This is a genomic window from Corynebacterium sp. H128, assembly GCF_037482625.1.
Lineage (GTDB): Bacteria > Actinomycetota > Actinomycetes > Mycobacteriales > Mycobacteriaceae > Corynebacterium.
Map to the genome: position 1 here is coordinate 114,618 of NZ_JBBHKW010000001.1, position 57,248 is coordinate 171,865.

Annotated in this window: 54 protein-coding genes and 5 tRNA genes (2 of these 59 cut by a window edge); 35 read left to right on the plus strand and 24 right to left on the minus strand. The window is 58.0% G+C overall.

Going from position 1 to position 57,248, the window contains the following annotated elements:
- A protein-coding gene (gene lexA / locus WG915_RS00505; RefSeq protein WP_339563406.1) for a transcriptional repressor LexA crosses the window boundary here: on the minus strand, window positions 1-507 show its 5' portion. It extends 186 nt beyond the left edge of the window; 507 of the gene's 693 nt are visible here — the first part of the coding sequence; its start codon is at window positions 505-507; its stop codon lies beyond the left edge, outside the window.
- A 313-nt stretch (window positions 508-820) separates the two neighbouring features.
- Between lexA and WG915_RS00510 the strand changes: the two genes are divergently transcribed.
- Together WG915_RS00510 and nrdR are read left to right on the plus strand one after the other, a co-directional pair.
- On the plus strand, window positions 821-1,174 hold the full coding sequence (locus WG915_RS00510; RefSeq protein WP_339563407.1) for a hypothetical protein: 354 nt from the start codon (window positions 821-823) through the stop codon (window positions 1,172-1,174).
- Between the two features lie 109 nt (window positions 1,175-1,283).
- Window positions 1,284-1,742, plus strand: a complete 459-nt coding sequence (gene nrdR / locus WG915_RS00515) for a transcriptional regulator NrdR (RefSeq protein WP_339563408.1) — start codon at window positions 1,284-1,286, stop codon at window positions 1,740-1,742.
- 25 nt (window positions 1,743-1,767) lie between these two features.
- Here the strand turns inward: nrdR and hrpA are convergent, their stop codons facing one another.
- The 4 genes from hrpA to WG915_RS00535 all read right to left on the minus strand — a co-directional run bounded on the left by hrpA (window position 1,768) and on the right by WG915_RS00535 (window position 10,507).
- Window positions 1,768-5,697, minus strand: a complete 3,930-nt coding sequence (gene hrpA, locus WG915_RS00520; RefSeq protein ID WP_339563409.1) for an ATP-dependent RNA helicase HrpA — start codon at window positions 5,695-5,697, stop codon at window positions 1,768-1,770.
- Window positions 5,698-5,736: 39 nt separating this feature from the next.
- Complete coding sequence (locus WG915_RS00525) at window positions 5,737-6,666, minus strand: hydrogen peroxide-inducible genes activator (protein ID WP_339563410.1); 930 nt, start codon at window positions 6,664-6,666, stop codon at window positions 5,737-5,739.
- Window positions 6,667-6,969: 303 nt separating this feature from the next.
- Complete coding sequence (locus tag WG915_RS00530; protein ID WP_339563411.1) at window positions 6,970-9,510, minus strand: DEAD/DEAH box helicase; 2,541 nt, start codon at window positions 9,508-9,510, stop codon at window positions 6,970-6,972.
- A gap of 25 nt (window positions 9,511-9,535) precedes the next feature.
- Window positions 9,536-10,507 (minus strand): PAC2 family protein, encoded by a 972-nt coding sequence (locus WG915_RS00535; RefSeq protein ID WP_339563412.1) that lies wholly within the window; start codon window positions 10,505-10,507, stop codon window positions 9,536-9,538.
- Between the two features lie 226 nt (window positions 10,508-10,733).
- Here WG915_RS00535 and WG915_RS00540 point away from each other — a divergent pair, with 226 nt between their 5' ends.
- The gene (locus WG915_RS00540) at window positions 10,734-11,831 is read left to right on the plus strand and encodes a DUF4192 domain-containing protein (protein WP_339563413.1); all 1,098 of its coding nucleotides are present in this window, start codon (window positions 10,734-10,736) and stop codon (window positions 11,829-11,831) included.
- Here WG915_RS00540 and galE read toward each other — a convergent pair.
- From galE to WG915_RS00570, 6 genes are all read right to left on the minus strand, one after another.
- Window positions 11,828-12,811 carry a UDP-glucose 4-epimerase GalE gene (galE, locus tag WG915_RS00545; protein WP_339563414.1) on the minus strand — a complete coding sequence of 328 codons (984 nt, stop codon included), beginning with the start codon at window positions 12,809-12,811 and terminating at the stop codon, window positions 11,828-11,830. The genes WG915_RS00540 and galE overlap by 4 nt on opposite strands.
- Before the next feature lie 14 nt (window positions 12,812-12,825).
- Entirely contained in the window at window positions 12,826-13,503 is a 678-nt protein-coding gene (locus WG915_RS00550; RefSeq protein ID WP_339563657.1) for a metal-dependent transcriptional regulator, read from the minus strand.
- Window positions 13,504-13,745: 242 nt separating this feature from the next.
- A complete protein-coding gene (locus WG915_RS00555) occupies window positions 13,746-14,735 on the minus strand; it encodes a sigma-70 family RNA polymerase sigma factor (protein WP_339563415.1) in 990 nt (329 codons plus the stop codon).
- Window positions 14,736-14,828: 93 nt separating this feature from the next.
- Entirely contained in the window at window positions 14,829-15,263 is a 435-nt protein-coding gene (dtd, locus tag WG915_RS00560; protein ID WP_339563416.1) for a D-aminoacyl-tRNA deacylase, read from the minus strand.
- Window positions 15,264-15,265: 2 nt separating this feature from the next.
- Entirely contained in the window at window positions 15,266-16,759 is a 1,494-nt protein-coding gene (locus tag WG915_RS00565; protein ID WP_339563417.1) for a DUF7782 domain-containing protein, read from the minus strand.
- 32 nt (window positions 16,760-16,791) lie between these two features.
- Window positions 16,792-17,223, minus strand: a complete 432-nt coding sequence (locus WG915_RS00570) for a DUF3099 domain-containing protein (protein WP_339563418.1) — start codon at window positions 17,221-17,223, stop codon at window positions 16,792-16,794.
- A 59-nt stretch (window positions 17,224-17,282) separates the two neighbouring features.
- On the opposite strand from WG915_RS00570, the gene WG915_RS00575 reads away from it, so the two are divergent.
- The 4 genes from WG915_RS00575 (at window position 17,283) to WG915_RS00590 (ending at window position 21,197) form a co-directional block, all read left to right on the plus strand.
- On the plus strand, window positions 17,283-17,522 hold the full coding sequence (locus WG915_RS00575) for a DUF3039 domain-containing protein (RefSeq protein ID WP_339563419.1): 240 nt from the start codon (window positions 17,283-17,285) through the stop codon (window positions 17,520-17,522).
- Window positions 17,519-19,216, plus strand: a complete 1,698-nt coding sequence (locus WG915_RS00580) for a DEAD/DEAH box helicase (RefSeq protein ID WP_339563420.1) — start codon at window positions 17,519-17,521, stop codon at window positions 19,214-19,216. Before WG915_RS00575 ends, WG915_RS00580 begins: the two co-directional genes overlap by 4 nt.
- A gap of 61 nt (window positions 19,217-19,277) precedes the next feature.
- Entirely contained in the window at window positions 19,278-20,636 is a 1,359-nt protein-coding gene (locus WG915_RS00585; protein WP_339563421.1) for a DUF418 domain-containing protein, read from the plus strand.
- Window positions 20,637-20,687: 51 nt separating this feature from the next.
- Window positions 20,688-21,197 (plus strand): hypothetical protein, encoded by a 510-nt coding sequence (locus tag WG915_RS00590; protein ID WP_339563422.1) that lies wholly within the window; start codon window positions 20,688-20,690, stop codon window positions 21,195-21,197.
- Between the two features lie 93 nt (window positions 21,198-21,290).
- On the opposite strand, the gene WG915_RS00595 is transcribed toward WG915_RS00590, so the two are convergent.
- Both WG915_RS00595 and ppgK read right to left on the minus strand, forming a co-directional pair.
- Window positions 21,291-22,853, minus strand: coding sequence for an RNA polymerase sigma factor (locus WG915_RS00595; protein WP_339563423.1), 1,563 nt, complete (start codon window positions 22,851-22,853; stop codon window positions 21,291-21,293).
- A 200-nt stretch (window positions 22,854-23,053) separates the two neighbouring features.
- On the minus strand, window positions 23,054-23,806 hold the full coding sequence (gene ppgK / locus WG915_RS00600; RefSeq protein WP_339563424.1) for a polyphosphate--glucose phosphotransferase: 753 nt from the start codon (window positions 23,804-23,806) through the stop codon (window positions 23,054-23,056).
- Between the two features lie 65 nt (window positions 23,807-23,871).
- Here ppgK and WG915_RS00605 point away from each other — a divergent pair, with 65 nt between their 5' ends.
- Together WG915_RS00605 and WG915_RS00610 are read left to right on the plus strand one after the other, a co-directional pair.
- Window positions 23,872-24,702 carry an inositol monophosphatase family protein gene (locus tag WG915_RS00605; RefSeq protein ID WP_339563425.1) on the plus strand — a complete coding sequence of 277 codons (831 nt, stop codon included), beginning with the start codon at window positions 23,872-23,874 and terminating at the stop codon, window positions 24,700-24,702.
- A gap of 182 nt (window positions 24,703-24,884) precedes the next feature.
- A complete protein-coding gene (locus tag WG915_RS00610) occupies window positions 24,885-25,178 on the plus strand; it encodes a DUF4193 domain-containing protein (protein ID WP_339563426.1) in 294 nt (97 codons plus the stop codon).
- A 73-nt stretch (window positions 25,179-25,251) separates the two neighbouring features.
- Here the strand turns inward: WG915_RS00610 and WG915_RS00615 are convergent, their stop codons facing one another.
- Complete coding sequence (locus WG915_RS00615; RefSeq protein WP_339563427.1) at window positions 25,252-25,740, minus strand: DUF3093 domain-containing protein; 489 nt, start codon at window positions 25,738-25,740, stop codon at window positions 25,252-25,254.
- Between the two features lie 68 nt (window positions 25,741-25,808).
- Between WG915_RS00615 and dut the strand changes: the two genes are divergently transcribed.
- From dut to dxs, 5 genes are all read left to right on the plus strand, one after another.
- Window positions 25,809-26,261 (plus strand): dUTP diphosphatase, encoded by a 453-nt coding sequence (gene dut, locus WG915_RS00620; RefSeq protein ID WP_339563428.1) that lies wholly within the window; start codon window positions 25,809-25,811, stop codon window positions 26,259-26,261.
- Window positions 26,262-26,278: 17 nt separating this feature from the next.
- Window positions 26,279-27,124 carry a DUF3710 domain-containing protein gene (locus WG915_RS00625; RefSeq protein ID WP_339563429.1) on the plus strand — a complete coding sequence of 282 codons (846 nt, stop codon included), beginning with the start codon at window positions 26,279-26,281 and terminating at the stop codon, window positions 27,122-27,124.
- Window positions 27,121-27,774 (plus strand): DUF3159 domain-containing protein, encoded by a 654-nt coding sequence (locus tag WG915_RS00630; protein WP_339563430.1) that lies wholly within the window; start codon window positions 27,121-27,123, stop codon window positions 27,772-27,774. Before WG915_RS00625 ends, WG915_RS00630 begins: the two co-directional genes overlap by 4 nt.
- 11 nt (window positions 27,775-27,785) lie before the next feature.
- Entirely contained in the window at window positions 27,786-29,003 is a 1,218-nt protein-coding gene (locus WG915_RS00635) for a class I SAM-dependent RNA methyltransferase (protein WP_339563431.1), read from the plus strand.
- Between the two features lie 157 nt (window positions 29,004-29,160).
- Entirely contained in the window at window positions 29,161-31,074 is a 1,914-nt protein-coding gene (dxs, locus tag WG915_RS00640) for a 1-deoxy-D-xylulose-5-phosphate synthase (RefSeq protein WP_445227749.1), read from the plus strand.
- Here the strand turns inward: dxs and WG915_RS00645 are convergent.
- Window positions 31,071-32,273 (minus strand): HRDC domain-containing protein, encoded by a 1,203-nt coding sequence (locus tag WG915_RS00645; RefSeq protein ID WP_339563433.1) that lies wholly within the window; start codon window positions 32,271-32,273, stop codon window positions 31,071-31,073. The two genes, dxs and WG915_RS00645, sit on opposite strands and share 4 nt — an antisense overlap.
- Window positions 32,273-32,893, minus strand: a complete 621-nt coding sequence (locus WG915_RS00650) for a DUF3000 domain-containing protein (protein ID WP_339563434.1) — start codon at window positions 32,891-32,893, stop codon at window positions 32,273-32,275. The genes WG915_RS00645 and WG915_RS00650 overlap by 1 nt, the downstream gene beginning before the upstream one ends.
- 152 nt (window positions 32,894-33,045) lie before the next feature.
- On the opposite strand from WG915_RS00650, the gene hemQ reads away from it, so the two are divergent.
- Window positions 33,046-33,750 (plus strand): hydrogen peroxide-dependent heme synthase, encoded by a 705-nt coding sequence (gene hemQ / locus WG915_RS00655; protein ID WP_339563435.1) that lies wholly within the window; start codon window positions 33,046-33,048, stop codon window positions 33,748-33,750.
- Between the two features lie 119 nt (window positions 33,751-33,869).
- Here hemQ and msrB read toward each other — a convergent pair whose 3' ends face one another.
- The 7 genes from msrB to WG915_RS00690 form a co-directional block, all read right to left on the minus strand.
- Complete coding sequence (msrB, locus tag WG915_RS00660) at window positions 33,870-34,274, minus strand: peptide-methionine (R)-S-oxide reductase MsrB (protein WP_339563436.1); 405 nt, start codon at window positions 34,272-34,274, stop codon at window positions 33,870-33,872.
- Window positions 34,252-35,520: a glycosyltransferase family 87 protein gene (locus WG915_RS00665; RefSeq protein ID WP_339563437.1), complete on the minus strand. Its 1,269-nt coding sequence runs from the start codon at window positions 35,518-35,520 to the stop codon at window positions 34,252-34,254. Before WG915_RS00665 ends, msrB begins: the two co-directional genes overlap by 23 nt.
- A 47-nt stretch (window positions 35,521-35,567) precedes the next feature.
- Window positions 35,568-36,224: a pyrimidine reductase family protein gene (locus tag WG915_RS00670; RefSeq protein ID WP_339563438.1), complete on the minus strand. Its 657-nt coding sequence runs from the start codon at window positions 36,222-36,224 to the stop codon at window positions 35,568-35,570.
- Between the two features lie 60 nt (window positions 36,225-36,284).
- Window positions 36,285-36,357, minus strand: a tRNA-Gly gene (locus WG915_RS00675).
- Between the two features lie 21 nt (window positions 36,358-36,378).
- A tRNA-Val gene (locus WG915_RS00680) sits at window positions 36,379-36,450 on the minus strand.
- A 10-nt stretch (window positions 36,451-36,460) separates the two neighbouring features.
- Window positions 36,461-36,531 (minus strand) — tRNA-Cys (locus WG915_RS00685).
- A 45-nt stretch (window positions 36,532-36,576) separates the two neighbouring features.
- Window positions 36,577-36,649, minus strand: a tRNA-Gly gene (locus tag WG915_RS00690).
- Between the two features lie 228 nt (window positions 36,650-36,877).
- On the opposite strand from WG915_RS00690, the gene WG915_RS00695 reads away from it, so the two are divergent.
- The 11 genes from WG915_RS00695 to pdxS all read left to right on the plus strand — a co-directional run bounded on the left by WG915_RS00695 (window position 36,878) and on the right by pdxS (window position 47,098).
- Window positions 36,878-36,949 (plus strand) — tRNA-Val (locus WG915_RS00695).
- A gap of 874 nt (window positions 36,950-37,823) precedes the next feature.
- Window positions 37,824-38,375: a copper resistance CopC family protein gene (locus tag WG915_RS00700; RefSeq protein WP_339563439.1), complete on the plus strand. Its 552-nt coding sequence runs from the start codon at window positions 37,824-37,826 to the stop codon at window positions 38,373-38,375.
- Entirely contained in the window at window positions 38,372-38,995 is a 624-nt protein-coding gene (locus tag WG915_RS00705) for a copper chaperone PCu(A)C (protein WP_339563440.1), read from the plus strand. The genes WG915_RS00700 and WG915_RS00705 overlap by 4 nt, the downstream gene beginning before the upstream one ends.
- Before the next feature lie 5 nt (window positions 38,996-39,000).
- Window positions 39,001-40,212 carry a Dyp-type peroxidase gene (locus tag WG915_RS00710; RefSeq protein WP_339563441.1) on the plus strand — a complete coding sequence of 404 codons (1,212 nt, stop codon included), beginning with the start codon at window positions 39,001-39,003 and terminating at the stop codon, window positions 40,210-40,212.
- Between the two features lie 184 nt (window positions 40,213-40,396).
- On the plus strand, window positions 40,397-42,427 hold the full coding sequence (gene thrS, locus WG915_RS00715) for a threonine--tRNA ligase (RefSeq protein WP_339563658.1): 2,031 nt from the start codon (window positions 40,397-40,399) through the stop codon (window positions 42,425-42,427).
- Complete coding sequence (locus WG915_RS00720) at window positions 42,414-43,013, plus strand: HIT family protein (protein WP_339563442.1); 600 nt, start codon at window positions 42,414-42,416, stop codon at window positions 43,011-43,013. The genes thrS and WG915_RS00720 overlap by 14 nt, the downstream gene beginning before the upstream one ends.
- Window positions 43,014-43,032: 19 nt before the next feature.
- Window positions 43,033-43,683 (plus strand): phosphatidylinositol phosphate synthase, encoded by a 651-nt coding sequence (pgsA, locus tag WG915_RS00725; RefSeq protein WP_339563443.1) that lies wholly within the window; start codon window positions 43,033-43,035, stop codon window positions 43,681-43,683.
- Window positions 43,680-44,567, plus strand: coding sequence for a phosphatidylinositol mannoside acyltransferase (locus WG915_RS00730; RefSeq protein ID WP_339563444.1), 888 nt, complete (start codon window positions 43,680-43,682; stop codon window positions 44,565-44,567). Before pgsA ends, WG915_RS00730 begins: the two co-directional genes overlap by 4 nt.
- Window positions 44,568-44,579: 12 nt before the next feature.
- Window positions 44,580-45,674 carry a glycosyltransferase family 4 protein gene (locus WG915_RS00735; RefSeq protein ID WP_339563445.1) on the plus strand — a complete coding sequence of 365 codons (1,095 nt, stop codon included), beginning with the start codon at window positions 44,580-44,582 and terminating at the stop codon, window positions 45,672-45,674.
- A complete protein-coding gene (locus WG915_RS00740) occupies window positions 45,671-46,111 on the plus strand; it encodes a hypothetical protein (RefSeq protein WP_339563446.1) in 441 nt (146 codons plus the stop codon). The genes WG915_RS00735 and WG915_RS00740 overlap by 4 nt, the downstream gene beginning before the upstream one ends.
- A gap of 90 nt (window positions 46,112-46,201) precedes the next feature.
- Window positions 46,202-47,098, plus strand: a complete 897-nt coding sequence (gene pdxS / locus WG915_RS00745; RefSeq protein ID WP_339563447.1) for a pyridoxal 5'-phosphate synthase lyase subunit PdxS — start codon at window positions 46,202-46,204, stop codon at window positions 47,096-47,098.
- Window positions 47,099-47,181: 83 nt separating this feature from the next.
- Here the strand turns inward: pdxS and WG915_RS00750 are convergent, their stop codons facing one another.
- Window positions 47,182-47,643 carry a DUF3817 domain-containing protein gene (locus WG915_RS00750; RefSeq protein WP_339563448.1) on the minus strand — a complete coding sequence of 154 codons (462 nt, stop codon included), beginning with the start codon at window positions 47,641-47,643 and terminating at the stop codon, window positions 47,182-47,184.
- Between the two features lie 76 nt (window positions 47,644-47,719).
- Between WG915_RS00750 and WG915_RS00755 the strand changes: the two genes are divergently transcribed.
- The 9 genes from WG915_RS00755 to WG915_RS00795 form a co-directional block, all read left to right on the plus strand.
- Window positions 47,720-48,589, plus strand: coding sequence for an acyl-CoA thioesterase (locus tag WG915_RS00755; protein WP_339563449.1), 870 nt, complete (start codon window positions 47,720-47,722; stop codon window positions 48,587-48,589).
- A 4-nt stretch (window positions 48,590-48,593) separates the two neighbouring features.
- Window positions 48,594-49,196: a pyridoxal 5'-phosphate synthase glutaminase subunit PdxT gene (gene pdxT / locus WG915_RS00760; RefSeq protein WP_339563450.1), complete on the plus strand. Its 603-nt coding sequence runs from the start codon at window positions 48,594-48,596 to the stop codon at window positions 49,194-49,196.
- Between the two features lie 83 nt (window positions 49,197-49,279).
- Window positions 49,280-50,032 (plus strand): YebC/PmpR family DNA-binding transcriptional regulator, encoded by a 753-nt coding sequence (locus WG915_RS00765; RefSeq protein WP_339563451.1) that lies wholly within the window; start codon window positions 49,280-49,282, stop codon window positions 50,030-50,032.
- 147 nt (window positions 50,033-50,179) lie between these two features.
- On the plus strand, window positions 50,180-50,809 hold the full coding sequence (ruvC, locus tag WG915_RS00770; protein ID WP_339563659.1) for a crossover junction endodeoxyribonuclease RuvC: 630 nt from the start codon (window positions 50,180-50,182) through the stop codon (window positions 50,807-50,809).
- On the plus strand, window positions 50,806-51,405 hold the full coding sequence (gene ruvA / locus WG915_RS00775) for a Holliday junction branch migration protein RuvA (RefSeq protein ID WP_339563452.1): 600 nt from the start codon (window positions 50,806-50,808) through the stop codon (window positions 51,403-51,405). The genes ruvC and ruvA overlap by 4 nt, the downstream gene beginning before the upstream one ends.
- 6 nt (window positions 51,406-51,411) lie before the next feature.
- Window positions 51,412-52,506, plus strand: coding sequence for a Holliday junction branch migration DNA helicase RuvB (gene ruvB, locus WG915_RS00780; RefSeq protein ID WP_339563453.1), 1,095 nt, complete (start codon window positions 51,412-51,414; stop codon window positions 52,504-52,506).
- A 130-nt stretch (window positions 52,507-52,636) separates the two neighbouring features.
- On the plus strand, window positions 52,637-54,430 hold the full coding sequence (gene secD, locus WG915_RS00785) for a protein translocase subunit SecD (protein WP_445227750.1): 1,794 nt from the start codon (window positions 52,637-52,639) through the stop codon (window positions 54,428-54,430).
- Window positions 54,430-55,557 (plus strand): protein translocase subunit SecF, encoded by a 1,128-nt coding sequence (gene secF / locus WG915_RS00790; protein ID WP_339563454.1) that lies wholly within the window; start codon window positions 54,430-54,432, stop codon window positions 55,555-55,557. Before secD ends, secF begins: the two co-directional genes overlap by 1 nt.
- A 138-nt stretch (window positions 55,558-55,695) precedes the next feature.
- Window positions 55,696-57,248: the 5' portion of an ABC transporter substrate-binding protein gene (locus tag WG915_RS00795; RefSeq protein WP_339563455.1), read on the plus strand. Its footprint extends 100 nt past the window's final position; 1,553 of the gene's 1,653 nt are visible here — the first part of the coding sequence; the start codon lies at window positions 55,696-55,698; its stop codon lies off the right edge, out of view.

Consider the following 57,248-nt stretch of genomic DNA (forward strand, 5'->3'; position numbering starts at 1 on the left):
ACGGACGACCACCCAGTCGCCGTCTAGGATGCCTGCATCCTTCATGGATAGTCCCACTACCTGCAACATGAAAAGCTCGCCGTCCCCGACGATTTCTGCAGGAAGGGGGAAGTAATCCTCGACGTTTTGCTCCGCCAAAATCGGGTTACCGGCGGCGATGCTCCCTACGACAGGAATGAAATGGGCGGGGGAAGCAGACTCTGGCTTGTCGGCCTTAGCTGACTTGGAGCCAGGCTTTGGCCCCGCCTTTGGCTTATCCATGCCCGGCATGATGCGGACATCCACTGCGCGGGGCTTGTTGGGGTCGCGCCGCAAGTAGCCCTTTTCCTCGAGTTGACGCAACTGATAAGCCACGGAAGAAGTCGACTGCAAGTCGACGGCATCGCCAATCTCGCGGATGCTTGGTGGATAGCCGCGCAACACCACTGCATCGCGGATTACTTCAAGGATGCGGCGTTGCCGGTCTGTGAGCTTGGGTTGCGGGGAGTTGCGCTTAGTGGGGGCCATGTCTGTTTAATCTCCTGCGAATCTTTGGGGCGAATAGACGAACGTGTTCGAAAACGTGCGAAATTGCATGCAGCCCCAGTGTTCTAGAGCTAGTTCGATCATAACAAGAAAAGTCCGGGTAGCACAGCTTTCCTGGCGGGAAATACTGAACAATTTCGAAAATATGGGCCAAAGCTAGACATTCGAACATAACCGTGCTAAAAATCGAACATAGCAACTAAATTCGAACATGTGAACGAGGTCTAAGAGTTGCTGTCCGAACCCTTCACTAGCTTTTAGACCACAACACCTCAACTTTTTAAAAGGAACCGCTATGACCATGATCTCAGCACGCACAGCAAATTACTCACCGCAGCGCTCTTTGGGTGGTGGGGTAGTACCGCCAGCAGCAACATGGAACGGAGAGTACTCTCGCCCCGGCGTCCAGGTTCGTACTCGCTACACCGTCCAACACCGGGCGACCTGCGCTTCACATGCTGACCATCCGCGGACGTCACCTCGGGATATGCGACGTGCAAAGAGACAGGAGTCTCTTGCTCAGATTGCTTTGGGGGGAATCTTAGGGTTGGCCGCGGTGATCGGCATGGTTATGGCGGAACCGGCCGTGGAACAGCCCTATACGGAAACTACTGTTGCTACCCAGTTGGCAACTGTCCAGGCCAAGTAGCGCCTCTAAGTTCGAATTCTGAAGAAGTGCTGGCTAGGATTGTTGACGCACGCTTCCGGCTTACTGGCGTGTGAAGCAAAATGATCACCTATCTGGGCTGGAGTGCACTGTGTATTGTCCGTTTTGCCACAACAACAACTCGCGCGTGATTGATTCGCGTGTGATTGACGCCGGGGCTGCTATTCGGAGACGGCGCGAGTGCGCCAATTGCGAGGGACGCTTCACTACAGTGGAAAAGGCCGTCCTTCTGGTGATCAAAAGGAATGGCGTCACAGAACCCTTCAGCCGCGAAAAAGTTATCCTCGGTGTTCGACGTGCCTGCCAGGGGCGCGACGTCTCCGATGACGCGCTGAAGCGACTCGCCCAAGAAGTCGAAGAATCAGTACGTAGCCATGGCAGCAGCCAAATCAACGCAAACGATATCGGATTGGCGATACTGGAACCACTGCGTGAACTCGACGAGGTGGCCTATTTGCGCTTTGCCTCGGTGTACAAATCCTTTGATAGCGCTGACGATTTCGAATCCGAGATCCGGTTGATGCGCCGTAGAGCGCGGCAGGAAGACTAGCGAAGCACAGTCGCACCAGCGCTGCTCAGCGCAACTTCATGATGGCCTTCTCGATGCGTCTTGGGGATACGGGATGAGCGGTTCCCAGTTGTTGAGCGAAGAGGCTCACCCGCAACTCCTGCAGCATCCAAGAGATATCCTTGGCCTCTTTAGTTTTATCGCGACCAATAGGAAGAGCCGCCAGCTTCTTGGCAAGCTGGGCTTCGCACTGCGCGACTTGTTCCTGCAGCATGGCATCCCGATCCGGGTCCCGATCCATGTCATCGAGTCGCTGAAGCATCGCCTTCATGTAGCGTGGCAGATGCTTGAGCCTGGCAACACCATGAACGCTCAGTGCGTTCTGTGGCAAGAGGAAAGCAAGCTGGGCCCGCATGTCATCGATCGCTTCGCCAGTCCATCCTGCGATTTCCTCATCGACGCTGATGAAATCCACGAGTGCAGGCGCTAGTGCGACGATCTGTTGTCGTACCCGGCCCGGAACCTCAGGCTTGATCGTAGCAACCAGTTGCTCGAACTCTTCTGGAGAGCGCACTGGGCCCCCGTGCTCAAACATCAAATCGCGTACCGCGGCTACGCGCGCATCATCAATCAGCCCGGGAAGTTGCCCGTGCGGATAGTTGTCTACAGCCACGCGTTGTTTGAGCGGCAGTCCGTTCGCCATGTTCTTGCCTGGTACCGGAATTTCGCGCAGTAGGAGAGTAAGCGTGGAGGTAATCATTGCCCGTTGCGCGTCTGCCTCGGTTGGCATCGCTTCGATAGCTACGCCCTGCTTAGTTACCACTAGCGCCGGGTAAGCGACGACGTTCTGGCCGTCGATACGCGTCACTACTTGGTCGGCGATTGTGCCGTGTTCGGTGGTGCTCCACTTCGCCGCTGGTGGTGCGACTTGCTGGCCCCGACGCGCTGCTTTACTGACAGAATTGCGGATTTTGCCAGCGCATCGCTGTTTGAGCTCGGAAAGATTCTTGTCTGAATCAATGATCGTGCCGCGCTTATCGACGGCAGCGAACGTCATCCGCAGATGCGCAGGCAATTTCGATTCGCTGAAATCTCCCGGGTTGATACCCACCGCGCCGAAGCCACGGAGAATCTCCGCGAGCTGCGTCGCAATTCTTCCAAAATAGGGTTTGAGTTCAGGCAGCGCCCTAGCCGCGAAGTCTGGTGCCGGGATCACAGTGCGGCGCAGCGGCTTCGGCAGGGAACGAATGAGTTCTGTGAGCAGCTCTAGGCGCAGTCCGGGGACTAGCCAGTCAAAACCCTCCGGGCTGACACCGGCGAGCAGTGGCACCGGGATCTTCACTGTGACGCCGTCGAAGGGATGGCCGGGTTCAAAGTGGTATTCCAGATCGAAGGCAAGTGAGCCCTGTTGCCACGTGTCCGGGAACTGCTCTTCCTGCACTTCAGCGGCACCCGCGGCTAAGAGCTTCTCCGGGTCAAAGTCGAGGAGCGTAGGATCCTGCTGGCGCGCCTTCTTCCACCAGGAATCGAAGTGGCGGGCGGTAGTGATTGATTCTGGTAGTCGGGAGTCGTAGAAGCCGAAGAGTGCCTCCTCGTCGACTAAGAGGTCACGGCGCCGCGTTTTTTCTTCTAGACGGGCAGCCTCGGAGAGTTTTGCCGAGTTGTCGTGGAAGAACTTATGGTGGGTGGACCAATTGCCCTCCACCAGGGCATTGCGAATGAACATTTCGCGGGCAGCGACGGCGTCGACGCGGTGATAGGGCACCAGTTTATCGACGACGATCGTCACACCGAACAGTGTGGACTTTTGGTACACCATTGCTGCGCCGCGTTTGGTGGACCAATGTGGCTCCGAATACTGGTGCTTGAGCAAGTCCGCCGCCAGGGTTTCCACCCAGCGTGGGTCGATCTTCGCCACGTCTCGCGCCCACAGTCGCGAGGTGTCCACAAGTTCAGCAGCCATGACAAACTCAGGCGGCTTCTTCGCAAGTGCTGATCCGGGAAACACCATGAACTTGGCGCCGCGGGCCCCAAAGAACTCCCTGGTATCGCCCTCGCGCTGACCTATGTGGGAAAGCAACCCTGCCAATAGCGATTGGTGCAAGGCATCGTCGTTGCGGGCGGTGACCTCTGTGGTCGCCAGGCCTGCGCTTTTGAATCCGATGTCCTTGCTAATGCCACGTAGTTGGCGGACCAGATCCTGCCACTCCCGGATACGCAGGTAGTGGAGGAATTCCTTCTGGACACGTTTCCTGAATTGGTTCCCTGATAGCTCTTGGCTGAGTTCCTGGAGGTAGTCCCAGAGCTTGAGGTAGCTCAGGAAATCGCTATCGGTGTCTTTGAATCGGGCATGTTGCTGGTCAGCCTGTGCTTGGTGGTCTAGCGGGCGTTCGCGCACATCTTGAATGGTCAGCGCTGCAACCACGATGATGGCAGCGTCGAGGCAACCGTTGCGGTGTGCCTCCACCAGCATGCGGGCCATACGCGGATCAACCGGAATTTGGGCGATTTGCTTGCCGATGTCGCTGAGCTGGGGTGCCCCATTTTCCTCACCTTGACTGATAGCACCCAGCTCATGGAGTAGCATCAGCCCATCGCGAATCGCCTTGTGGTCGGGATGCTGTACGAAGGGGAAGTCTGCTATGTCACCCAAGCGCAGTGCGGCCATGCGCAAGATGACGCTAGCAAGGTTAGTGCGCAGGATCTCGGGATCCGTAAATTCGGGGCGGGAGAGGAAGTCTTCCTCCGAATACAGGCGGATCGCGATGCCATCAGCTACACGCCCACAACGGCCGGAACGCTGGTTGGCGCTGGCCTGTGAGATGGGTTCAATGGGCAGCCGCTGCACCTTGGTTCTGGTGGAGTAACGGGAAATGCGCGCCAGGCCAGTATCGATGACGTAATGGATACCGGGAACAGTCAGCGAGGTTTCTGCGATGTTCGTCGCAAGGACAATGCGACGCCGAGAATGCGGTGCAAAGACGCGATGTTGCTCTTCGTTGGATAGGCGACCAAAAAGTGGCACCACATCGACGCCCTTGAAGCGACGCTTATCGATCACTTCCATCGCATCGCGAATGTCTCGCTCGCCCGAGAAGAAGCACAAGATGTCGCCGGAACCTTCGGCCATTAGCTCCTCAATGGCAAAAAGGAGGCCGTCTAGGGGATCTATATCCACTGTTTTGTCGGATACCTCGGCAATAAGCGGGCGGTAGCGCACCTCGACGGGATAAGTGCGTCCGGAAACCTCAATGATGGGGGCCGGATCCCCGGCAGCGTCGCAGAAGTGCTCGGCAAAGCGCTCTGGATCGATGGTGGCAGAGGTGATAATGACTTTTAGATCAGGGCGCTGCGGCAGCAAAGTTTTAAGATAGCCGAGCAGGAAGTCAATGTTGAGCGAGCGTTCATGAGCTTCGTCGATGATGATCGTGTCATAGGCGAGTAGCTTGCGGTCGCGCTGCATTTCCGCGAGCAAAATGCCATCAGTCATCAATTTGACGGCCGTCTGGTCACCCACCCGATCGTCGAAACGAATCGCGTAGCCGACGGATTCGCCGATGTCTTGACCCAGCTCGCTGGCGATGCGCTCCGCGACTGTGCGAGCCGCTAAACGACGCGGTTGGGTGTGTCCAATGAGACCGCGCACGCCTCTGCCGAGCTCCAAGCAGATTTTTGGAATCTGGGTGGTTTTACCCGACCCCGTCTCACCGGCGATGATGACGACCTGATGTTGCGCAATGAGTTCCGCAATATCGCCCTTTCGTGCGCTTACCGGCAAGGCCTCCGGATAGGAAACCTCGGGAATGGTGGCGCGCCGTGCCGCCAGACGCACCGCAGCAGCTGCAATATCTGCGCCGATTGCGGTGAGGGCCTTAGGGGAGCGGGCCTTTGCTAGTCGACGTCGGAACGCTGCGCTGTCTTTGATGCTGAGGGAGTCGAGCCGCTGATACAGCTCGCGCTTGCTAGGCGCCGCGGGCGAAGTTTCTGGGGTACTCATAACTACGCACAATCTTAGCCCGAAGGCGCATGATAGCTGCTAAATAGTGCTTGCGAAAGCCTGTGCCACAATCTCACCAAACTGGTTGAACTCTTCAGCGCGGTGCGAGGAGGATCGGAACGCCAATCCGATGGTGCGTTCGGCCTGCACATCATCGGCGAAGTGAGCGATAGCGATGCCCGGGCGGTTACCTTCCCAAGACAGCGCAGACTGTGGAATCAGAGTTGCACCGAGGCCACCAGCGACACACTGCAAGACGGTTGCCAAGCTGGAGGCCTGAGCCACAGCGGAGCGAGTGGTGGTGGGATGGACATCGACGAGCCGGCAGAGATCAACCACCTGGTCGCGCAGGCAATGGCCGTCGTCAAGCAGCAGCAGATTGAGGTCCTTCAGCGCATCCAGGGTGAGACCAGTCTGGCCTGCCAACTCGTGGCCAGCTGGCAATGCGATGACAAAGCGTTCAGTGTAGAGCGGAATCTCTACGATGCCCTGCTTGTTAGACGGAACAGCAATGACGATGACATCGGTGTGGCCGTCGCGGAGCTGGCTGATGAGCTGCTCGGTTTGTGCCTCGACGATTTTTGGTTGCAGATCTTTAAACTCCTTGCTCAGGAGCTTCAAGAAGTTCGGCAGCAAATATGGGGCGATCGTGGGGATCATTCCCACGGTGAGTGGGCCGGCCAAAGAACCGTCCGCTCCCTGCGCGTGGGCGAGGAACTTGTCTGCCGCATCCAAGGTAGCCTTCGCTTCAGCCAAGAGCGACTGGCCAACAGGGGTGACAATCACTCGGCGGGTAGAACGCTCAATCAGCTGGACGTCAAGCCCCGTCTCAAGAGCCACCAAGGCCTGAGACAGTGAAGGCTGTGAAATGCTCAGCTTCGCTGCCGCAGTGCCAAAATGCTTAGTTTCCGCAATTGTCACAAAGGTGCGCAATTGGGCCAAAGTGGGGCGGTAGCCTCTAGATGCCATGTACTTATCCTTAACGGTGCTTAAATATCGGATTCGATCTGCTCTACCCCAAGGGCAGGAGGGACGCGGCGGTCAGTCTGGACTGGCGCGTTGAGGTTGCGAAACATCACAACTTATATCGAATCAATGGACAAACTGTATCAACATTCGGTAACAATTGAGTTACGGCTGAGAACTTGTTTTTAATCACTCCTCATAAAAGAGGTTATCAACAAAAGGGCATTGGTTGGTGACCTGCCGTTATGATGCCAGATTCGGCGGTTGTAGCAGTCTGAATATAGTGAATTAAACTGCGGTTTTAACTTAGCTAAATCTCAGTTCCAAGCTACTGAGCCGCACCTCACCTGCGTTATCCGTGGCATCAAGGTCCACTGTTGCTATGAATGCGAAAGCGTTGTCACCGGCAGGATCTTTCATAATTTGCTCGGCGCGCCACAGTCGCCCTGTCGTCGCGAGGGAGAAATACTGTGGCCCACGCGCTGCAGGTCCAACATCCAGATCGGCATACTCCTCAAAATAAGCGTCCATTGCAGCACCGAAATCCGGTGCTTCATCCAGATAGGCGGTGGCAGCGGCCAATTCTTCCTCACGCTCAAACGCGAAAAGCTCGACCAAGCGGAACATTTGATTGCGGATCATGATCTTCAGCGCCCGCGGATTAGCAGACAGCGCCGTTGGATCTTCCACACCGAAAGCCAACTCTCTAGCCACGGTATCAGCAGACACTGGTGCGTCTGGGTCTGCCAGCAGTGCCCACTCGTCAACCAACGAGGAGTCAACCTGGCGGACCATTTCGCCAAGCCAGACGACAACATCTTCAAGCTCTTCCGTGAGATATTCCTGAGGTACTGAGTGCTGCAATGTTCGCCAGGCGTCAGTCAAGTAGCGCAGTACCACGCCCTCACTACGGCCAACACCGTAGGTGGCAACGACATCCGAGAAGGTCATGGCATGTTCGATCATGTCTCGTACAACGGACTTAGGGGAAATATCGAACTCCCGAATCCACGGGTGGCCCTTGGAATAGGCTTCGTAGGCGCCCTCCAGGAGGTCCTCTAGCGGCTTCGGCCACGTGATGTCTTCCACGATGGACATCCGCTCGGTATAGTCGACGCCCTCCGACTTCAGGGCGGCGATTTCCTCGCCGCGCGCTGCCTTCTGCTGTGCGATCAAGATCTGGCGGGGATCATCAAGAATCGCTTCAAACACGCTGATCACATCGAGAGCATAGGTCTCGGACTCCTTGTCAAGCAGCTCCAGGGTTGCGAGTGCAAAGGGCGCCAGTGGCTGGTTCAAGGCAAAATCCCGTTGCAAGTCCGCAGTCAGGTGGTAAGTGCGCCCCTCGGAATCCGTGCCCTCACTAACCTTTTCCACAATGCCAGCATTGAGCAGTCCGCGGAACAACTCGATCGCGGTGAGGATGTCCTTGTTCTGCTTCGTCCGGGTATCGTGGTTGCCCCTGAGCAGCTGCCGCATGTGCTGGTAGCCGTCCCCAGGCCGGGCAACCACGTTGAGCAGCATCGACGTGGACACGCGGAACTGACTGCTCATCGGCTCCGGATCTGCTGAGATAAGCCGTTCGTAAGTACTGGCGGTCCACGTGACCTCGCCTTTTCGAGCGACCTTCTTCTTGATCTTCTTCAGCTTTGCCGGATCGGTACCGGCCTTTTGCCGGAGTCGGTAATTCTCAATCTCATGCTCCGGAGCCTCGATGACTACGGTGCCGATCGTGTCAAAGCCGGCCCTACCAGCACGACCTGAAATCTGGTGAAATTCCCGGGATTTGAGCATACGCATCTTGCTGCCATCGAACTTGGTGAGCCCAGTAAACAACACGGTGCGTATCGGCACGTTAATACCGACCCCCAGCGTGTCGGTACCGCAGATGACCTTAAGTAGGCCGGTCTGTGCCAGCTTCTCGACGAGGCGTCGATACTTCGGCAGCATGCCCGCATGATGCACACCAATGCCTTTACGCAATAAGCCAGACAGAGTCTTTCCAAAGGTAGTGGTGAAGCGGAAGTCACCGATCTCGGCCACGATCTGCTCTTTTTCCTCCGCAGTGATCACCTTCATGGAGGTCATAGACTGCGCCCGCTCGGTGGCCTCCCGCTGTGTAAAGTGCACCACGTAAATGGGTGACTTCCCGCTGCTGAGCAGTTCCTCGATCGTCTCGTGGACGGGGGAGTACACATAGGAAAACTCTAGGGGGACTGGGCGCTGTACACCGGAGACGACGTTAGTGGTGCGTCCGGTGCGCTGTTGCAGATCGCGCTCCAAGAAGCTGGTGTCTCCGAGTGTGGCCGACATAAGCAGGAACTGTGCCTTAGGTAGCTCCAGAAGCGGGACTTGCCATGCCCAACCCCGATCGGGTTCCGAGTAGTAGTGGAACTCGTCCATCACCACTTGATCGATGTCAGCGTTCACCCCGTCGCGCAAAGCGATGTTTGCCACGATTTCTGCCGTAGCGCAGATGATTGGGGCGCGGCCGTTAACGGTTGCGTCTCCTGTCATCATTCCCACATTTTCGGGGCCGAAGATATCGCACAGACTGAAGAACTTCTCGCTCACCAGTGCCTTGATGGGGGCGGTATAGAAGCTCCGCTGGCCACGAGCCATGGCAATAAAATGCGCCGCAATGGCGACCATGGACTTGCCGGAGCCAGTGGGCGTTGCCAAGATGACGTTGTCACCTGCGAGTACCCCGAGGGATGCTTCTTCTTGAGCAGGGTAGAGGGTGATGTTCTTCTGCTTCGTCCAAGAAAGGAAAGAATCGAAAATGGATTCATCAAAAAGCGACTCGGGTACTTCACTGAGGTCAGGCAACATCTGGCTTAAGTTCACCTGACCCAGCGTACTAGGAGGCTAGCTAACCATGGGGCTGACCGCTTTCGTCCTCATCATCATCTTCTAAATCTGCGAGGAAACGTTCGAACTCGGCGCCGATTTCCTCGCCGGAGGGAATCGAGGACTCTCCGGGCAAGATCTCGTTAAGATGCCGGGAACGGTAGCGCTCCATCTCCTCGTCAAACTGACGTTCCAGCGCATGTACTACCGCTTGGATTTCGCCGGAATCTTGGACCTGTTCCTCAACCTGCACACGGACGCGCTCGGCATCGCCTTCCAAGGCAGCAAGAGGGAACTTGAGATTCGCAGCGGTGGCGAGGGCGTCGAGAAGCCGCACGGTGGCCTCCGGATAGTCTGAGGCAGAAAGATAGTGCGGCACGTGCGCAGTGAAGCCTGCGACTGTCCTGCCGCGCTTGTGGAGCTTGCGCTCTAAGTGCAGCGAAGCAGAACCCGGCACAGTGATACGGGAGTCGATGGCGTAGAGCCGCTCGAGTAGCTCCTTTGCGTTGCCGTGCGCCGATACCACCAGGGGCCTAGTGTGCGGCACCGCCATGGGAGCAGCGTACAAGCAGATCGTCTGCTGAACACCAAAACGATCCACCAGGTCAGCGACCGAGTTGGTGAAAGAATCCCAGCGCAGGTCCGGTTCCGGACCGGATAGCAGCAAAAACGGGGCGCCAGCGTTGTCGCGCACGACGTGCAGGTTCAGCTCTGGATCCTCGGACTCAACCACCTCATTGCGTTCGATGGTCACCGGAGGGCGCCGCGAACGATAATCGATCAGCTCATCCGAATTGAACGTGGCCAGGAGTCGGTGGTCGAGGGCATCGAGCAGGTGCTGTGCGCTTGATTCCACAGCCTGACCAGCATCTGCATAGCCCTGCAGCGCGACGACAAGCGTAGGGCCGTGTGAGCCCTCGCTGGAGACCTCAGGTGCCGGATACTCAAGCTCGTACATTCGGGCTGAGCGACGCGGATATTCGCGCTCGGTCATGTGAGTCCTCCTTCAATCAGTGATACTTCGACCATACTTAGTTTCTTGGTCGAATTGCTGTAACTGATGTAACCGTTGTAATCCACGAATTATTCCAGACTACGGGCAAACAATGGGACTCGACACGAAACGGAGGGTGTGGAGAACCTAGCAATTCCACAGATCTGGGTGTTAGCCCGAGCAAGGAACAAGCAAGTGTCGGGAACACAGCGGAGACTGCGTAGTCATGACACACAATGCAGAAAACACACCCGGTTTCCTTCTATCTAATATTCCTGGGGCGCTTGGCTACATCCCGCAGGAGTGCGCAGTCATCTTTGCCTTTGAGCGATCCGGCCCCGAGCATGGCCAATGCCGTTATGAACTGGGGCCAATGTTGCGAGTGGACCTGCCTGACCTGCTGACCCACAACTTCCTGACCTTCCTAGATGAACTGGGCGCAGATCTATTGTTCGCTGCAGTCATTGGGTCACCCCGGGCCGCGGATGCTGGGGTCATGCTTGCAGAGCGTTGCGCTATAGAGGACATTCCTCTTGCCGCAGTGTGGCATGTTGTCGAACTTCTCTCTGGAGCGCGGTATCAACGGGTAGCGGGGGAGAGCACCGTATCCTTGGGCCCCAACACAAGCGCTAAAGACTGCTGGGATCGGGGATATGTCGCGGAAATTGTTGCTGCTCCCGCCATGGTGGACTTCGTACGCAGGGGCGAGCTGCCGGAAATCGATCGGACTGCGAGCTATGCCTTCCTCACAGCGCCACACCCAGAACTGAGCGATGCGGACCGTCGCATGTTTAGTGAATTTGCGGTGCGCCAAGGCGAGAGCCTCATTAGCGCCGTCGAAAGTAGCGAACCGCGGGAGGCCGAGCTGATGGTGGACTCAATTCTGGATGCCTTCCAAGAGCACATCGACGCGATTATCCACGAGCAGCTCAGCGTAGCGGATCTGCTGGAGGACATTGAGCTGTTGGAAACTTTGGCTGTGTACTTTGGCAACACCAAGCTGCGTGACTGCACGTTGAAATGGGCGGTGTCGCCCTACGCGGAAGCCTTGTTCACTTTGACAGTGGCGTTGGCACGCACAGGTACAGGAACGTTGCAGGCAAATGCGCTATGCGCAGCTGCTCTTTCCGCCTCCTACCTAGGTCTGCATTACCGGGTATCGCAGGCCCTCCAGCTGGCCTATGCTGCTGACGACGAGCATCGGCTAGCGGCCCTCATGACGCATGCGCTGTACTACGGTGCTATGCCGATGCTGCACGAGGCTTGCCACGAGGGTTCACTCTTGGCAGAAGCCTCGCTGCGGGGCAGCGTGGTGGAGAGTTAGCGTCGCGCGCTGTGCGCGCGTTCGCCTAGCTGGGATGTAAATGCCCATGCGTCGGCCACGATAGTCCGCAGATCAGTGCGGGTTGGTCGCCAACCTAACTCGGCCTTTGCGCGCTGGGATGAGGCAATGAGCGTGGCTGGGTCGCCCGCACGGCGCGGTGCAATTTCAGCCGGGATCGGATGTCCAGTTACTTCGCGGCATACGTCGATCACCTGACGGACGGAGTAGCCGTCGCCGGAGCCTAGATTGAAGATTCGGTGCTGCCCGGTGGCATTGGATTCCATGGCCAGGAGATGGGCGTCTGCGAGATCGCGGATATGAATGTAATCGCGTACCGGAGTGCCATCTGGGGTTGGCCAATCATCGCCAAAAATCATGATCTTATCCCGGTGCCCCAACGCAACCTGGAGGACCAGCGGGATCAGGTGGGTTTCCACCTCACGGTTCTCGCCGACTGTGCCATAGGCTCCCGCGACATTGAAATAACGCAGGCTGGTAGCTGCTAGGCCGAAAGCATGCGCATAGGAAGTGATGGCATAGTCAATCGCGAGTTTGGTTGCGCCATAAGGATTGGTCGGTGCGGTAGGCATATCCTCGGTAATGGGAACCACTTCTGGTTCGCCATAAGTTGCTGCAGTGGAGGAAAATACCAGGTTGGACACGCCGTGGGTTTGCATCGCGTCTAAGAGGCGCAGTGAGGTGACAAAGTTGTCTTGCCAATACTCGTCTGGCTTTTCCACTGACTCGCCGACCAAAGACCTGGCAGCAAAATGTAGTACTGCATCGAAGTTGTCTGCTGCCAAAACCTCATCGATTTTGTCGTAGACATTGCCTTCGATGAAGGTAGCGGTGGCGGGGATGGCTGCACGATTTCCCGTAGCCAAATTGTCCAAAATGGTGACGTTATGTCCTTGTTCGACAAGTACATGTGCGCAGACGCTACCGACATATCCGGCGCCGCCGGTGACCAAAACATTCATGGGGCGAAACTCTCCTAGGAAAGGTTGACTCGGATGGCGTGGCAGAGGTCCTCAGGGATGACTACGTGTTTGCCGTCGATGTCGATGCGGGCGCCCTCGCTGAGATTCGTCACCGTGACTGCGGAGCCAAGCTTGATGCCAGCTTCGCACAGTGCATTGAGCTGCTCTTCCGCCACCTGGACGATCTCATTGATCTGAGTAATTTTGGCCGCCAGCTCTTTGTTCAAAGGCAGATCAATGATGCGCTGACCGAGTGTTTCCCCTGGGTCTTTGACCCCCAGCTGTTCCAAACCCGGAATGGGGTTGCCGAAAGGAGAGGTGGCATAGTTATCAAGCACTTCGACGAGCTTAACCTCGACCTCGTCGCTCATTACGTGTTCCCACCGGCAGGCTTCATCGTGAACCTTTTCGATGTCGAGGCCGATGATGTTGGTCAGCAGCCGCTCTGCCAAGCGGTGTTTGCGCATGACTGCGATCGCTAGATCCCGGCCAGCAGCGGTCATCTTCAAGCTGCGGTCGGAAGCGACTTGGACGAGCCCGTCGCGCTCCATGCGCGCAACAGTTTGGCTGACGGTAGGTCCGGACTGCTCGAGTCGCTCCGCGATGCGGGCGCGCAGCGGGATAACCCCCTCTTCCTCGAGCTCGTAAATGGTCCGCAAATACATTTCGGTGGTATCGACCAAGTCCTTCAAGAACATCGACCTTTCACGAGACTTCAAAGCAAGCAAATTTAGTGCTGCTGGCTACGGCCTGGCGCTGGTGCGCCAATTCAACCGGTTAAGGATTCGCCTAATTCTAGCTCATTTGCTGCTGTTGAGCGGCGTACCGCACACGACTCAAGGCGAACAAAAGAAAAAGATGACAAAAGCTTGGGGCCCTGCCTTCCGGAGAAAACTTCTCAAGCGGAAAGGCAGGGCCCCAAGCCAAGTGGTTATTAGAGGGAGTACTCGCGGAGCTTGTCGGCGCGTTCGCCGTCGCGAAGCTTTGCCATCACTTCCCGCTCAATCTGGCGGACCCGTTCCCGGGACAATCCGAACTTTCGCCCAATCTGATCCAGCGTACGAGGCACACCATCATCAAGACCGTAACGCAAGCAGATCACATCTTGTTCACGCTGCTCTAAGGTGTCCAAGACGGTGCGGATGTCCGAATGGCGTAGGGAAGCGACGACGGCAGTCTCGGCGTCGGTGGCTTCGGAATCCTCGATGAAGTCGCCCAGCGGAGCTTCCTCGTCCGCGCCTACTGGCATATCCAGGCTTACTGGATCGCGGGACTGGCGCAGCAGCATTTCAATTTTTGACTCGTCAATGCCGGATTCCGCAGCGAGTTCCTCATTGGTGGCTTCACGGCCGAGGTTCTGGTACAGCTCGCGCTTAATCCGTGAGAGCTTGTTAACCTGCTCAACCAGGTGTACCGGGAGCCGGATAGTACGGGACTGATCGGCCATGCCACGGGTAATAGCTTGCCGGATCCACCAGGTGGCATAAGTGGAGAATTTAAAGCCCTTAGAATAATCAAACTTCTCCATGGCACGGATCAGACCAAGGTTGCCCTCTTGGATCAAATCCAGCAGTGGCATGCCACGGCCGGTGTAGCGCTTGGCCAGGGAGACCACTAGGCGGAGGTTCGCTTCGAGCAGGTGAGCACGAGCCTTCTTGCCTTCCTTTGCCAATACTTTGAGGTCGCGCTTCTTGGCGCGAGTAAGGGAATCTGCCTCATTTTTGAGGAGGTGTTCCGCGTATAAGCCGACCTCGATGTCCTGCGCTAACTGCACTTCTTCTTCTGCGCTGAGCAGAGCAGTTTTGCCGATACCATTGAGGTAGACGCGGACGAGGTCGGCGGAAGGATTGTCGTTGGAGTGACCACGACGACTGCCGCGATCAACTTCCACATCGGCATTTTCCTGCGTGGACGGTTGAGTCATAAGTGCCTCCTGCTCGTCGTAGGTTCTACCCTGCCTAACGCGTGGCCACAGAAATAAGTTCCCGGGACTGAAATTTTTCCGATCGTGCTCGGATTAGGCCTCCACAATGACGGTGAAGGGCCCCTCGTTCACGCTAGATACCTGCATTTTTGCGCCGAATTGTCCCTCAGCCACCTCGATGCCACGCTCGCGCAGATAAGCTACGATCTTGGCGATGACCGGCTGCGCGATCTCACCCGGTGCGGCATCGCTCCACGATGGGCGGCGGCCTTTGGCAGTCTGGCCATGCAAAGTGAACTGACTGACTACGAGCACTGGGGCGCCGGCATCTACTACGGAAACCTCACCAGCGAGGATGCGCAGTTCTGCAATCTTGCGGGCTACCGTCTGCCAAGCCTCAGGGGAGTCCGCGCGCCCCACTCCGACTAAGGCGAGTATGCCGCCCGTGTCCGAGCATTCGATCGCTCCGACAACTTCACCGGACACGGAGACACTGGCGGAAGAAACTCTCGTTAACACGGCCCGCATGACTACTCTCCTAACAATTCGGCCGGAATCAGAAAACCGTGGCGGACAAGATCGATAACCGCTCCGACCACAGCTGGGGCCAGCACAGTAACGTCGAGCCCATTAGCCATGGCGTATAGCTCCACGATCTCTCCCAAGGAAAGGCCCTGTGGATGTACTCCCGAGATGATTGACACCAGATGCTCATCCACTTCGTGGCTCCACCTCGGGCCGTCGAGACGCGTGAGGCGGCGCACTGCGGTAGTAAGACCCATGCCGGAGTCAGCATCGGGTACACGGACCTCTTCGCTGGCCACGGTGGGGCGCAGCATGTAGCGCGAGGTGAGGATGTCATCGGCATCGACCGTGCGCAACCAGGCGGAACGGGTGAAAAACTCGCTGACTTCTTCGCGCAGCGGATCGCTGAAGTCCTGGTGCAGTTCCTCGGCCAGGATGTCCGCGGGGGAGTCTGCGTCGATGCGCTGCAGTGCGACGTATCCAAATCCAATACCGGTGACACCGTGGCGCGCGAAATGATCGAGCCACGCTGCAGTGCGTTCTTGGCCCTCCGGACTGCGTGGATCGATGGATTCGTCGCGCAACCAGGTGCCCACATACATCTCTGGATCTACAACATCCCGCTGAATAAGCCAGGCACAGACACCCGTATCTGGCAACCACGCTGCGACGCGTTGCTGCCAGCGCTCAGTGTCCTTGTGCACCCATGCTGCGAGTACATGCGCGGTGCCGCCCACATTCAAGTGATCGACCAGATTAGACACGACCAGCTCACTAGCTCCGTCTAAGTTCAAGCCCGAATCGCGATAGACGTGTCCCACCTCTGGCAGCCCCACAACAAACGGGGGATTGGCCACGATACGGTCGAAGCGACGTCCGGTAACTGGCGCGAACCACGAACCCTGCAGCAGCTCGATGCCGTCCTGGTCAGCCAGCGTAGCCCGCGCGAAGTCTAGGGCGCGGTTATGAACATCAGTACCGCTGAGGTGCTTTGCGACGCCCAGTTGCCCCAGTAGCTGAACGCCGGAACCGGTGCCCAGGTCCAACAGAGTCTCCACGGGAGTCAACGGAACCGTGTTGAGCAGGGAAAGCGAAGCCGCACCGACACCGAGGACATGATCGGGGCCGGGGATTCGCTGGGTGAGAGAAGCATCGATGTCGGAAAATACCCAACGGTCTACGTCATTGATCACGTGCGGGATTACGTCGTAAGCGATGCGACCCTCAGCGTCACACAGCGCGGCTACAGTTGGCGCGCCAATGAGTTCGCTGAGACGAGCTGTGGGAACAACATCTTTGAGGAGAAAAGCCCGAATCAACAGCCCGAGGTTGGAATTCTCCGGGCAGTGTCGGCGCACGGCAGCAGGTTCACCCCGGTGCCAGGCTGCGGTGCCAGCCTCGCCGAGCAGATCAGAGATTCCGGAAACAGTGTAGTTGTGCTGGCGCAATGCCGAGAACAGAGCTGGTGCGATGGCGCTCAGCGCCGAGGGAGAGGTCACCGAGGCGACTCCTTCTAGTTCAGTTGAGTTGGCTATTCGTGTTCAATGATGGTCGGTGGCTTCTCATCATTGGCGGCCGATTCCCCAGCGGAGAGCTCGCGGCGAACTGGCGCGGATAGTGCTTGATTTTCTGCTTGTCGCTGTGCCCGCGCAACCTGCGGTTTATACACCTGCTGTTGGCGTCCGTCCTTGGGCTCGCCAGCGCCATTGGCAATCACGACGGCAATGCCCGGAAGCGGTATGGAGATGGCGAACAAAATGGTGGCGAGGATCCAATTATGGAGCCACATGTAGGTTGCTCCCGCAGCCAGCAAAAACGGGATTCGGGAAAACTGCAACCATGCATAGACACGTTTACGGTGCTCCCAGTTTTCCAGCGGGGAGAGGCGTGCGTCGGTGATGAGTTCTGGTTTTGGACGTCGAAAAGCGAAAGCGCGCTTCTTGCCGTCGTTATCCTTGCTCATGGTTCTTAAGCCTAATCCCGTTGCCACCCTCGCAACCACCATGGGGCATGATAGGTAGCGTGAGCACGTTAACGAAGACCATCGAAAAGACCGACGTCCGGGAAGATACCGGGACTAGCGACGACACCCCGAAGTTCTTCCACTACGTCAAGAAAGACCAGATCATCGACTCCGCAGTCAACGGAAAGATGGTGGTGGCACTGTGTGGCGAGACCTTCCCAGTGACCAAGCAAGCCAAGCCCGGCAGCCCCGTCTGCCCTGATTGTGAGCGGATTTACCGAGGTCTACGTAAGAAGTGAGCAGTAACCTACGCCAGTGGCAGCAAGCGGCACTCACCAAGTATCTCGAGCAGAAGCCACAAGACTTCCTTGCAGTGGCAACCCCAGGTGCCGGAAAGACAACTTTCGCGCTGCGGGTAGCCACCGAGCTGCTCAGTAACCGGACAGTTGACCGAGTAATCGTGGTGGTACCCACAGAGCACCTGAAGATCCAATGGTCCGAAGCGGCGGCGCGGGTCGGTATCTCACTCGATCCCCACTTTTCCAACAGCTCAGGCGTGGTGAACCCGCAGTATCAGGGGATCGTGGTGACCTATGCGCAGGTGGCGATGCACCCCTACAAGCATCACGCCATCTCAACGGCGCGGCGCACGCTGGTGATTCTGGACGAGATTCACCACGGCGGTGATGCCCGCAGTTGGGGTGACGGAATCAGAGTGGCTTACGAGGACGTAGAGCGACGCCTCTCGCTCACCGGTACCCCTTTTCGCTCCGATGACTCCGCAATCCCGTTCGTGCGATACGTCGAGGACGGGGAAGGGCACCTGGTTTCACAATCCGACCACACCTACGGCTATTCGGATGCGCTCCGTGACGGCGTCGTAAGACCCGTAGTGTTCTTGGCCTACTCGGGTGAGGCGCGCTGGCGAGATTCCGCCGGAGATGAGTACGCTGCCCGCCTCGGTGAACCACTCAACGCGGAGCAAACGGCACGAGCCTGGAAAACTGCACTGGACCCGCGGGGCGAGTGGATCCCTGCGGTACTGCAGGCAGCCCACATTCGGCTCCGACAACTGCGGGCGAATATTCCTGATGCTGGCGGTTTGGTGATTGCCACCGATAAAACCACCGCCCGCGCCTATGCGCGCATCCTCGAGAAACTCTCAGATACCCCGGTAGCGGTGATTTTGTCCGACGAGGTAGGAGCCTCAGATCGCATCGCGGAATTCTCCGCAGGCACTAGCGAGTGGATGGTTGCGGTCCGCATGGTCTCCGAAGGCGTCGACGTGCCACGGCTCGCGGTCGGTGTTTATGCCACCTCCGCCTCAACGCCGTTGTTTTTTGCCCAGGCGATCGGACGCTTCGTTCGTAAGCGTAAGGCGGGGGAGACTGCATCGGTGTTCCTGCCGTCGGTACCCGTGCTTTTGGACTTGGCCGCCAAGCTGGAGACTTCGCGGGATCACGTATTAGGCAAGCCAGATCGTCCGAAGGAGGGCTGGGATGACGAGCTGCTCGCGGAGGCGAACAAGCAACAGAACGAAAAGGATGACCTCCCATCCTATGAGGCGCTCGGGGCGGAAGCCGAGCTAGATTCGCTCATCTACGACGGCTCCACCTACGGTACCGGCGCCTTCTCCGGCTCAGCAGAAGAGGCTGATTACCTGGGGCTGCCCGGGCTTCTCGACGCCGAACAAATGCGCGCTCTACTCCGTCAGCGGCAAGCAGAACAAGTGGAAGCCCGCGCTGCGGAACAAAAGCAGCGGGCGGAAGAATCCCCGGGACGACAGGCAACGTCCGGCAGTCACATTGCTAGCCAAGAGATCCCGCAACTGCGCAAGGAACTCAACGCATTGGTGTCCATCACCTCTTCGCGCACCGGACGCCCACACGGCGCTATTCATACCGAGGCGCGTAATGCTTGCGGTGGTCCTCCCACCGCGCTGTGTACCGCTGAGCAACTAAAGGATCGGATTTCCTATTTGCGCAAGTGGTAGTGCAAAACTTCTGTTAACCTGAAACAATTGAGAGCCAATTTCAATTCGAAGGGTACATGTTATGAATCAAGGCCTATCGGGTGCGGCATCGCCAATGCCACCGGTCAGCCAGCCGCCGGGACAATTGACGGCGCAAACCAGGCCCAGAATCCTCGCGCCAGATATGGCCAGAGGGCTCACACTGCTCGGCATTGCCGGCGCCAACTTCACCATGGCCTGGTCTGGTGTGGAGAATCCGGAATCGGCTTTCACCCTGGGTGGCGTCGTGGATGGTGAACTCTGGGACAAAATTGCTGTCGTTTTCGGGGCGATGTTCTTCCATGTCCGTGGCTTACCGATGTTTTCGACGCTGCTCGGCTTCGGAGTAGGGCTGATCTCTCTCAGTCTGTATCGTCGTGGCTTCCCACTGGCGAAGGCGAAAAGAGTGATCGTGCGCCGCTACGGATTCTTGGCTCTGTTCGGTGTCATCCATTGCATCTTCCTGTTCTGGGGGGACATCATGCTGGCATATGGCCTGATGGGGATGCTGCTCTCCACTTTGATTGCCGTAAAGGACAAGACCTTATTGATCATCGCCGGAGTCCTCGCTGGATTGAACTGTCTGTATTATCTAGCGCTCACAGTGCTGGTCGTGGTTTTGGGAAATCTCTTTCCTATGGACCAGTTCGTCGCCAGTGGCGCGAACACCGGCGGCACTGGGCTCCTTGGGGGCAGTTCCTATCTCTCGCAGCTAGGCTCAGGCACGTTGGCAGCCGTCTTGACACCGTTGATGCTCGCAGCTCTTATTCCGATGCTCGGCCCACTAATGCTGGTCGGCTTTGTAGCTGCGCGCCGGGGCTGGCTGACGGATGTGCAGCAGCATCGCGGGCTGCTAGTGAAAGCCGCGGCGGTGGCAGTGGCAATCATGGTGATCGTAGGTTTGCCATTGGGCTTAGCGGGGGTCGGTGTTTTGCCAACCAGCTGGGAGATTCCGCTGTCTATTGTTAACAATGCTTTCGGTCCGTTCACCGGTCCGGGGATCGTAGCTATGATCGCGCTGGCATCCGCACCTTTGCAGCGGGCGCTCAACGACGGCAAGAAGCTGCCGGAGCCGTTGCTCGCGATCAAGGCGCTCGGTCAACGCTCGATGTCCGGTTATGTGATGCAATCGATCCTCGGTCTCATTCTGGTGGTGCCCTACACCCTGGGCATCAGCCAGGGACAGGGAGCTGCACAGGCGACTGCTATCGGCGCGCTGATTTGGTTGATCACTGTGGTGTTGGCCTACGTGTTGGAGAAGCTTGGTGTCCCGGGGCCATTTGAGTGGTTACATCGCAGGCTGTCCTACGGGGCTAATGGGCTTCCCGCGCAATACTCGGCTGATCAAATTGATGCACTATCGTATCCGAAGCAGCTACCGCAGCAGCCGCCAACGCACTAAAGTAAAGCGCTAGGAATTGATCCCGATTAGCTTGTGAAAGGTTGTCATTTCATGACCAACCCGTACGACAATGGTACGACCCCGCAGCCAGATGGAAATCTGGGTTCCCCATACTCCTCGAATCCAATGGCTGAACCACAAACCTACGGGGTAACCCCGAACTATGTGGCACCGGGCGGCTACGAGCAGTACTCGCAGCCCGAAACAAAAAACGGTGTGGCTCCCTGGGCGCTCGGGATATCGATAGTGGGGTTGCTGCTCACGCTAACACTCCTGGGCATCTTGGTTTCCTGGGTATTCGTACTCGTGGGCTTGGTGCTGTCTGTCATCGCATTGGCTAAGTCCAAGAAAGCATCGCCTATGTACTCCCGGAAGGGGATGTCCATTGCCGCGCTGATTATCTCAATCTTGTCGACTTTGTTCATTGCCGGTGCTATCGGCTTCACATTGTGGGCAGGAAACCAAGTAGATATGCCAGCTCTCATGGAGTGCTCCACGCTGCCGCAGGACCAGCAGGAGGAGTGCATGAACGGGGTACTAGAAAAAGAGTTAGGGCAGTAACTCACCTTTGGCTAGCCGCTCTGGATAGCAGAACCGGCCACAACATCAGTATTACTGATTGGTTGTGGCCGGTTCTGGGCGTTTTAGGTGTACCTAGTCTAGGTAGTCGCGCAGCACCTGGGAACGAGATGGGTGGCGTAGCTTCGACATCGTCTTAGACTCGATCTGGCGAATACGCTCGCGCGTCACGCCATAAACTTGGCCGATCTCATCCAAGGTACGTGGCATGCCGTCAGTGAGGCCGAAGCGCAACTTGACCACGCCGGCCTCGCGCTCCGAGAGCGTCTGCAGCACATCTTGGAGCTGGTCCTGCAACAGGGTGAAGGAGACGGCATCGACAGCCACGACAGCTTCGGAGTCCTCGATGAAGTCACCCAGCTGGGAATCGCCCTCATCGCCGATGGTCTGGTCCAGGGAAATAGGTTCACGAGCGTACTGCTGGATCTCCAGTACCTTCTCCTCGGTGATGTCCATTTCCTTAGCCAGCTCTTGTGGGGTCGGCTCGCGGCCGAGATCCTGCAGCAACTCGCGTTGGATACGCCCGAGCTTGTTAATGACTTCCACCATGTGCACCGGAATACGAATGGTGCGGGCTTGGTCAGCCATCGCGCGGGTGATTGCCTGTCGGATCCACCAGGTGGCATAAGTAGAGAACTTGTAGCCCTTGGTGTAGTCGAACTTCTCCACGGCGCGGATCAAACCGAGGTTGCCTTCTTGGATCAGATCCAAGAAAGCCATACCGCGACCGGTGTAGCGCTTAGCCAGCGAGACAACAAGACGCAAGTTGGCTTCGAGCAAGTGATTCTTAGCCTTCCGGCCGTCGCGAGCGATGGCCCGAAGGTCACGCTTGACAGCGGGAGTGAGCTTGGCGTCCTTATCTCCGGCAGCAAAAGCTTCCTCAAGCTGCTCCATCTTGTAAGTGGCGTAGAGGCCAGCTTCGATGCGCTTGGCTAGGGATACTTCCTGTTCCGCATTCAGCAGCGCGACCTTACCGATTTGCTTCAGGTAAGCGCGCACCGAGTCGGCGGAGGCGGTGAGCTCGGCATCTTTGCGGGCCTGTCGCAGCGCGGCGGATTCGTCCTCATCCCAGACAGAGGAACCATCTTCCTCTTCATCGTCACTGTCGACGGCGGTCTCTTCTTCCTCGTCATCTACGAGGTCAGCGAGTACTTCTTCGGGTTCGGCAACAAAATCATCGTTGTCTTCGTCCGTGGCTAGCTGGTCGCCGGCAAGCTGATCTTCCTCAGTAGCATCGGCGGGAGCCGCTGGCTGCGTTGGAGTGGCAGTCTTTCTCGTCGCCTTCTTCGCAGTCTTCTTAGCTGCCTTTTTAGCCGTCTTCTTGGCCGTTTTCTTAGTGGCCTTCTTGGCGGTCTTTTTGGCAGCCGTCTTGATTGGGGTGTCTGCAACGGTGTCCGTGGAAGCATCGACGCTCGCCGCGGTAGCCGTTTCGGTGGCCGATGTCGGCTCCGTTACGGCTTTGGCCACACGTGGGCTGGCCTTGCGGGCAGTCTTCTTAGCGACCTTCTTTCGTGCGGTCTTCTTAACGGTCTTCTTCTCAGCGGTACCTTCAGGTTGCGCCAAATCAGGAGATTCAGTGGCTGACACGTACGCCCTTTCGCCTTGATGATTCGTCCAGTGCTGGGTCCGTGCGAGCAATTAATCCACTCGCGGCTTAAGTGCACCCAGCGTTGTGCAGAAATCAAGCGCATCGAATGTCATCTAGTGATTGTGGTCATTTTGTCGCAATAAGCTGCGAAAACAACTAAGGACTAAACGATGCATACCTGAAGTCAACGGTCAACACGCCAGTATAGAGCAAGTTCCGGCATAGGTGTGCTTTGACCCCGCCATAGCGCCTATGGAGCTAGGTGCTTCTCGACGGCCATAGCCGCGCCCACGATGCCCGCCTGGTTGCGTAGCTGCGCTGGAATGACTGGCGTTTCGACGCTGAGCCGTGGCACCCACTTTTCGTGCTTACGGGAAATTCCCCCACCAACAATGAATGCTGCGGGCTGGAAGAGCTTCTCATATTCGTGCAGCACTTTATCTACCCGCTTGGCCCACTTGGAATAGCTGAGCTCCTCGCGCTCCTTGGCTGCGGAGGAGGCGTATTTTTCCGCTTCTTTGCCGTCGACGATCATGTGCCCAAGCTCCGTATTGGGAAATAGCTCGCCGTCCAAGAGGAATGCGGATCCGATGCCAGTGCCGAAGGTCAGCAGAATTGCGGCCCCAGTGGCAGCTTCCGGGGCTCCGAATGTTGCCTCCGCTAGTCCCGCCGCGTCGGCGTCGTTAAGCACAGAAATCTCTCGGGCAGCCAGGTAGCGGCCGAAGAGCTCGTGGACGTCCGTGTTCACCCAGCTCGGGTCGATATTTGCGGCGGTTAGGGCGTGTTGCTTCTTGATCACGGAGGGCAGTGCGATTCCGACTGGTCCGTCCCATCCCGCTTGGCTCACGATCTGCGCAACGGTGTCAGCTACCGCCTCCGGGGTTGCAGGCTGAGGGGTGAGGATCTTTATCCGTTCTCCCGCCAACACGCCGGTTTCCAGGTTGACAACCCCGCCCTTGATCCCGGAGCCGCCCACGTCTACGCCAAATCCAAGCTGTGTCATGGGGATTATTGTAGGCAAATTTTCAGGCTCCGGCGCGGGGGAAGAAAACAAGACACAATGGGGGCATGACTGACTTTCTGGAATTGCAGCGCGTTGCTGAGCAGGTAGCGCAGCAGGCGGCTGCCGCGATCGCCACCAAACGTGCCGAGTTGGGCAATGTTGCCGAATACACCCAGACCAAATCATCCGCAGTTGACCCAGTCACCATCGTGGATACTTTCGCTGAAGAGCTGATCGTGGCGAAACTGGCAGAGCTCCGACCCGGTGACGGCATCGTTGGCGAGGAGGGGAGCGAAAATGCCTCCATTACCGGAGTCACCTGGATCATTGATCCGATCGACGGCACCGTGAACTTCCTCTATGGCATCCCGCAGTTCGCAGTATCGCTCGGCGCAGCGCAGGACGGAAAAGTTGTGGCGGGTGCTGTGATCAATGTCAGCACAGGTGAGCTTTACAGTGCGGCACGTGGACACGGGGCAAGACTAAGCGCTGGTGGTGAGATCCGCTCGCTGCGCTGTACTGAGGTGCAGCAGGTGTCTCAGAGCCTGCTAGCTACCGGATTTGGGTATTCCGCTGCTCGACGGGAACGCCAGGTAGCGCTCGTCGCGAAGCTGCTGCCACAAGTCCGCGATATCCGCCGCATGGGCAGTGCCGCCTTGGATTTGTGCGCCGTCGCCAGCGGGCAAGTTGATGCGCACCTGGAGCATGGTCTCAATGCGTGGGATTATGCCGCAGGCAGTTTGTTAGCAGAGGAAGCGGGGGCGGTAGTTCACATCCCCCCACTGTCGAGTGTTGGCGAGAGTGGGGAACTGACGTTTGTGGCAGCGCCCGGAATCTTCGACGAGCTCTGGCAATGCCTAGAAGACGCAGGTGGAGCCCAGTCGATCGGCAGTTGAGGTACGCCGGTGGGGTTGCGAAACCCACGGTCTAAAGTAGTAGGAGATGTCTAACAGGGCGCTTGCGGCGTGGCGAAAGATGACAATTGCGCAAAACTGTTTTAATATCCGCGTCGATATACCGAACGACAGTTTCCCTGGGTTGACTGTGACCTACTGACTTTAAGAGGACCTTAACTGGCATGGCTACCGATTACGACGCACCCCGTCGCCGCATCGACGACGAACTGGAGACCGATTCCCTCGAAGGATTGAAGGCCGCCGAGAACACTGTCAATGACATGGATGACGATGGTGACACCGTCGAACCCTTCGACCTTCCAGCGTTGGACCTGTCCGGCGAAGAGCTCAACGTGACAGTGGTGCCACGCCGCGAGGACGAATTCACCTGCGGCAGCTGCTTCTTGGTACAGCGACGCAACCGCATCTCCCATGAAGAGCCGGATGGCACCCTGATCTGCCAAGACTGCGCATAATTGCTTTAAAAACAAGCGGTGGGCGACTCGAAAGTTATCCGAGTCGCCCACCGCTTGCGTGCCTGTATGTGCGCTACTGCTGGAAGGCAGTCAGTACTGCCTCAGGGTTCTTTGTGGTGATCAGCCAATAGGGGGTGGAGTCCTCCGGATCATCCAACACCAGCATGACCATTTCCGGTATCCAGCTCTTGGAAACCACGAATGCGGATGGGTCAAGCTGACGGCCCATCGCATTGCGCTTGGCGGTCGCCGGCACAGCCAGGAAACGGGAAACTACGGTAGCCGGCAGGTTGGCACCCTTGATGCTTAACCATCGCAGACCGTCTGGGTCTTCCTCGACTTTCAGCCTGGTGCTTGATAGTTGCCACAGCGCCCAGCAGCCCAAGGCCACGAAAATCAGGAAGGGCACCCAAAACCATACGTCAGAGCGGTTGCGGGCAATGGTTGCAGCGGTGAGCGCAGCTATACCAACTGCGGCGAGCCACCAGTACCACGGGACCCACTGCTGTTCCTGATACAGCACTTCGCTGCTGGATGAGTTTGAGTTGGCAGTTGTGTTCACGGATAACCACTCTACTAGAGCGCCCTGCTTAGCCAACTAGTCCACGAGCAGTGGCTACTGTAGGAGTCGTGACTGAAGCTACGTACCCACAATCCATCCAGATCAAGCGCCTCGATCCCGGCGTACCCCTTCCTAAGCGCGCCCATCGTGGCGACGCCGGTGCCGATTTGCATGCAGCGAGTGGAGCAACCATCGCGCCGGGGGAACGAGTCCTCATCGGAACCGGCATTGCCATAGCTTTGCCACTCGGCACGGTCGGGTTGATTCATCCACGTTCTGGCCTCGCCGCTAAGCAGGGCCTTTCGATCGTCAACACGCCAGGCACCGTTGATGCCGACTATCGTGGAGAAATCAAGGTGTGCTTGATCAATCTTGACCCAACTACTCCGGTCGTTATCGAACGTGGCGATCGGATTGCGCAGTTAGTTGTCCAGCGCGTCGAGCTCGTTGATTTTGAAGAAGTGGACGAACTAGATGACACCGTCCGTGGCGCAGGCGGATATGGTTCGACCGGCGTTTAGGAAGGGAAGAAACGACCATGTGGCCATTTTCTAAGAAGGACGCCGCTGCGGAGGACCCGGAGGTTCAATCAGAACCGTCAGCAGCGGACGTCGACAAGCCCGCAACTGCTCAGGAACCCGTGCCGGAATACGGGCCTTTCGACGGCGATAGCGTGGACATCCAGTCCTATGATTTCAGCGACTTTTCCCATGGCACCTTGGATCTCGGATCCATCAAGATCCCGATGCCGGATCCTTCCGAAGTACAGGTGGAGATGGGACCCGAGGGGCCGCGGATGATGCACATTGTGACTCGTCCAGGCCGCATCACACCAGTGGCCTTCGCCTCGACCGCATCAGGCGGTCTCTGGGAGGAGTCGATTCCTGAGATCGTCGCTGGGATGAGCCGAGATGGACTTCAGACGAGCCTGGAGGACGGCCCCTGGGGCCAAGAGATTGTCGGGTTGAGCGAACACGCCACCATCCGGATGATCGGGGTGGAAGGCCCCCGGTGGACACTGCGCATTACGCTGGCGGCACCGAATGAGTCAGCGGCGGACCTTGCCGAACTTGGCCGGGAAGTAATCGCCCGCACCTTTGTTTACCGTGGTGAGCAGCCGATGCTTGCCGGTACAGTGCTGCCAGTGGTGATGCCAGCGGCCTTGGTTGCGCAAGTGCAACAGGCGATGCAGGAGCGCGCAGCAGCAGAAGCCGCGCAAGCTACAGCCGGGCAACAGCCCAGCGAGACTGCCCCTGCCGAGCCGGAGACGGAGCCAATAGCACCGCCACGTCATGATGAGCATCTCAAGGATGCGCACTTAGATTCCGGAAGCGCTCTTGAACAAATGCGTGCCGAAGCCGCAAGAAAGCCGGAGGCCGAATGAGCGCCGAAACAGTAGTTACTCCCGCGGAGAAGGCAGAGCCAACGCTGCTCGAGCAAATGGGTGGCTTAGGTGGTCTGGTGTCTTCGACCTTGCCCATTCTGGTGTTGGTGCCGGTGAACAACCGCTTTGGCTTGCTTCCGGCGTTGGGTGCGGCGTTGGCGGTTGCCGCAGCGATTTTCGTGTGGCGCATAGTGCGCAAAGAGAATCTGCAACCTGCGATTTCGGGTTTGTTTGGCGTGGCGATCGGCGCGGCTATTGCCTGGTTCACCGGCGATGCAAAGGGATACTTCCTGTACGGCATTTGGGTGTCCCTCGCCTTCGGGATCATCTTCCTGCTTTCGATAGCCCTGCGCTGGCCGGCCGTCGGTGTGATCTGGAAGGGCATCAACGGCGAGGACATGTCCTGGCGCAAAGTGCGACCGGCGCTTTTCTTATATGACCTCGCCACGGTAGCGTGGTCCCTAGTGTTCTTTGCGCGGTTTTTTGTGCAGAACAATCTTTATAACCAAGACGCGACTAACACCTTGGCCGTCGTCAAACTCATCATGGGATGGCCACTTACCGGTCTAGTCACACTGATCACGGTGTGGGCAGTACGGCGAGCTAACAAAGCGGTTGAAGCCGCTCATCCCTCTTCCACAGAAAAGTAGTAACACGCACCATGCCTGCTCTTGCCTCCGGCGCACAGCTCACCGTCCACATCGATTCCGCCGCGCATGGTGGGGAGGGCGTCGCGCGCGCCGAGGGCATGGTCATCTTCGTCCGTGGCGGCGTCCCGGGTGACACCGCACTAGTCGAGCTTCTCGACGTCAAGAAGCGCTTCGCTCGCGGCCGCATCCTCGAAGTCATGCAAGCTGCACCAGGCCGCGTCTCGCACCGTTGTCCAGCGGCAGCAGCCGGTGCCGGTTGTTGTGACTACAGCGAAGTCTCGCCACAGCTGGAATTGGAGCTAAAGGCGGGCGTGCTGCGGGATCAACTCGAGCGAATCGGTGGGTTTGCGCAGTACCCAGAAATTGAATCGATAGACCTGAGTCCAACTCAGGGCTGGCGCACTCGTTTTCGTCTTGGCGTGGACGAGCGAGGCAGGGCAGGTTTCCGGGCTAGCGCTTCGAATGACGTGGTCGTCGGCAAGCTTTGCGCGCAGGCTGCCCCCGGTGTACTCGATGATCTCCTCGCGCCAGCAGCACGGTTTAGCCCGCGTTCTGAACTGATTGTCGCCGTCGATTCTGCAGGCAACCGGACAGTGGTGGAGGCGCCGAAAGCAGCCCGTGGGCGTAGCGTTGGCAACGTGTCCAAGCACGTCGACGGGGAACATGTGCTGCAACAGCAGGTGGATGATGTGACATTTAACCTGTCCCCATTGAGCTTCTGGCAAGCCCATGTGGCGGCGCCGCAGGCATACGCTGATATTGCCGCAGCGTGGCTAGCCGAGTTTGAGTTTGAAGCTAAACAACCCGTGGTCTGGGATCTTTATGGCGGTGTCGGACTGTTCGTGCCTGCCGTGTTGCGGGCTATCCCGAACGCGAAGGTGATCTCCGTAGAGATTTCCGCCCAGGCTGCCAAAATCGGACGCCAGGCGCTGCCAGGGAGAAAGGTCGATTTTGTTACCGGTGACGTGGCGAAGCAGATCTATCACTTGACGGACCCGCAGGTTGTGATCCTCGATCCGCCACGTAAGGGTGCCGGCCCCGACGTTATTTCCGCGATCGCAGCGCGTCAGCCGGAAGCAGTTTTACACATTGGTTGCGATCCTGCGACCTTTGCGCGCGATCTGGCGGTGTGGGCGCAGGCGGGGTACACGTTGGAAAAGCTCACACAGTTTAATGCTTTCCCAGGAACGCACCATAGCGAGACGTTTAGTTTGCTCGTTAAGGCCTAGCCTATGGCTGATCCCTGGGTTATGCGCGTATCATTGCGGGAAATACTTTGCTGCCGTGACTTAGTAGGAAGCCGCAGCACGGCTCGGTCGCACTTGTAGTGCGGAGCTTGCCGAAGCCAAAGAAGTCGTTTAGGTAGAAGGTGTCTTGATGAAAGAAATGAGTATTCTCGCAGGGATTTCATCGCCTGCAGATCTTAAGGCGCTTGATCCAGATGATCTTCCCGTCCTGGCGGGTGAAATCCGGGACTTCCTCGTGGAGAAGGTCTCCGCTACTGGAGGTCATTTGGGCCCCAACCTGGGTGTGGTGGAGCTGACGATTGCGCTGCACCGGATCTTCGACTCACCACGCGACCCGTTCGTGTTCGACACCTCGCATCAAAGCTACGTGCACAAGATCCTCACGGGCCGTTGGGATCAATTTGATACCCTGCGTCAGCGCGGCGGGCTGTCCGGTTACACCAGCCGCTCCGAAAGTGAGCATGACTGGACTGAGTCCAGCCACGCTTCGGCTTCGCTATCTATCGCCGATGGCATTTCTAAGGCGGCCGCTCATAAGCGCGTCGAACAGAACAAGACCATTGCCGTCGTTGGCGATGGCGCCCTCACGGGTGGCATGTGCTGGGAAGCGCTGAACAACATCGCCGCGGACAAGAAGAGCAACGTGGTGATTGTGGTCAATGACAATGGCCGCAGCTACTCGCCAACCATCGGCGGCTTCGCAGAGAATCTTGCAGAGCTTCGAATGCAGCCCTTCTATGACCGCGTCATGGAGCAGGGCAAATCCACGCTGAACTCCATGGGATGGGTGGGGCGCAAAACTTTCGACGTCATGCATGCCTTCAAGGAAGGCGTGAAGAACACCGTGATTACCACGGAGATGTTCCCCGAGCTGGGCATGAAATATGTTGGCCCGGTTGATGGGCATAATCTGAAGGCTCTGGAGCACGCTTTCGAGTATGCGAAGGAATACGAAGGCCCGTTGATCGTCCATGTGGTGACGGAAAAGGGGCGCGGCTATGCTCCGGCGGAGGCGAATACCGCAGACCTGATGCACTCCACCGGCGTCATCGACCCGAAGACTGGTGACCCTATCTCTAAGTCCGGGCCGTCATGGACGGGTGTGTTTTCCCGGACACTGATCGAGGCAGCTGAAGAGCGCGAGGACATCGTGGCTATCACCGCCGCCATGGCGGGCCCGACGGGCCTTGCGGCGTTCGGGGAGAAGTTCCCAGATCGTTTCTATGACGTGGGTATAGCGGAGCAGCACGCCGTCGCTTCGGCAGCCGGCCTAGCGCTCGGCGGGATGCACCCGGTGGTGGCCATCTACGCCACCTTCATGAACCGCGCCTTCGACCAGGTGCTCATGGACGTGGCGCTGACGAAATTGCCGGTGACCTTCGTATTAGATCGCTCTGGCATTACTGGTTCCGACGGCGCCAGCCATAACGGCGTGTGGGACTTGTCTCTGCTCAGCATCGTTCCTGGCATTCGTATCGCAGCTCCGCGCGACGGTGCGCAGCTGAAGGAGCTATTCCAGGAAGCCCTGGGCATCAGCACCGGCCCGACTGTGGTGCGTTTCCCTAAAGGCAACCTGCCTGAGGACGTAGTGGCTGTGGAACAGCTCGCCGATGGTGTGGACGTGCTGCGCTACGCCGAAGTCGATGCCGCAGACGATACGCCGAGTGTGTTGATCATCGCCACCGGCAGCACCGCTCTTGATGCGCTCACCGCATGCGAAGCCATTTCCGAACTTGGCTGCAATGTCACCGTCGTGGATCCGCGCTGGGTGGTCCCGGTGGCGCCGTCGCTGGTTGCGCTTGCCGACGACCATGACATAGTCATCACCATCGAAGACGGCGTAATGCACGGCGGTATCGGCACCCTGATCAGCGAGGCTCTCAGCTCCGCTAGCATCGACACCCCAGTGCGTCACATCGCGGTACCGGAGAAGTTCCTAGAGCACGCTTCGCGTGGCCAATTGTTGGAAGAGCTGGGCATGGATGCTCCGGGCATTGTGGCAGCTGCAACCGAATGGATTGAAGAGCTGACGGCAACGTCAGAGGACGCTTAGACAAGCGCCTCGGCAAGCAGCGAGCTGCAGAGTTCGCGTTGCCAAGGCCGAGCGCCGATCTGAGCTAAGTAAGCGTCCAGCTCGGCGCTCGTTTTGATGCGGCGAGTGATCACGCTGTGCCAGACAACTTCGCGGAGCATAGCCGGCTGCAATAGGTTTTCGACCGGGGTATTCGTCTCTGCTGCCAGCTCCGCCAGCAATTCCCGTGCGTGTGCGAGCGCTTCTTGAGCCTCTGGGAAAGAACTGCTCCACAGTGTGCGAGGTGCAGGGGTGATGTTGAAGTCTCGCTTGTGTGCTTTGGGCCAGGTGGCTTTGGGGCTCCGGCGGGCTTGACGCATCGTCTGTGCGAGCCGCGCCACGAACTCAGGGTTGGAGCCACGCCGTCCCAGTGCGGCCCGGATCGCGCTCGTGGAGGTCGGTAGCGAATAGGCGAGCTCTACCAAGGCTTTGTTGGCCAGGATGCGGTGTGGGGCGCGATCTTTTTCCCAGGCCACCGCCTGTCGACGCTCCCAGAGCGAACGCGCGATGAGCAGCTGTTCGGGCTTCTTCAACCGCCCGATGCCCTTGAGATCCGTCCACGTCGGGTGGGGAACCTTGGAGTTGGCGACAATATAAGCGCATTCCTGTTCCAGCCAGCCCAGCTTGCCCTCGGCATCGAGCAGCTCGGTGAGGGCGTCGGCAAGCTCCAGCAAGAGCTCCACATCCAAGGCCGCGTAGTTCAGCCAGGACTCAGGGAGTGGCCAGGTAGACCAGTCTTCATTACCGTGGCTCTTTTCGAGCTCAAAACCGAGGACTTCGGCTATGAGCGCGCCCAGGTTGACTTTCGGGAAACCCAGCAGCCTGCCGCTGAGCTCGGTGTCAAAGACTACTCCTGGGGTGAGCCCAAGCAGCTTCAAGGCGGGCAGGTCACTGCTAGCGGCGTGGAGCACCCATTCTCGGCCGTTGAGAACCGGAGCGAAGGCGGCGCTGAAGGCACTGCGGTCCGGTTCTGGGGCCACCAGAATGGTGCCGGCATCTTGGCGACGCAGTTGCACCAGGAACGCTCGGTCATCGAAGCGGAAGTCCGAGGCGCGCTCGGTATCTATCGCGATGGGGCCACGCCCCTGGGCCAGTTGTGCCGCAGCCGTTTGAAACTCAGTAGGGGAGTGAGCTACCGCTGGTAGTCCGTCCCTGGGCTGCAGGAGAGGAATGAGATCCACTAGCTTGGTGCGCCGAGATCGGCAACACCCTCCGGCGGCAGACCCGCAACGTTGGCGAGCACGTGGGCAAAAGCCTCCACGTGGGGCGCCAGGTCATGAGCCTTAGCGGTCCACGAGGCGCGCAGCTCAAGTTGGAAAGCGCGTGGGGGGCCGCCGATATCGCCGAAGCGGACAGAGGCCGTAGAAGTGACGGTGCCGCCGAGATTGCTGAAGGTAGCTACGGATTCCTCTAGGCCTTCCGTGAGCCACTCCCACGCTACGTCGGGCAGTAATGGGTCCCCGGCAACCGCATCATCCATGTCGGCCTGGATATAGGCCACCAAGCGCATGTCGCCGTCCCAAGAGTCTTCGGCGCTCGGATCATGGAGCAGGATGAGACGCCCGAATGCGTCGCCTTCACTTTCGGCAGCAACCATGTCAGTGTCGGCGTGAACTACCTCCAGGCCGATGGCGTGACTGAACGGTGCGAGGCGCTGTGGTGGCCGGATCGTCCCTAGGGAGATCTCGGGCCGAAGGTTCGCGCGGTGCATCGATTCAACTGCCGCCGAGAATGCCTCGGGAGTAGTTGCCGGTTGCTTGGACGAGGCCGAAGCTAGGGTTCGAATTTCGGTGTCACTCACAGGTTCTTAAGCTATCTATCCGGCCCCGGACAGTGGTGAAGGCGCGCCGATTGAGGCTTGCTTATCGACGCCCCGGTGCTGCGCGAGAAGCGTCCAACTAAAGGTTGATATAGTCGGGAGAAATACTCACAGGAGAAAGGACACCCTTTTCGATGGCTGAAAAGTTGGATTTCGAAAAGCTCAACAGCATGCAGCGCTATTCCCAGTTCGCAACATTCAAGGTGCTGACCGGGGCGTTGGGCAATGAGCGTGCGGACATCATCGCTGAAGCGCGCTCTTTCTTCGAGGGACTCGAAGCAGCCGGGGTAGTTACCGTCCGCGGCATCTATGACATCAGTGCCATTCGCGCCGAGGCTGACTTCATGATCTGGTTCATCGCCGAGGAAATCCAGGACATCCAGAAGGCGTACAACGATTTCCGTCGTACGACTGTTCTCGGCCAGGTATCCGAGGTGTTCTGGACCGGTACTTCACTGCACCGTCCAGCCGAGTTCAACCGCTCCCACCTGCCATCCTTCATCATGGGTGAAGCTCCTTGCGACTGGATCTGCGTCTACCCGTTCGTCCGTTCCTACGATTGGTACCTAATGGATGCCAAGGAGCGTCGTCGTATCCTGGCCGAGCACGGCCAATCCGCGCGTGAATTCCCAGACGTACGCGCCAACACCGTCCCGGCATTCGCGCTCGGCGATTATGAGTGGCTGCTGGCTTTCGAGGCACCGGAAATGCACCGCATCGTCGACCTCATGCACCAGATGCGCTACACCGAGGCGCGCTTGCATGTTCGCGAAGAGGTGCCGTTCTTCTCGGGGCGTCGTGTAGCGGATATCGCGGAGATCATCGAGGTAATGCCTTAAGCGGTTCCGCGATCATGATTTCACGATCATGATTTACAAAGTAATGAGCCCGCCAACGAATAGTTAGCGGGTTTTCTACTCTGCTAATCATGATCGTGAAATCATACTTGTGCCGAAACTTATTCCGCGGGCTCGAAATTCAAACAGATCGAATTGATGCAGTAGCGCAGATCCGTCGGGGTGGGATACCCCTCGCCCTCGAAGACATGGCCGAGGTGGGACTCGCAATTCGCGCAGAGAACTTCCACGCGTCGCATGCCGAGGGAGTCGTCGGTGCGTTCGATGATGCGGTCGCCAGCCAAAGGGCTGAAGAATGCGGGCCAACCGCAGTGCGCTTGAAACTTGGTATCGGAACGAAAGAGTTCGCAGCCGCAGGCTTTACAGCTGTAGATCCCGGCGGCGGTAGTGTTGGTGTATTCGCCTACATGGGGTGGCTCGGTTCCGGCCTCGCGTAGGACATGGTATTCCTCGGCGCTGAGGCGTTCGCGCCAGTCGACGTCGTTAAGCAGTTTGAAGTCGGTCATGTGCCTTCGCCTTCCTTACTGGGACTTCGGAAAGCACCCACATTACCGCGGTGACGGAGATGACCACCAGGATCAGGGCCCAGCCAACGGTAGGCAGCAGGAAGGTGAACCAGCGGCCAGTGTCGATCCACTCCACCGAGTTCCAGTTGTCGGCGGTCAAGAAGCCATAAGCGGCGATCCAGGCTATCGGGTTGCGCATCGGTGAGCGGGGAAGCAGGACGGTGAAGATGAGCGGGAAGAGGAGCATCGAGTAGTACATCTGGCCGAGTGAGGACAGGAAGAACACCCCGGCGAACAGCAGGCTGGAGGTGCATACGAGCCACAATAACGGCTGGCTGTTGCGATAACGTAGCAGCGCCAAGAGGCCAATGATGACGATGAATGCGAAGACCAAGAACCAGAACTTCTCCTGCCAGTTCGGCATGCCAAAGTAGGTGGCAATGCCCGGCAGGGAAGAATTGGCGAAGTCGCGAACCTCACCGAGGTAAGGCATCGTGCGCGTGACGTAGTCGCCGGCCTGGGGGACGAGCTGCCACGCCAAAACGTTAAAGAACACCGGGATAGCGAGGGCTGAAACAATTGTCTGCCAATTAGCTTTCACAAAAGGCAGAAAGAGTAGCGGCGCAAAGATCGGCTTGATGAGGATTGCAACGCCCAGCACCACTCCCGCGGCCCAACGTCGATCCCGGTAGAGCAAGGAAAGATAGCCAACCAGCGCAAGGAGCAACAAGCCGTTGATATTGGAAAACACCAGCGTATTGCGCACCGCCTCCGTAAGGAAGGCCCCCACGATGGCTCCCGGGAAAATCAGGCTACGCAAGCTGTAGCCGAAAAGCCGGGTCAACAGCCCGAGGGCACAGATTATAGCGAGGGCGTTGAGCACGATGAAGATCGTGCGGGCCACCGTGAAATCTGTTTGCAAGCCCAGCGGAGAAAGGAACAACGTGGCGCCAGGGGAGTACAGGTAGTGCGGATCCACGAAATGGTAGGTCTCGTTATAGACGGGCACGCCTTCGTGGAAACGCCTGAGGGCGTAGTAGACGGTGGAAAAGTCATCCGTGACGCTCCCGTTGACGGCGAGGACAAAGACGCGGTGGAATACTAGAAAGACTGCGATCGGCCACAGTGCATAGTTGCCCCACAGGTCAACAGGGGTACGGCGAGGCTTGGCGGGTCGCTCTTGGGGGGCTGTGGGGTCGCCAGAAACCCAGAGTCGGTCAAGCTTTCTCGATAATGCTGCGGTCACTTGATAACCGTATCAACCGGACTTCGCTGTTGAGTGCGCAACACACTTTATCGGCAGCGGTATCGCAGGAATACGCAACCATCCGGATCGCTCATGCATGATTCGAGTTGGAGGCGTTGGGGGTGAGTATCGCCGTCGACAGTCAGCAGCGGCGTGTGGGTAGTCAGCGCCAGCGTCGGGTCGATACTCAGATGCAGCAGGTCCACTTCCCGTCCTGCTAGTGCCGCTGCGTAGATACTCGGCCCGCCCTCGACCACGATCCTTGCGAAACCCAGCCGGTGCAGCGCCTGAATGTAGTCTTCCTCCGGCACTTGCACCACGGTCGCGGTGGGGTGCGTTGCTGCGTGTGGACTCAGTAGCAGAGGTGGAGTGCCAGAACCCGCAAGCAGTTGGGGCGGGACATCCAGGCTGCGGGTGATAACCGCGATGGGTGGTACGGGCTTTTGTCCCCGCTGCTGTCGACGGGTGCGCTGCTCCGGAGTGCTCACCACACCCCCGTAGTTTTCGGCACGTGCGGTCTGCGCGCCGACGAGCACCACGTCTGCCCACTGCCGCAGTTCCTGCAATAGCTGTGCGTCCAACGGGCTGCCCATGCTTTGCGACGTCCCGGACACGCTTGCCTGGCCGTCTGCGGTTATCACTGCGATCGCCCGTACTTCGGGTTCACCGACGGGGAGGGTAGGGCCAATGAGTGAAGTGATCATAAGAACCAAGAATAACGAAACAGGCCGATCCACCTTAGTGAACCGGCCTGCTATAACCTGAGCGGATGACGAGACTCGAACTCGCGACCCTCACCTTGGCAAGGTGATGCGCTACCAACTGCGCTACATCCGCATTGAACTCCGAAGAATTCTGTGCGCGATACTGGGATTGAACCAGTGACCTCTTCCGTGTCAGGGAAGCGCTCTCCCGCTGAGCTAAACGCGCCTAAATTGCGAGGTGGAAACGGGAATCGAACCCGTGTGCACGGTTTTGCAGACCGTTGCCTCACCACTCGGCCATTCCACCGTGGCAGGAAATTCCCGCCTTTAGGTATTAGTAGAAAAATACCAGAGCGGATGACGAGACTCGAACTCGCGACCCTCACCTTGGCAAGGTGATGCGCTACCAACTGCGCTACATCCGCATACACCTAACAAAGAAACGTTGTTTGGTGCGAACACAAACATTAGCGCTACTTCGCTATCCAGCACAAATCGCCTGTACAGCGGGTAAAAATCTAAGTTACGGCGATGTAACTCAAGCGCAATGTCAGGTAATTCGCTGCTCTAGGGGGCGATTATTAGATCTCTGCGCTGTGGTGCTACATTGTCTTCTTAGTTGTTTAACACCGCTGATGAGCGACGCTAAACAAGGTCCCATGGCTCAGTGGAAGAGCGTTCCGTTCACACCGGAAAGGTCGCTGGTTCGATCCCAGCTGGGACCACAAATTCGAACATCCCCACACCCGTCCTGGTGTGGGGATTCTTTGTTTTCTACCCCCTAGGAGGGTGCAGTCAGCAGATCTTGCTGCTTAATGGCAAGGGGCATCCTCGGCTGGCTGCGGCTGTTCGCCTATTGGTGGGGCTTCAGGAGTCGGCGTGCTTGTCGACGGCGATTCGCTCGTTGGGGAAGCTGTCTCCGGTGCCTGTGCGTTTGTGATCGAGCTGCAGCCTGACAAAAGGGCTGCTGCGGACAAAATAAGTAGAGTTCTTTTCAAAGTTTTGGCTTTCTGAAGATCTGGAATTTCAACAAGGTTACAAGCCGGTCTTGATTTCGCTTCTTCGCCCGGAAGCCCGAAGCGGAGGGGTTTCTAGTGGCTGTGGAAATGTTTGTCGATAAATGTTCGTTGAGTTTAGCAAGTCTGGGAGCCGTAACTGCGAAGACGATCAGTGTCCACCCAACGCACTGATCAACACTCGAGGTCAGGCGTAGCGAGTCCAGTTGCTGCGGTTGGACGCTGAGCGGCATCGCCGACCTCTAACCGGGTGCCAGTTGATAGAACTGTGTTTACTCAGGCCGGATTAGAAAGTTTAGATAGCAAGCGCCCGTAGCTAAGGCCAATGTTCATGCTTCTTCCCCAGGGGAGCTGGCGCACCTGCGATAACGGTCTTAGTGTAGGTCGGTTCTCCTTGCGGGTGAGGGGCTGTAGGCGTCGATAAGCGGTGCGGTGGGGTGTATGGTCTGGCGGGGGATTGGGGGTAAGGTAAAAATGCCTGGGAACTTAATGCAGCACCCTTCCGACTAGTACCCAGACCGTTTGCCGAGCCCTATCAAATAACTAGGGCGAAGTATCGACCAATGGAGGGGGAAGGAACGCAGTGAAACAAGCATTCAAAGCCGCGCTTGCATCCGGTATCGTCCTGCTCGCTCCAATCGTCGGAGGCGGTCTACCTCATGCATCAGCCCATGACGTGGTGATGCGATCAACCCCCGGTGATGGTGCCACGGTTGCGGAGTTTCCAAAGACTCTCGAATTAGAGTTTTCGGGTATCCCTAAGGAATCTTTCAACACCATCGCATTAAGCAACCAAGATACTGGTGAGGTTCTTCTCTCCACTGCGCCGGAGTTGGAGAACCAGTTGGTCCGGGTTCAGATTCCTGCGGATGTTCCGGCAAAGCCTGGCAACTACAAAATTGGCTTCCAGATCACTTCGTCGGATGGTCACGCAACTCGCGGAATGACCACCTTCAAGGTGGCGGGCGATGCGTCATCGAACGCTCAGTCCACCGCAGTCATCGATGATCAAACTCAGCGGGAAGCTGCTGGATCGAACAATTCTTACATCTACTTGGCTGTAGGCACCATTGCCTTCATCGCGCTTGCAGTAGGTGTGATTCTCGCCCTTTCTCACAGAAAGAAAAAACTATGAACGTGAACATTAAGAAGATCAGTGCCCTCGCCGTCGCAGGCCTGACCGTGCTGTCCTTGGGTGCTTGCACCAACACCCAGAAGGATTCGGAAACCAAGGTTGACACCGCAACATCCGCTGCAAAGCCAGCAGAGGGCGCAAAGTCTGAAACCAAGGCTCCTTCCGAGAGCAAGGCTGCTGCAGCTGAGGGCGTCACCTTCGAGAACACCTTCGTCAAGGCAAAGCCTGCTGAGAAGGAAATGACCGGTATCTTTGGCACCCTGAAGAACAACACCAAGGAAGACATCAAGCTGACGTCCTTCAGCACCAACACCAACGCTGGCAAGCATGAAATCCATGAGGTTGTCAACGGTGTCATGCAGATGAAGGAAGATGGCATCACCATTCCGGCCGGCGGCGAATACGTCCTCAAGCCAGGTGGCGACCACCTGATGATCATGGATGTCACCGATCCAATCGAGGCCGGTTCCTCTCTCGAAGTCACCCTGAACTTCTCCAACGGCAAGTCTGAGAAGATCAACTCTGAGGTTCGTACCATCTCTTCCGGTGGCGAAAACTACGCTCCAGACGGTGGCGTTCAGGGCAACAGCGGCATGACTTCCGCACCGATGGCACACTAAGAAATATGTCGAAATCTCGCATTACTCGCCGCGACTTCCTCACCGCATCGGCCACCACAGTGGCTGGTGGGGTAGTCGCGTCGTGTGCTGCGCCTGACGTAAACCTCGCCAATGGTGATCAACAACCGATCAAGCTCGCTGCAATGGTCGAACCCTTTGCGGGAGATCACCAAGCAGGCGTAACGACGCCAGGTCAAGCACACCTCAACCTGGTGGCATTCACCCTGCGTCCCGAGGTGGATCGCAAGCGCGTCATCCAGCTGATGAAACTGTGGACCGAGGATGCTCGTCGGCTCACTTCCGGGGAAACCCCGCTTGGTGACCTCGAACCCGAACTCACCATGGCTCCGTCCAAGCTCACAATAACCTGTGGCTTTGGCGCTCGACTCTTCGAAATCATCGGGGAAGACGTTCCCGATTTTGTTAAGCCCATTAAGGCTTTCAAGCGGGACAAGCTGAATCCCCAGTGGGGCGAAGCAGACGTCGTTTTGCAGTTCTGCAGCGACGATCCGATGGCGCTCGCGCACGCGACTCGCCATATGATCCGCGCCGGAATCGACTATGTAGCAACCCGATGGATGCAGCAAGGCTTCCTACACGCTTACGGGGCCAAGACGACGAGCGACACTCCGCGTAACCTCTTCGGCCAGGTGGATGGCACGATCAATCCCCACACTGAGGAGAAGCAACGCGAGCAGGTTTGGATTGACAATGGTCCCGAGTGGGCCATCAATGGCTCCGTCATGGTGGTGCGCCGCATCAGCATGAACCTGGATACCTGGGAAATCCTGGACCGACCTTCTCGTGAGGTCTCCATGGGACGTCGTCTTGATAACGGCGCACCACTGACCGGTAATGAAGAATTTGATACCCCGGACTTTGATAAGACTGACGAGTTCGGATTGCCGGTCATTGACAGGCAAAGTCATATTGCGCGGGCGACTGCACCCAAGGATCATCCGGAGCAGCGTTTGTTGCGACGTGCCTATAACTATGACATCCCGGTCGAACCCGGCAGCGAGCAAACTTCGAACTCAGGACTAGTTTTCGTGTGTTTCCAGAAGGATCCACGGAAGCAATTTGAGCCGATTCAGGAACGACTCGATGAGCAGGACCGGCTGAATCAGTGGATCGAGCACATCGGTTCCGCGGTATTCTTCATCCCGCCAGGAGTCACCGAAACTAGTTATTGGGGTGCCGGACTGCTGGAGAAGTAGTCGAGCGAGTAGAATTCCTTAATAGCAGCTTTGAATGGCACGTTCGAGGTGCGCCGACCTAGTCTAGGTTGGTGCACCTCGTGACGATAGTAGGCCCGATAAGTGCAGGGAAAACTCGATTGGATAACGGCCAGGTATGCCGTTTATCCTCAAGCGCATAAGGAGCGCCCACATAGTGACCACCATGACTTCATTCCAGGTTCCCGCAGGTATCGCGGTCGGAGCCGCAATGCGCGAACTGGATTTGCCGAACAAGGGCCCTGAGGCAATTGTCGCAGCCCAGGACACTAACGGTGAGATCAAGGATCTTTCCTTCGTTCCCGCTACGGACACTCAGTTCACCGCCATCCCAGCGAACACTGATGCCGGCCGTGGCGTGATCCGTCACTCTACCGCGCACGTGCTCGCGCAGGCGGTACAGCAGCTTTTCCCCGGCACCAAGCTGGGCATCGGACCCGCCATCGACAATGGCTTCTACTACGACTTCGATGTCGCAGAGCCCTTCACGCCGGAAGATCTGAAAAACATCGAAAAGGCGATGAAGAAGATCATCAAGTCCGGCCAGAAGTTTGAACGTAAGGCCTACGCCTCCATCGAAGAAGCCCAGGCTGAATACGCCGCGGAGCCGTTCAAAATGGAGCTTATCGACGACAAGGGCAATGTCGACCCAGATTCTGATGAAGCCATGGAAGTAGGCTCCGGGGAATTGACGGCATATTCCAACGTCAACCCACGTACCGGAGAAGTAGAGTGGTACGACCTCTGCCGCGGCCCACACGTGCCAACGACCAAATACATTCCGGCCTTCGCTCTCACGCGTTCTTCGGCTGCATATTGGCGCGGCGACCAGTCTAAAGCTGGATTGCAGCGCATCTACGGCACCGCCTGGGAATCCAAGGAAGCGCTGGAGGAGTACCAGACCATGCTGGCGGAGGCAGAAAAGCGCGATCACCGTCGCCTCGGCTCCGAGCTGGATCTGTTTAGCTTCCCGGATGAGATTGGCTCCGGATTCCCGGTATTTCACCCTAAGGGCGGCATCATCCGCCTGGAGATGGAAGAGCATTCCCGCCGCCGACACATTGAGTCCGGCTATTCTTTCGTCAACACGCCACACATCACCAAGGGTGACCTGTTCCAAAAGTCGGGTCACTTGGACTTCTACGCCGACGGGATGTTCCCGCCCATGCAGCTGGACGGCGAGTATGACGAAGAGGGCAACTGCACTAAGCAGCCCCAGGACTACTACGCCAAGCCAATGAACTGCCCGATGCACAACCTCATTTTCGCCTCTCGCGGTCGTTCCTACCGCGAGCTGCCGCTGCGCCTGTTTGAGTTTGGCACGGTCTACCGCTACGAAAAGTCCGGCGTTATTCACGGACTGACGCGCGCCCGCGGATTCACCCAAGATGATGCCCATATCTACTGCACCGAAGATCAGCTGGAGCAGGAACTAACCAGTGTCCTCGACTTCATCATCTCCCTGCTGAAGGACTATGGCCTTGATGATTTCTACCTAGAGCTGTCCACCAAGGACCCGAATAAGTTCGTCGGCTCCGACGAGATTTGGGAAAAGTCCACGGACATCCTGCAGCGGGTGGCTACCAACTCCGGACTTGAGCTCGTGCCGGATCCTGCGGGTGCCGCATTCTATGGCCCGAAGATCTCTGTGCAGGCACGCGATGCCATCGGCCGTACCTGGCAGATGTCTACGGTGCAGCTGGACTTCAACTTGCCGGAGCGCTTCAACCTTGAATTCACAGCATCGGATGGCAGCAAACAGCGCCCGATCATGATTCACCGGGCATTGTTCGGCTCCATCGAACGCTTCTTTGGCGTGCTGCTGGAGCACTATGCTGGTGCGTTCCCGGCGTGGCTGGCACCGTTGCAGGTGGTCGGCATTCCGGTGGCCGGCGACTTCTCGGAGCACCTTGAGGACGTCGCAAAGCAGCTGCGTGCCAAAGGACTGCGTGCCGACGTCGATACCTCCGATGATCGCATGCAGAAGAAGATCCGCAACCATACCCAGGGACGAGTCCCATTCATGCTGCTAGCCGGTGCACGGGACGTGGAGGCGGATGCTGTGAGCTTCCGATTCCTCGACGGCACGCAGATTAACGGTGTCCCGGTGGCTGAAGCCGTCGAGTTGATCTCGAACTGGGTGCGCGATCGTGTGAACGAGCAACCTAACGAGGAAAATCTCGGTGCCCGTCGATAATTCAGGTATAGAGCCCACGTTCGTCGATACGGGCGTGGGTATCACGGACCGCCTGTCGCGATTGTGGGCGCCTTATCGGATGAATTACATCACCAATAAGCCCCGTGGGGTGCAGTCCACGGATCCCTTCTTGGATATCCCGAAGCTTCCCGACGCGGAAGGTCTCATCGTGGCCCGGGGCGAGCAGGTATATTGCCTGCTTAACCTATTTCCCTACAATTCTGGGCATTGCATGGTGGTGCCATATCGCAAGGTCGCAAACCTAGAGGACTTAAGCCCCGCGGAGTCTGCGGAGCTCATGAGTTTTAGCCAGGCATTGATTAAGGTGATGAAGGCGGTGTCCAATCCGGATGCCTTTAACGTGGGATTCAACCTGGGTAAAGCATCTGGAGGCTCGATCGGTGATCACCTGCATTTGCATGTGGTGCCACGGTGGTCCGGAGATGCTAACTTCATGACTGTCTTGGGTGAAACTAAGGTGCTGCCACAACTACTGAGTGATACCCGTCGAATACTGGCTAGCGAATGGGCTTCTCGTAGCGATGTTCCCGGTGTGGCAGCCCCGGATTCTCCCGAGCAGAATTAACGCAGATTGAAGGTAACCCGTGCTTAGCGTCCATGGTCGAAAACCAGCTGCAGTCATCATTGAGCCCGTCGCACGTGCGCTACTCAAGGCTGGGCTCAGCCCCAACGTAGTGACGGTGGGAAGCACGCTGATCGCCTGTGCAATCGTCCTCGTATTGGTGCCAACTGGGCATCTATTCTTGGCCGCGCTGCTCTCGGGTCTCGTCACCGCCTTCGACATGGTCGATGGGACGATGGCGAGGCTGCGCGGCGGCGGCACCACCTTCGGCGCAACCTTGGATGCCAGCTGCGATCGCATCACCGACGGCGTGTTGTTCAGCGTGATTCTATGGTGGCTCATCTATCAGAATCAGGCCCCGCAGCATGTGGTTATCGCAGCCTTCATCGTGCTGGTGTCCTCGCAGGTGATTTCTTATGTGAAGGCTCGCGCTGAGGCAGGCGGGATCAAGATTGTTGGCGGGCTCATTGAGCGGCCGGAACGGCTGATTCTCGGGCTGCTTGGCCTTGGGATGGCCGGGCTCGGCCTGCCATGGGCGTTAGTTGTTGCACTGTGGCTATTGGCAGTCGGATCACTGATCACTATTGTCCAACGTCTAATTATGGCCGCCCGTGATCCCATCGCAACCGAGTTTGTGGCGCCGCCAGCTGGTTCTAAGGAAGCGGCTTCATGACGCTGCTCGGAGCGCTTCGATCCAAAGACCCCGCTGCAGTTGGGTACATTGCCGCCTGGAAGTTTTTAGGACTACTCCCGAGCTCGGTTGTGCGCCAAGCCTTTGAGTTCAGCGCATCGCGGTTGGCGCGGCGGGAATCGGTTGTCGCGCAGTTGCGGCTGAACCTAGCACGCGTCGTGGGAGAAACCGCCGTCACGGAGCAGCTCGTGGCAGCAGCTATGCGTTCATATGCGCGCTACTGGGCGGAGGCCTTTCAATTACCGCGGCTTTCCCGACGTGCCGGACTCTCGCAGCAGCTAGAACGTGGCGTCACCGGTGCCCAGCACCTGGATGCTTCGCTCAGCGCGGGCCGGGGCGCTGTCATCGCACTGACACACTCAGGCAACTGGGATATGGCCGGCGTGTGGCTCGTCCATCATGTCGGCGGGTTCACCACTGTGGCCGAGCGACTCAAACCAGAGGTGCTTTTTGACGCTTTTGTGGAGTACCGCACCGCCCTTGGCTTCGAGGTAATTGGACACGAGGGCGATGGCGCACCTTTCGATCGTCTCAAAGCGGCTCTAGAACGAGGTGGCATTGTGTGTTTGTTGGGGGAGCGCGACCTTAAGCAGGCGGGCGTTCCTGTCCAGTTTTTCGGGGAGGAAACTACTTTCCCGGCAGGTCCCGCAGAGTTGGCACGACAGACCGGTGCAGCGCTGCATGTCGCGGATATCTACTTCACACCCGATGGCTGGGGACTCGGCATCTCCGCAGCGCTAGAGGTCAGCGACCTTGTTTCCACCACCCAAGACATTGCCACGCACTTTGAGCGTAATATCAAAGCCCATCCGGCGGATTGGCATATGCTGCAGCCGTTGTGGCTCAAAGATAGGCGTCGGAAATAGGAGGGAAGAGGCATGCGCATCGGACTCGTCTGTCCTTATTCCTTCGATGAACCCGGGGGAGTTCAGGCTCACATCCTTGACCTAGCCCATTACTTTATCGAGCAGGGCCACCAGGTATCTGTCATCGGACCTGCCGCGAATGACACCGAGCTCCCAGATTTTGTGGTGCGGGGAGGTCCCTCGGTAGCCGTGCCTTACAACGGCTCAGTCGCCCGACTTTCCTTAGGACCACGCGTTAGCAGACAACTCAAGAGCTTCATCAGCAACGGCAATTTTGATGTCCTCCACATCCACGAACCTAACGCGCCGAGCTATTCTTTGCAGGCGTTGAGCCTAGCTCAGGGGCCCATTGTTGCTACCTATCACGCCTCCGCTGCCGAATCTCTGTTGCTGAGGCTGGCGGCTGCTGGCTTACGCCCGTTGCTGGAGAAGATTCGCGGCGGTATCGCGGTGTCAGAAATGGCGCGGCGCTGGCAGGTCGAGCAATTGGGGGGAGACCCCGTGCTCATACCGAACGGGGTGCATGTAGGGAACTTTGCGGCAGATAGCACACCGGTCAACAGCCCCCTCGAGGTGGTTTTCCTGGGCCGGATTGATGAGCCTCGCAAAGGCCTCGACGTGCTGTTAGCCGCACTACCACTGCTCAGCCAGCCCCTGCATCTCACTGTGATTGGAGCGGGCGCTAGCCGAGATATTCCGAACGTGGACTTTGTGGGGAAGGTCAGCGAAGCAAAGAAGATCGAACTGTTGCGGCGGGCGGATGTCTATGTGGCCCCGAATACCGGCGGGGAGAGCTTCGGGATCGTCCTCGTAGAGGCTATGGCCGCTGGGGCAGTTGTCGTGGCCTCTGATCTTGAAGCTTTCCAAGATGTGCTGCAAGCGAAATCCGCTGAACCCTGCGGGGAGATTTTTCGCAACGGGGATGCAAGTGATTTAGCGTGCGTTTTGGATCGAGTGTTGGCGGAGGAGGGGCGTCGACAAACGCTGCGGGCGCGGGGCAGCATCCGGGCGCAGCGCTACGACTGGTCTCGGGTGGGCGCGGACATCCTGCGCGTCTATGAAACTGTTGCCGATGGTACCCCCGTCCGGTTGCGAGGTGCATCATGATGTGGCTACTCGCCATCCTTGTCACCGTCGTACTGACCTTCGCACTGGCGTGGATGTACTTCACGGCTCAACGGCTTAATCGCCTCCACATTCGTGTCGATGCCGCGCTGCATTCCTTGCATTCGGCCCTCGATCGACGCGCTGCCCTCATTGAAGCGCTTGACCCACAGGCCGCACCCTTGGCGCGAAACGCACAGCTCATTGGGCTCGAACCGCCGCTTTTCGACGACCGTGCCGCCGCCGAACGCGCCCTCATGGAAGCTACCACCAGCACGCACCCATCGATCGCGGACGCGGCCACGCGTGTGCAGCTTGCGCACCGCTTTTACAATGAAGCCGTCACTGATACCCGGGCTGTGAGAACTCGACCGCTGGTGCAAGCACTCCGGCTTGGCGGCACGGCTCGGCTTCCCGTGTACTTCGAATTGAAGTCTTAAGCTAGGGGATACTTCCCCTTGGCATTTAGATGCGTTTAACATGGGGTAAGTCGAAGATTTTGACTTGCAAATACAGGAGGCGGCACCGTCGTGACAAATAAGGAACCAGCACAGGGCACTGCTCGCGTGAAGCGCGGCTTAGCGGAAATGCTGAAGGGCGGTGTGATCATGGATGTGGTCACCCCTGAGCAGGCGAAGATCGCCGAAGACGCCGGCGCAACGGCTGTCATGGCCCTTGAGCGGGTACCAGCCGATATTCGTGCCCAAGGCGGCATCTCCCGCATGTCTGACCCGGACATGATCGAAGGCATTATCAGTGCAGTATCCATCCCTGTGATGGCAAAGGCGCGCATCGGCCACTTCGTGGAAGCGCAGGTGCTGGAGTCTTTGGGTGTGGACTTCATCGACGAGTCCGAGGTGCTCTCGCCAGCCGATTACAGCAACCACATCGACAAGTTCGATTTCACCGTGCCTTTCGTGTGTGGTGCCACCAACCTGGGTGAGGCACTGCGTCGTATCAACGAGGGCGCTGCGATGATTCGCTCGAAGGGCGAAGCAGGCACCGGTGACGTGTCCAATGCCGTCACTCACATGCGCACCATCCGCGCCGAGCTCAACCGCTTGAAGTCTATGGCCGAGGATGAGCTCTACGTGGCAGCCAAGGAGCTGCAGGCACCTTATGAACTCGTGCGCGAAGTCGCTGCGTCTGGAAAGCTCCCAGTCGTATTGTTCACCGCTGGTGGCATTGCCACCCCTGCCGATGCTGCAATGATGATGCAGCTCGGCGCCGAGGGAGTCTTCGTCGGCTCCGGCATCTTCAAGTCTGGCAACCCGGAGGCCCGCGCTAAGGCCATTGTTCAGGCAACCCAGAATTTTGACGACCCAGACACCATTGCTCGGGTTTCCCGCGGCCTGGGTGAAGCCATGGTCGGCATCAATGTCGACGATGAACCAGTACCTCACCGCCTGTCTGAGCGTGGCTGGTAGTTAGCAGCGCTAGCAAAGAGTCCGCCGTGCGGGCGGAGCTGAAACGCTCTCGTCCGTACGGCGGACTTTGTCCTTGCGGAACACTAGTTTCGCAGTGCTTCTAGCGGTGAGCCGAGTGCCAGCAAAATCGTGAAAAGGATGGCGATCAGGAGCAGGATTAGCACCGCAGCTAGCAGCGGGCGTCGCACAATCATCGCGAGGATCTTTTCAAAGAACCCCTGTGGCTTTTCATTCGTGTCTCGGAAGCGCCAAGGGGCGTCGATAAGCCCGGCCTTCTTCACGGAGTGCTCGAAAGGCACAGTGCAAAACGGAATCAGGGTACTGAGCAAGCCGGTGATGCCGCGGCGCGCGGGCCAGCGGTTATTGATCCAGAGCAGGATTGTCACTGCGCCAAAGCAGAGGAATGTGAAGCCGTGAATCGGCCCGGCGATGCGCACCCCTAACGCAGTGAGACCACTGTATTTGAGGGCCATGCCTCCTAAGAGCAGTGCCCAGGTGAGCATTTCGGCCGTTGCCAAGGATGCATAGAGCTTTTGAGGGGACATAGCGTTAGAGAGTACTGGAGCCGTAGTGTATTGGTTGAACAAGCGCAGTTTTTGCAGATGAACAAGGAGTGGCTAAGTGGCGGCGATTGCTGACGTCCTCAATCTCGAGCGAATTGACCGGGATATTTATCGTGGCCCAGTAGTGCCTACCGCATTTATCCGTACCTTCGGAGGCCAGGTAGCGGCGCAAGCGTTAGTGGCGGCCACTAGGACGGTGGAAGCAGATTTCAAAGTGCATTCCCTGCATGGGTACTTTGTAGCACCGGGTAAATCCGATCAGCCTACTACTTACCTGGTTGACCGCATTCGTGATGGCCGGAGCTTTTGTTCGCGTCAGGTGAAGGCCATGCAAGACGGGGAACCGAACTTCATCATGCAGGCGAGTTTTCATCGTCAAGGCGATGTCGGTATCGAGCACACCGATCGCATGCGCGATGTGCCGGATCCAGAAGACATTGTGGTGGATCCCGAAGCGATGAATCCACGCTCTCGGGCGCTGTTGACGGAATGGAGCGAGTGGGACATCCGGGTCGTGCCGGATACCGCTTTCGAGCACAATAAGTACACCCCCAGCCAGCAGGTGGTGTGGTTTAAGTCGAAAACGCCCCTTCCTGATGATGAAACATTCCATGTGTGCACCTTGGCTTATATGTCCGACATGACGCTGCTGCAGTCCGCACTTGTGCCGCACCCCGGAGTGGAGGTCATGCAAGCTTCGCTCGATCATGCCATGTGGTTCCTGCGTCCATTCCGTGCCGACGAGTGGCTGCTATATGACCAGACTTCGCCCTCTGCCTCCGATGGCCGAGCACTGACCCAAGGACGTATTTTTGACCAGAGTGGGCATTTGGTTGCCGTCGTAACGCAGGAGGGACTGACCCGCCTGCTCAAGCCAGGAACGACGCAGATTCCGATGAAAACCCTCAACTACGATGAAGGAAAATAGCGCAATGTTAATTGGTGTTCTTGCAGTACAAGGCGGTGTGGCAGAGCATCAGCGCATGCTGGATGAACTTGGCGTCCAATCTCGGCAAGTCCGCCGCACTGAACACCTGGCAGGGCTTGATGGCATTATCCTGCCGGGTGGCGAATCCACCACGATGTCTAAGTTGCTGGAACTGGGGGGAATGCTCGAACCGCTACGCCAGGCGCTGCGGGATGGGCTGCCCGCCTACGGGACCTGCGCTGGCATGATCTTATTGTCCAATGAAATCCTGGATACCCGCGCGGATGCACATAACCTGGGCGCCTTGGACATCACGGTTCGGCGCAATGCATTCGGCCGCCAGGTGGATTCCTTCGAGGCGGACCTAGATTTTCGTGGCATTGCGGGCAGCGTGCCAGCCGTCTTTATTCGCGCCCCGTGGGTGGAGCGAGTCGGGGAAGATGTGGAAGTACTCTCCCGGGTGCCTAGCGGGCCAGCGGAGGGGGCGATTGTAGCGGTGCGCTCTGGAAACGTGATTGCCACCTCCTTCCATCCGGAGGTTTCCGGGGACACGAGAGTGCATGCGTATTTCGCAGAGATTGTGGCGGCCGCGGGCCGGTCCGGTTAATTTTCTTCCCGCTCCTGCGCGTATACTTAGCAGCCAGCACGGGCACAGTGTGATGTGCGTTCCGACGAAAGGTTTGTAGGTATATGTCAGGCCACTCCAAATGGGCTACTACCAAGCACAAGAAGGCAGCAAACGATGCCAAGCGCGGTAAGGAATTTGCCAAGCTGATCAAGAACATCGAAGTTGCGGCCCGTACTGGTGGCGGTGATCCGTCAGCGAACCCGACTCTTGATGACATGATCAAGAAGGCCAAAAAGGCCTCTGTTCCTAACGACAACATCGAGCGCGCCCGCAAGCGTGGCTCCGGCGAAGAAGCTGGTGGCGCCGACTGGCAAACCATCATGTACGAAGGCTATGGGCCGAACGGCGTAGCAATGCTGGTTGAGTGTCTTACGGATAACCGTAACCGCGCTGCCACTGAGGTGCGTACTGCCTTCACCAAGAACAATGGCAACCTGGCGGAGTCCGGTTCCGTGTCCTACATGTTCACCCGCAAGGGCATTGTGTTGGTGAAGAAGAATGAGCTCAGCGAGGACGACGTGTTGATGGCGGTTCTGGACGCGGGTGCGGAAGAGGTCAACACCCTCGACGACCAGTTTGAAGTTGTCTGCGATGCTTCCGATATGACCGCAGTGAAGGAGGCGCTTGTCGACGCCGGTATTGATGTCGACGATTCCGACTCCGACTTCCGCGCCTCGGTGCTGTCCCCGCTGGACGCAGAGGGTGCCAAGAAGATCATCAGGCTCATTGATGCTCTCGAGGAATCCGATGATGTGCAGAATGTCTACACGAACATGGACTTGTCCGATGAGGTCTTGGCGCAGCTAGAAGACTAGCTCCTGGCGCTAGCGAAGGGGGAACCGGATGGTTCCCTCTTTTTTCATGCGTGGCGAGTCCACGTTTCGAAATTGTGTGCTATATAGTTGGTTGGGTAACAATAAGGGCCGAGGCAGGGAGAACCGTTGAGCGCTGGCATCCGGGTAATGGGGATTGACCCTGGGCTGACACGCTGTGGCCTTTCGGTGGTACAGTCCGGCCCTGGCCGTGCTGTGTACCCAATTTCCGTAGGGGTGGTGCGCACTCCCGCAGATGCCGAGCTGACGGAACGTCTGCTTCGACTTAGTACTGCGGTTCGGGAATGGATGACGGAGTATGAGCCGGACGTCATCGCTATTGAGCGCATCTTTGAGCGTGGCAATGTTTCCACAGTTATGCACACCGCCCACGCCGTCGGTGTGTTGGTGCTCGCCGCTGCAGAACGCGGCCTGCCGGTGCATATGTACACCCCCAGTGAGGTCAAGAAAGCCATTTCCGGCAACGGTCGAGCCGACAAGAAGCAGATGACCATCATGATTACTCGCATTTTAGGGCTCGCGGAGGCGCCAAAGCCCGCGGATGCTGCCGACGCACTCGCCCTTGCGGTCTGTCACTGTTGGCGTGCCCCTATGCTGGAAAGGCAGAAGATTACCGAAGAACAGATTGCACGCCAGCGTCGCGCTCAGAACGGCAAGCTGGGCCAAGCTAAGGCCAGCTTCAACGAACAACGTAGGCAGCGTCGCGTCGAGCACCCAACTATTTCACATTCCGCCGCCCATCCAAGGAGTAGCTCTTGATCGCATCGTTGAACGGAACCGTTGTCGCCATCGACTTGGGTGGTGCGGTGATTGAGTGCGGGGGAGTCGGCTACTACTTCATGGCCACCCCGCAGACCCTCGCGGAACTCAGGCGTGGTGAAACTGCTCGGGTGCTGACCACGATGACAGTTCGCGAAGACGCGATGAACCTCTATGGCTTTAGCAATAGCCAATCGCGCGAGATGTTCACTACGCTCCAAGGTGTTTCGGGGCTCGGCCCGCGTTTGGCCTTGGCCGTCTTGGCGATGTACTCCGTAGGAGAGATCGCAAACTACATCACGAGCGGTGATGCCAAGGGTTTGCAGCGCATCCCGGGCGTCGGCAAGCGCACCGCGGAGCGCATGATCGTAGATCTGAAAGACAAGGTCGCCGGCTTTGCGACGCCCGCAGCCGCCGAGAGCGTCGCGCCAGCGCCGACACACACCGCCAGCGCCGACATCGTTAGCGCGTTGCTCGGCCTTGGGTTTAGTGAAAAGGATGCCAGCGCTGCGGTCGATTACGTGCTCTCCGAGCACCCAGATGCGGACCGCTCTACCGCCTTGCGTCTTTCCTTGGCACATCTGGGGCGGAAGTAGGCCACCGTGTCAGACATTGAGAAGACAGAGTTTGCCCTGCCAGCCGATGTGGCAGCCAAAGCCGCCGGGCGTTCGGAGACATCCAGCATCGATGCGAAGCGACAGCATGGCGAATTTGATGTTGAGACGACCCTTCGCCCGAAAAGCCTGAACGAATTCATCGGCCAGCCGAAAGTGCGCAGTCAGCTCGACCTAGTGCTTACCGGTGCGAAGAATCGCGGGGTAGCACCGGATCATATTTTGCTTTCTGGACCACCCGGCTTGGGTAAAACCACCATGGCGATGATCGTGGCACAGGAACTTGGCGCTAGCTTGCGGATGACCTCGGGCCCCGCCTTGGAGCGGGCAGGTGACCTTGCCGCCATGCTTTCGAACCTGATCGAAGGCGATGTCCTGTTCATCGATGAAATCCACCGCATCGCGCGCCCAGCAGAGGAAATGCTGTACATGGCGATGGAGGACTTCCGAATCGACGTGATCGTGGGCAAAGGGCCGGGCGCGACATCGATACCTTTGGAGATCGCACCGTTCACCCTCGTGGCCGCCACCACGCGTTCGGGCATGCTCACCGGACCGCTGCGGGATCGTTTCGGTTTTGTCGCTCAGATGGAGTTTTATAACGACGCCGATCTTACGAAGGTGGTGACTCGCGCAGCCAGCATCCTGGGTGTGTCCATCGACGCGGAAGCAGCGAGTGAGATTGCCTCTCGTTCCCGTGGCACTCCGCGCATCGCCAACCGTTTGCTCCGTCGCGTCCGCGATTTTGCTGAGGTGCACTCGGATGGGCACATCGACATGGGGGCTGCGAAGGCGGCGCTTATTGTGTTCGATGTTGACGAGCTGGGTCTGGATCGACTTGACCGGGCCGTCCTCGATGCCCTTGTGCGTGGTCACGGTGGCGGCCCCGTCGGTCTGAATACGTTGGCCGTTGCTGTGGGAGAGGAACCCGGCACCGTGGAAGAGGTATGCGAGCCCTTCTTGGTGCGGGCGGGCCTCATTGCGCGGACAGGGCGCGGTCGCGTTGCGACGGCCACAGCCTGGCGACATCTGGATCTGGAACCGCCGGCAGATGCCATTGGCGGCTACAGCACCCTAGGCTAAGCGCAGCATGTCCTAAGGGGTGTCGCAGCGGTTTTTTATTGCTATGACGTAGCATGAAGCGTCGGACTATTTTCTATCTCCGGCCACAACTGCTGATTGTGGTGGTGGCCGAACTAAAAGGAGAACCTTAGTGTCTAGCAGTTCAGGGTGGCCAGCACGGAGTCGCACGTGGCCGAAGCAAGCAATTGGCTTGTTCGTACTGGTCCTGCTTGCCGTGTACGGGCTGGTGATGTTCACAGGCGATCGATCCCTCAATCCAAAGCTGGGTATTGATCTACAGGGTGGCACCCGCGTGACCCTGGTTCCCCAAGGAACAGAACCCACCCAAGAACAGCTCGCCCAGGCGCGGTTGATTCTGGAAAACCGTGTGAACGGCATGGGTGTGAGCGGTGCAAACGTGGTAACTGATGGCAATACTTTGGTCATCACGGTACCCGGTGAAGACACCAGCCAGGCGCGTGCGCTCGGACAGACCTCGCAGTTGTTGTTCCGCCCTGTAGCCCAGCCCGGCACTCCTGACCCGGCACAGGTGTTGGATGTTGGCGCACAGATGGCTAACCGCTGGGTAGAAAAAGGCGTTCTCAAGCCTGAGCAGGCCAATCAGTCGCTCAAGGCCTTGGTAGATTCTCTCAATCAGAGCCTGCCGGAAGGGCAAGCGCCCTATGATGCAAAGACCGTTACGGCATCTGCTCCAGCAGAGCCCGCGAACTCGGTAGAGGCTACGAAGCGCCGTCAAGAGATCACGGAGATGTTGCGTGGCGATCGCCAGAGTGAGGATGCGAATCTGCAGTTTGCGGCCGCCTCCCTGATTCAGTGCGGCGAGGAGCTCGATCCTTTGGCTGGTTCAGATGATCCGGCTAAGCCCTTTGTTACCTGTGACGCAACGGGCCAGAAGTACATCCTGGAGCCTGCTCCGCTACTGGTCGGGGAGCAGGAAGGCGGCAAGCGCCTGACGGGCAATGAGATTGATGCCAGTAAGCAAATTGCTGGCGGTTTGAATCCACAGACCAGTCAGATGGAAATCAATTTCTCCTTCAAATCCGAAGGCGCGGAACAAGGTGCCGCAACCTGGGCGCGGGTGACCCAGGACTACCTGCAGCGTCAGGTGGCCATCACTCTCGACTCCGCCATCATCTCCGCCCCAGTGATTCAGAGTCCCACACCGGCTGGATCCGCAACCTCCATCACTGGTGACTTCTCTGAACAAGAGGCCCAGGAGTTGGCGAACAACCTCAAATATGGCGCGCTGCCGCTCAGCTTCGCCGGTGAAAACGGGGAACGTGGTGGCACCACCACCACAATTCCAGCATCATTGGGCACGGCTTCGCTCAAGGCCGGTCTGATCGCCGGATTAGTTGGCTTGATCGCCGTGGCACTGTACGCGCTGGCTTACTACCGCGTATTCGGCGTGTTGGCCATGTTCACCCTGGTTGCCTCTGGCCTCCTGGTGTACGGTTCCCTGATTCTGCTCGGTCGCTGGATCGGCTACTCGCTGGATCTCTCAGGTGTGGCCGGGTTGATCATTGGTATCGGAACCACAGCGGACTCCTTTGTGGTGTTCTACGAGCGCATCAAGGACGAGATCCGCGAGGGCCGCACTTTCCGCTCTTCGGTGCCACGCGCGTGGGATTCTGCTAAGCGCACCGTACTGACCGGCAACTTTGTCTCATTGATCGCTGCCGTTGTCTTGTACATCCTGGCTGTCGGCGAGGTGAAGGGCTTCGCGTTCACCTTAGGCCTTACCACGGTGTTCGACCTGTTTGTGACGTTCTTGCTGACTGGGCCGTTAGTCATCCTCGCTTCTCGGAAGCGATGGTTTGCTAACCCTTCCGTGAACGGCCTGGGCGCGGTCACGAAGGTTGCGGATAGGCGTCGAGAAGCAGGCGAACTGGATGAACAGTACAAGGTAGAGGAGAAGATCTAATGAGCAAGGGAACACTCGGCCGCCTCTACACCGGCGAAGGCGGCATCGATTTCATTGGCCGCACCAAGCTCTGGTACAGCATCACCGCCGCCGCCTTGGCTATCAGCATCCTGTTGATCGCTATTCGTGGTTTCTCCCTCGGTATCGACTTCGAGGGTGGCACGAAGATGAATATGCCAGACGCTGGCTACAGCATTGAGCAGGTAGAAGAAGTCTTTGATGGTGCCACCGGAATTAACCCGGAGCTCGTGCAAGTTGTCGGTGCCGGCGATTCCCGCATGGTGGAGATCAACTCAGAGCGGCTGACCGAGGAACAAATCTCCGCGGCGCGCAGTGCGCTCTTCGAGAAGTTCCAGCCGAAGGATCAGACGGGCGCCGCAACACCGGACGCGGTCGGTGACTCCACCGTCTCCGAATCCTGGGGATCCACCATCACTAACCGCATGCTGATCTCCATGGTGGCGTTCTTGGTGCTCGTATTCATCTACATCATGATCCGCTTTGAACGCGACATGTCCATCGCTGCCATCGCAGCGCTGTTGGTGGACATCGTAGTGATCTCGGGAATCTACTCCCTCGTTGGCTTCGAGGTAACGCCGGCTACGGTGATCGGCCTGCTCACGGTGCTGTCCTTCTCGCTGTATGACACCGTGGTGGTCTTTGACAAGGTTAAGGAAAACACCGCCGGTTTCGAGGGCTCGCGGCGCAGAACCTACGCCGAACAAGCAAACTTGGCCGTCAACCAGACCGTCATGCGTTCTATTTCCACCACAATTATTTCAGCGCTACCGATCATCGCGTTGATGATCGTCGCGGTGTGGATGATGGGCGTAGGTACGCTAAAGGACCTCGCTTTGGTTCAGCTGATCGGCGTTGTGGAGGGCGCACTATCCTCCGTGTTCCTGGCTACTCCGATCCTGGTGAGCCTCAAGCGTCGCCAAAAGAAGATGCGGGCGCACGAGCAGTCGGTTCTTGAGCTGCGCGCTGGCAAAGCTGACCATGGCATTGAACCAGAAGCGCAACCTGTGGCAGCCCACAAGGTGGCTTCCGTGGCGGCCCCTGCTTCGGATATTAATCCGGTGGGGGAGAAGAAAGGCAACGGTCGCACCTGGCGCCCGGGGGAATAACTGCCCCTAACACAGCAAGCCGGCGGGTTCACACGAGGTGGACTCGCCGCTCGCGTTTCATCCTCCGCGCGCTAAGCTCCGATGAACTGGGTGGAGGAAGTTTTGTGACGTGGCAGCACTATACTGAAGGCGGTCAAGATGCGATCGAACTCTAAGGAATTCATGTTTGGGTGGAAAGCTTTTGTCCGAGGCACGCAACAGCGTGCGCGGCGTCGCGCCACGGTTGCTGCTTTAACCGTGGCAGCAACTACGCTCGCGAGCTGTACACAAGGGCTTCCAGGCGCCGCTATTGACCACTTCGGCTATGCAGTCGGATCACCGCTGCTCACCACGAATGCACAAACAATCGTCGGTGCCTCCACCAATAGCGATCTGCTCGGCGGCAAGCTATTCCCGCCGGTATTCATCACCGGTCCCAACGGCCAAATGATCCCCAACCGGGATTTAGCAACTGCGCAATTATTGCCGGGTGCACACACCCAGGTCGTGTATACGATCAACGCGGAGGCGCAGTACTCCGACGAGAAGCCAATCACCTGCACCGACTTTCTACTCGCTTATAAGGCCGGAGCCAATCCGAGCCTGTTCGACTCCAACGCGCCGCTGATGACGCAAGTAGAGAAATTGGACTGTGAACCGGGGGCGAAGAAATTCACCGTCACTTTCAAGGAGAACATGGGCGCGCGTTGGCGACAGCTCTTCGGCCCAGGCACCGTTGTGCCAGCTCATGCTGTGGGGCATCGTCTGGGGCTGGACGAACAGAAGCTCGTATCCTTGTTGCAAGCCAATAATCCCGCCGCGTTGATGCCGGTGGCCACCGTGTGGAATCAGGGTTTCAGCCTGAAAGAATTCGACCCGGAGCTGCAAGTCTCTGCGGGCCCTTACCGTATTGAATCTGTGGGGGAAAGCGGCGAGGTGCAATTAGTACGCAATGAGAACTTCCATGGCGATTCCGCCAACCTCGAAAGAATCATGGTGTGGCCACAGAACGCTGACCTTAACGCAGCCAATGAGACGGGCAGTCTGGAGATCGCGGACCTGGTTGGGGTAAAGGACGTGCCGTGGGTTAACCGGGATGATCCGAGGAACCGCTTCAAAGTCGAGTACGCAGCAGGGCATATGACTGAGCTGTTGTCCCTGGCCAATGTTGGTGTCTTTGCGGATGCAGAAAGCAGGCGTGCCTTCGCCGCCTGCATTAATCGCAGCGATATTGCAGCGATCTCCTCCGCGGAATCAGGGGTAGAAGTAACCCCGGTAGCCACCCGGCTGACCACGGCTACTGATCCCGTTAACACACAGTTGAAATCCTTGATCGAAGAGAAGAACAATACTGATCTAGGGCAGGCAGAAAGGTTGCGTGGTCAGACTATTCGGATTGGTTACACCGGCCCAGACCCACGCAAGCAGGCTATGGTGGCCGCGATCGCTTCCTCCTGCGCACCTGCGGGTATCAACGTGGTTGATGCGTCTTCAGAGGGGGCGTCCTTGGGGGATGTCGGTCGGATGGAAGATTACCCAGGAGGTCAGCGAGAATTCGCCGGCGAGCTGGATGCTTTCCTGTACGCCGTAGACCCGCACCAAGGCTACGGCCATGTGGATGGCGGGCTTGATGACGTCGAAAAGCTGCGGGCGACCGAGCAGCAGCTGTGGGATGAGTCGGACACAGTTCCGCTGGCCGCGCAGCCACGCAC

What these genes read in the sequence shown, in the direction of transcription:
- WG915_RS00590 (WP_339563422.1), top strand. Translation starts at nt 20,688, where the DNA reads ATGACCAACCCGTACGACAATGGTACGACCCCGCAGCCAGATGGAAAT.
- WG915_RS00570 (WP_339563418.1), bottom strand. Translation starts at nt 17,223, where the DNA reads ATGAGCAAGGATAACGACGGCAAGAAGCGCGCTTTCGCTTTTCGACGT.
- WG915_RS00670 (WP_339563438.1), bottom strand. Translation starts at nt 36,224, where the DNA reads ATGATCACTTCACTCATTGGCCCTACCCTCCCCGTCGGTGAACCCGAA.
- hemQ (WP_339563435.1), top strand. Translation starts at nt 33,046, where the DNA reads ATGGCTGAAAAGTTGGATTTCGAAAAGCTCAACAGCATGCAGCGCTAT.
- WG915_RS00555 (WP_339563415.1), bottom strand. Translation starts at nt 14,735, where the DNA reads ATGACTCAACCGTCCACGCAGGAAAATGCCGATGTGGAAGTTGATCGC.
- WG915_RS00750 (WP_339563448.1), bottom strand. Translation starts at nt 47,643, where the DNA reads ATGTCCCCTCAAAAGCTCTATGCATCCTTGGCAACGGCCGAAATGCTC.
- WG915_RS00705 (WP_339563440.1), top strand. Translation starts at nt 38,372, where the DNA reads ATGAACGTGAACATTAAGAAGATCAGTGCCCTCGCCGTCGCAGGCCTG.
- hrpA (WP_339563409.1), bottom strand. Translation starts at nt 5,697, where the DNA reads ATGAGTACCCCAGAAACTTCGCCCGCGGCGCCTAGCAAGCGCGAGCTG.
- WG915_RS00740 (WP_339563446.1), top strand. Translation starts at nt 45,671, where the DNA reads ATGATGTGGCTACTCGCCATCCTTGTCACCGTCGTACTGACCTTCGCA.
- WG915_RS00765 (WP_339563451.1), top strand. Translation starts at nt 49,280, where the DNA reads ATGTCAGGCCACTCCAAATGGGCTACTACCAAGCACAAGAAGGCAGCA.
- WG915_RS00730 (WP_339563444.1), top strand. Translation starts at nt 43,680, where the DNA reads ATGACGCTGCTCGGAGCGCTTCGATCCAAAGACCCCGCTGCAGTTGGG.
- WG915_RS00610 (WP_339563426.1), top strand. Translation starts at nt 24,885, where the DNA reads ATGGCTACCGATTACGACGCACCCCGTCGCCGCATCGACGACGAACTG.
- WG915_RS00630 (WP_339563430.1), top strand. Translation starts at nt 27,121, where the DNA reads ATGAGCGCCGAAACAGTAGTTACTCCCGCGGAGAAGGCAGAGCCAACG.
- WG915_RS00635 (WP_339563431.1), top strand. Translation starts at nt 27,786, where the DNA reads ATGCCTGCTCTTGCCTCCGGCGCACAGCTCACCGTCCACATCGATTCC.
- WG915_RS00605 (WP_339563425.1), top strand. Translation starts at nt 23,872, where the DNA reads ATGACTGACTTTCTGGAATTGCAGCGCGTTGCTGAGCAGGTAGCGCAG.
- ruvC (WP_339563659.1), top strand. Translation starts at nt 50,180, where the DNA reads ATGGGGATTGACCCTGGGCTGACACGCTGTGGCCTTTCGGTGGTACAG.
- WG915_RS00585 (WP_339563421.1), top strand. Translation starts at nt 19,278, where the DNA reads ATGAATCAAGGCCTATCGGGTGCGGCATCGCCAATGCCACCGGTCAGC.
- WG915_RS00525 (WP_339563410.1), bottom strand. Translation starts at nt 6,666, where the DNA reads ATGGCATCTAGAGGCTACCGCCCCACTTTGGCCCAATTGCGCACCTTT.
- WG915_RS00625 (WP_339563429.1), top strand. Translation starts at nt 26,279, where the DNA reads ATGTGGCCATTTTCTAAGAAGGACGCCGCTGCGGAGGACCCGGAGGTT.
- thrS (WP_339563658.1), top strand. Translation starts at nt 40,397, where the DNA reads ATGACTTCATTCCAGGTTCCCGCAGGTATCGCGGTCGGAGCCGCAATG.
- WG915_RS00735 (WP_339563445.1), top strand. Translation starts at nt 44,580, where the DNA reads ATGCGCATCGGACTCGTCTGTCCTTATTCCTTCGATGAACCCGGGGGA.
- pdxT (WP_339563450.1), top strand. Translation starts at nt 48,594, where the DNA reads ATGTTAATTGGTGTTCTTGCAGTACAAGGCGGTGTGGCAGAGCATCAG.
- ppgK (WP_339563424.1), bottom strand. Translation starts at nt 23,806, where the DNA reads ATGACACAGCTTGGATTTGGCGTAGACGTGGGCGGCTCCGGGATCAAG.
- WG915_RS00540 (WP_339563413.1), top strand. Translation starts at nt 10,734, where the DNA reads ATGACACACAATGCAGAAAACACACCCGGTTTCCTTCTATCTAATATT.
- WG915_RS00510 (WP_339563407.1), top strand. Translation starts at nt 821, where the DNA reads ATGACCATGATCTCAGCACGCACAGCAAATTACTCACCGCAGCGCTCT.
- dtd (WP_339563416.1), bottom strand. Translation starts at nt 15,263, where the DNA reads ATGCGGGCCGTGTTAACGAGAGTTTCTTCCGCCAGTGTCTCCGTGTCC.
- dxs (WP_445227749.1), top strand. Translation starts at nt 29,161, where the DNA reads ATGAGTATTCTCGCAGGGATTTCATCGCCTGCAGATCTTAAGGCGCTT.
- WG915_RS00535 (WP_339563412.1), bottom strand. Translation starts at nt 10,507, where the DNA reads ATGACCGAGCGCGAATATCCGCGTCGCTCAGCCCGAATGTACGAGCTT.
- WG915_RS00710 (WP_339563441.1), top strand. Translation starts at nt 39,001, where the DNA reads ATGTCGAAATCTCGCATTACTCGCCGCGACTTCCTCACCGCATCGGCC.
- galE (WP_339563414.1), bottom strand. Translation starts at nt 12,811, where the DNA reads ATGAATGTTTTGGTCACCGGCGGCGCCGGATATGTCGGTAGCGTCTGC.
- secF (WP_339563454.1), top strand. Translation starts at nt 54,430, where the DNA reads ATGAGCAAGGGAACACTCGGCCGCCTCTACACCGGCGAAGGCGGCATC.
- msrB (WP_339563436.1), bottom strand. Translation starts at nt 34,274, where the DNA reads ATGACCGACTTCAAACTGCTTAACGACGTCGACTGGCGCGAACGCCTC.